Annotated in this window: 64 protein-coding genes (1 of these 64 running past the window's edge); 43 read left to right on the top strand and 21 right to left on the bottom strand. The window is 38.6% G+C overall.

Going from position 1 to position 57,671, the window contains the following annotated elements; translation table 11 throughout:
* On the top strand, positions 1-161 hold the 3' end of the coding sequence (locus J2756_RS10245) for a hypothetical protein (RefSeq protein WP_209585346.1). Its footprint begins 199 nt before the window's first position; 161 of the gene's 360 nt are visible here — the last part of the coding sequence; the start codon falls outside the window, past its left edge; the stop codon is at positions 159-161.
* Positions 162-342: 181 nt separating this feature from the next.
* Here J2756_RS10245 and J2756_RS10240 read toward each other — a convergent pair whose 3' ends face one another.
* Together J2756_RS10240 and hfoA2 are read right to left on the bottom strand one after the other, a co-directional pair.
* A complete protein-coding gene (locus J2756_RS10240) occupies positions 343-834 on the bottom strand; it encodes a rubrerythrin family protein (protein ID WP_209585344.1) in 492 nt (163 codons plus the stop codon).
* Between the two features lie 326 nt (positions 835-1,160).
* Positions 1,161-1,367: a histone HfoA2 gene (gene hfoA2 / locus J2756_RS10235; RefSeq protein WP_071906477.1), complete on the bottom strand. Its 207-nt coding sequence runs from the start codon at positions 1,365-1,367 to the stop codon at positions 1,161-1,163.
* A gap of 153 nt (positions 1,368-1,520) precedes the next feature.
* On the opposite strand from hfoA2, the gene cofH reads away from it, so the two are divergent.
* Positions 1,521-2,636: a 5-amino-6-(D-ribitylamino)uracil--L-tyrosine 4-hydroxyphenyl transferase CofH gene (gene cofH / locus J2756_RS10230; protein ID WP_209585342.1), complete on the top strand. Its 1,116-nt coding sequence runs from the start codon at positions 1,521-1,523 to the stop codon at positions 2,634-2,636.
* A 46-nt stretch (positions 2,637-2,682) separates the two neighbouring features.
* Here cofH and J2756_RS10225 read toward each other — a convergent pair whose 3' ends face one another.
* From J2756_RS10225 to J2756_RS11550, 5 genes are all read right to left on the bottom strand, one after another.
* Positions 2,683-3,036, bottom strand: a complete 354-nt coding sequence (locus J2756_RS10225; protein ID WP_209585340.1) for a cyclophilin-like fold protein — start codon at positions 3,034-3,036, stop codon at positions 2,683-2,685.
* Positions 3,037-3,145: 109 nt separating this feature from the next.
* Entirely contained in the window at positions 3,146-3,814 is a 669-nt protein-coding gene (gene deoC, locus J2756_RS10220; protein WP_209585338.1) for a deoxyribose-phosphate aldolase, read from the bottom strand.
* A 133-nt stretch (positions 3,815-3,947) separates the two neighbouring features.
* Positions 3,948-5,582 carry a tRNA uridine(34) 5-carboxymethylaminomethyl modification radical SAM/GNAT enzyme Elp3 gene (locus J2756_RS10215; protein ID WP_209585336.1) on the bottom strand — a complete coding sequence of 545 codons (1,635 nt, stop codon included), beginning with the start codon at positions 5,580-5,582 and terminating at the stop codon, positions 3,948-3,950.
* A 216-nt stretch (positions 5,583-5,798) separates the two neighbouring features.
* Positions 5,799-6,434, bottom strand: a complete 636-nt coding sequence (locus J2756_RS11555) for a CBS domain-containing protein (RefSeq protein WP_281063396.1) — start codon at positions 6,432-6,434, stop codon at positions 5,799-5,801.
* Positions 6,435-6,449: 15 nt separating this feature from the next.
* A complete protein-coding gene (locus J2756_RS11550; RefSeq protein WP_342593135.1) occupies positions 6,450-6,857 on the bottom strand; it encodes a site-2 protease family protein in 408 nt (135 codons plus the stop codon).
* Positions 6,858-7,065: 208 nt separating this feature from the next.
* Here J2756_RS11550 and J2756_RS10205 point away from each other — a divergent pair, with 208 nt between their 5' ends.
* From J2756_RS10205 to J2756_RS10160, 10 genes are all read left to right on the top strand, one after another.
* Positions 7,066-7,359 carry a PRC-barrel domain-containing protein gene (locus tag J2756_RS10205; RefSeq protein WP_209585334.1) on the top strand — a complete coding sequence of 98 codons (294 nt, stop codon included), beginning with the start codon at positions 7,066-7,068 and terminating at the stop codon, positions 7,357-7,359.
* A 28-nt stretch (positions 7,360-7,387) separates the two neighbouring features.
* Positions 7,388-7,717 carry a DUF2098 domain-containing protein gene (locus J2756_RS10200; protein ID WP_209585332.1) on the top strand — a complete coding sequence of 110 codons (330 nt, stop codon included), beginning with the start codon at positions 7,388-7,390 and terminating at the stop codon, positions 7,715-7,717.
* Positions 7,718-7,991: 274 nt separating this feature from the next.
* Complete coding sequence (locus tag J2756_RS10195; RefSeq protein ID WP_209585329.1) at positions 7,992-8,537, top strand: PadR family transcriptional regulator; 546 nt, start codon at positions 7,992-7,994, stop codon at positions 8,535-8,537.
* 97 nt (positions 8,538-8,634) lie between these two features.
* On the top strand, positions 8,635-9,417 hold the full coding sequence (locus tag J2756_RS10190) for an EFR1 family ferrodoxin (RefSeq protein WP_209585327.1): 783 nt from the start codon (positions 8,635-8,637) through the stop codon (positions 9,415-9,417).
* The gene (locus J2756_RS10185; protein ID WP_209585324.1) at positions 9,414-9,563 is read left to right on the top strand and encodes a hypothetical protein; all 150 of its coding nucleotides are present in this window, start codon (positions 9,414-9,416) and stop codon (positions 9,561-9,563) included. Before J2756_RS10190 ends, J2756_RS10185 begins: the two co-directional genes overlap by 4 nt.
* A gap of 10 nt (positions 9,564-9,573) precedes the next feature.
* Positions 9,574-10,086: a hypothetical protein gene (locus J2756_RS10180; protein WP_209585322.1), complete on the top strand. Its 513-nt coding sequence runs from the start codon at positions 9,574-9,576 to the stop codon at positions 10,084-10,086.
* Between the two features lie 104 nt (positions 10,087-10,190).
* Positions 10,191-10,679: a flavodoxin family protein gene (locus tag J2756_RS10175; protein WP_209585320.1), complete on the top strand. Its 489-nt coding sequence runs from the start codon at positions 10,191-10,193 to the stop codon at positions 10,677-10,679.
* Positions 10,680-10,709: 30 nt separating this feature from the next.
* Positions 10,710-11,183, top strand: coding sequence for a VOC family protein (locus J2756_RS10170; RefSeq protein WP_209585318.1), 474 nt, complete (start codon positions 10,710-10,712; stop codon positions 11,181-11,183).
* 108 nt (positions 11,184-11,291) lie between these two features.
* Positions 11,292-12,128: an ABC transporter ATP-binding protein gene (locus J2756_RS10165; RefSeq protein ID WP_209585316.1), complete on the top strand. Its 837-nt coding sequence runs from the start codon at positions 11,292-11,294 to the stop codon at positions 12,126-12,128.
* On the top strand, positions 12,121-12,918 hold the full coding sequence (locus J2756_RS10160) for an ABC transporter permease subunit (protein ID WP_209585314.1): 798 nt from the start codon (positions 12,121-12,123) through the stop codon (positions 12,916-12,918). The genes J2756_RS10165 and J2756_RS10160 overlap by 8 nt, the downstream gene beginning before the upstream one ends.
* A 203-nt stretch (positions 12,919-13,121) precedes the next feature.
* On the opposite strand, the gene J2756_RS10155 is transcribed toward J2756_RS10160, so the two are convergent.
* Complete coding sequence (locus J2756_RS10155; RefSeq protein ID WP_209585312.1) at positions 13,122-13,814, bottom strand: endonuclease/exonuclease/phosphatase family protein; 693 nt, start codon at positions 13,812-13,814, stop codon at positions 13,122-13,124.
* A gap of 331 nt (positions 13,815-14,145) precedes the next feature.
* On the opposite strand from J2756_RS10155, the gene J2756_RS10150 reads away from it, so the two are divergent.
* The 12 genes from J2756_RS10150 (at position 14,146) to J2756_RS10095 (ending at position 23,536) form a co-directional block, all read left to right on the top strand.
* The gene (locus J2756_RS10150) at positions 14,146-14,547 is read left to right on the top strand and encodes a hypothetical protein (protein ID WP_209585310.1); all 402 of its coding nucleotides are present in this window, start codon (positions 14,146-14,148) and stop codon (positions 14,545-14,547) included.
* Between the two features lie 46 nt (positions 14,548-14,593).
* Positions 14,594-15,082: a hypothetical protein gene (locus J2756_RS10145; RefSeq protein WP_209585308.1), complete on the top strand. Its 489-nt coding sequence runs from the start codon at positions 14,594-14,596 to the stop codon at positions 15,080-15,082.
* Position 15,083: 1 nt separating this feature from the next.
* Positions 15,084-16,142 carry a hypothetical protein gene (locus J2756_RS10140; protein ID WP_209585305.1) on the top strand — a complete coding sequence of 353 codons (1,059 nt, stop codon included), beginning with the start codon at positions 15,084-15,086 and terminating at the stop codon, positions 16,140-16,142.
* Positions 16,143-16,312: 170 nt separating this feature from the next.
* Complete coding sequence (locus tag J2756_RS10135; RefSeq protein ID WP_209585303.1) at positions 16,313-16,525, top strand: hypothetical protein; 213 nt, start codon at positions 16,313-16,315, stop codon at positions 16,523-16,525.
* Between the two features lie 241 nt (positions 16,526-16,766).
* On the top strand, positions 16,767-17,957 hold the full coding sequence (locus J2756_RS10130; protein ID WP_209585301.1) for an MFS transporter: 1,191 nt from the start codon (positions 16,767-16,769) through the stop codon (positions 17,955-17,957).
* A gap of 648 nt (positions 17,958-18,605) precedes the next feature.
* A complete protein-coding gene (locus J2756_RS10125; RefSeq protein WP_209585299.1) occupies positions 18,606-18,845 on the top strand; it encodes a PRC-barrel domain-containing protein in 240 nt (79 codons plus the stop codon).
* Between the two features lie 66 nt (positions 18,846-18,911).
* Positions 18,912-19,220 carry an Hsp20/alpha crystallin family protein gene (locus J2756_RS10120; RefSeq protein ID WP_245316037.1) on the top strand — a complete coding sequence of 103 codons (309 nt, stop codon included), beginning with the start codon at positions 18,912-18,914 and terminating at the stop codon, positions 19,218-19,220.
* 30 nt (positions 19,221-19,250) lie between these two features.
* Positions 19,251-19,673: a DUF5518 domain-containing protein gene (locus tag J2756_RS10115; protein WP_209585295.1), complete on the top strand. Its 423-nt coding sequence runs from the start codon at positions 19,251-19,253 to the stop codon at positions 19,671-19,673.
* A gap of 19 nt (positions 19,674-19,692) precedes the next feature.
* Positions 19,693-21,144: a B12-binding domain-containing radical SAM protein gene (locus tag J2756_RS10110; RefSeq protein ID WP_245316036.1), complete on the top strand. Its 1,452-nt coding sequence runs from the start codon at positions 19,693-19,695 to the stop codon at positions 21,142-21,144.
* A 50-nt stretch (positions 21,145-21,194) separates the two neighbouring features.
* Positions 21,195-21,341 (top strand): LEA domain-containing protein, encoded by a 147-nt coding sequence (locus tag J2756_RS10105; protein WP_209585293.1) that lies wholly within the window; start codon positions 21,195-21,197, stop codon positions 21,339-21,341.
* A 421-nt stretch (positions 21,342-21,762) separates the two neighbouring features.
* Entirely contained in the window at positions 21,763-22,758 is a 996-nt protein-coding gene (locus J2756_RS10100; RefSeq protein ID WP_209585291.1) for a tetratricopeptide repeat protein, read from the top strand.
* A 223-nt stretch (positions 22,759-22,981) separates the two neighbouring features.
* The gene (locus tag J2756_RS10095; protein WP_209585289.1) at positions 22,982-23,536 is read left to right on the top strand and encodes a LabA-like NYN domain-containing protein; all 555 of its coding nucleotides are present in this window, start codon (positions 22,982-22,984) and stop codon (positions 23,534-23,536) included.
* A gap of 191 nt (positions 23,537-23,727) precedes the next feature.
* Here J2756_RS10095 and J2756_RS10090 read toward each other — a convergent pair whose 3' ends face one another.
* The 8 genes from J2756_RS10090 to sppA all read right to left on the bottom strand — a co-directional run bounded on the left by J2756_RS10090 (position 23,728) and on the right by sppA (position 30,567).
* Entirely contained in the window at positions 23,728-24,261 is a 534-nt protein-coding gene (locus J2756_RS10090) for a DUF2115 domain-containing protein (RefSeq protein ID WP_209585287.1), read from the bottom strand.
* Positions 24,262-24,397: 136 nt separating this feature from the next.
* Positions 24,398-24,913 (bottom strand): DUF2115 family protein, encoded by a 516-nt coding sequence (locus tag J2756_RS10085; protein WP_209585285.1) that lies wholly within the window; start codon positions 24,911-24,913, stop codon positions 24,398-24,400.
* Positions 24,910-26,985: a DEAD/DEAH box helicase gene (locus tag J2756_RS10080; protein WP_209585283.1), complete on the bottom strand. Its 2,076-nt coding sequence runs from the start codon at positions 26,983-26,985 to the stop codon at positions 24,910-24,912. Before J2756_RS10080 ends, J2756_RS10085 begins: the two co-directional genes overlap by 4 nt.
* Before the next feature lie 82 nt (positions 26,986-27,067).
* Positions 27,068-27,355: a hypothetical protein gene (locus J2756_RS10075; RefSeq protein ID WP_209585281.1), complete on the bottom strand. Its 288-nt coding sequence runs from the start codon at positions 27,353-27,355 to the stop codon at positions 27,068-27,070.
* A complete protein-coding gene (gene moaC, locus J2756_RS10070; protein WP_209585279.1) occupies positions 27,352-27,828 on the bottom strand; it encodes a cyclic pyranopterin monophosphate synthase MoaC in 477 nt (158 codons plus the stop codon). The genes J2756_RS10075 and moaC overlap by 4 nt, the downstream gene beginning before the upstream one ends.
* 271 nt (positions 27,829-28,099) lie before the next feature.
* A complete protein-coding gene (gene cbiD / locus J2756_RS10065; protein ID WP_209585395.1) occupies positions 28,100-29,191 on the bottom strand; it encodes a cobalt-precorrin-5B (C(1))-methyltransferase CbiD in 1,092 nt (363 codons plus the stop codon).
* 131 nt (positions 29,192-29,322) lie between these two features.
* Complete coding sequence (locus J2756_RS10060) at positions 29,323-29,613, bottom strand: MJ0307 family thioredoxin (protein ID WP_342593139.1); 291 nt, start codon at positions 29,611-29,613, stop codon at positions 29,323-29,325.
* 33 nt (positions 29,614-29,646) lie between these two features.
* Positions 29,647-30,567 (bottom strand): signal peptide peptidase SppA, encoded by a 921-nt coding sequence (gene sppA / locus J2756_RS10055; protein WP_209585275.1) that lies wholly within the window; start codon positions 30,565-30,567, stop codon positions 29,647-29,649.
* Positions 30,568-31,125: 558 nt separating this feature from the next.
* Between sppA and J2756_RS10050 the strand changes: the two genes are divergently transcribed.
* The 16 genes from J2756_RS10050 to thsA all read left to right on the top strand — a co-directional run bounded on the left by J2756_RS10050 (position 31,126) and on the right by thsA (position 46,859).
* The gene (locus J2756_RS10050) at positions 31,126-32,046 is read left to right on the top strand and encodes a shikimate kinase (RefSeq protein WP_209585273.1); all 921 of its coding nucleotides are present in this window, start codon (positions 31,126-31,128) and stop codon (positions 32,044-32,046) included.
* Positions 32,039-32,344, top strand: coding sequence for a chorismate mutase (locus J2756_RS10045; protein ID WP_209585271.1), 306 nt, complete (start codon positions 32,039-32,041; stop codon positions 32,342-32,344). The genes J2756_RS10050 and J2756_RS10045 overlap by 8 nt, the downstream gene beginning before the upstream one ends.
* Complete coding sequence (locus J2756_RS10040) at positions 32,337-32,525, top strand: 30S ribosomal protein S17e (protein WP_209585269.1); 189 nt, start codon at positions 32,337-32,339, stop codon at positions 32,523-32,525. Before J2756_RS10045 ends, J2756_RS10040 begins: the two co-directional genes overlap by 8 nt.
* Before the next feature lie 216 nt (positions 32,526-32,741).
* Positions 32,742-33,962 (top strand): aspartate kinase, encoded by a 1,221-nt coding sequence (locus tag J2756_RS10035; protein ID WP_209585267.1) that lies wholly within the window; start codon positions 32,742-32,744, stop codon positions 33,960-33,962.
* Entirely contained in the window at positions 33,959-34,849 is an 891-nt protein-coding gene (gene dapA / locus J2756_RS10030; protein WP_209585265.1) for a 4-hydroxy-tetrahydrodipicolinate synthase, read from the top strand. Before J2756_RS10035 ends, dapA begins: the two co-directional genes overlap by 4 nt.
* A 394-nt stretch (positions 34,850-35,243) precedes the next feature.
* The gene (gene dapB, locus J2756_RS10025; RefSeq protein ID WP_209585263.1) at positions 35,244-36,065 is read left to right on the top strand and encodes a 4-hydroxy-tetrahydrodipicolinate reductase; all 822 of its coding nucleotides are present in this window, start codon (positions 35,244-35,246) and stop codon (positions 36,063-36,065) included.
* A 15-nt stretch (positions 36,066-36,080) separates the two neighbouring features.
* Positions 36,081-37,241, top strand: a complete 1,161-nt coding sequence (locus J2756_RS10020) for a phospholipase D-like domain-containing protein (protein WP_209585261.1) — start codon at positions 36,081-36,083, stop codon at positions 37,239-37,241.
* A gap of 5 nt (positions 37,242-37,246) precedes the next feature.
* Complete coding sequence (gene asd, locus J2756_RS10015) at positions 37,247-38,293, top strand: aspartate-semialdehyde dehydrogenase (protein WP_209585259.1); 1,047 nt, start codon at positions 37,247-37,249, stop codon at positions 38,291-38,293.
* 433 nt (positions 38,294-38,726) lie between these two features.
* The gene (locus J2756_RS10010; protein ID WP_209585257.1) at positions 38,727-39,368 is read left to right on the top strand and encodes a hypothetical protein; all 642 of its coding nucleotides are present in this window, start codon (positions 38,727-38,729) and stop codon (positions 39,366-39,368) included.
* A 106-nt stretch (positions 39,369-39,474) separates the two neighbouring features.
* Positions 39,475-40,155: a hypothetical protein gene (locus J2756_RS10005; RefSeq protein WP_209585255.1), complete on the top strand. Its 681-nt coding sequence runs from the start codon at positions 39,475-39,477 to the stop codon at positions 40,153-40,155.
* A 558-nt stretch (positions 40,156-40,713) separates the two neighbouring features.
* Entirely contained in the window at positions 40,714-41,214 is a 501-nt protein-coding gene (locus tag J2756_RS10000) for a hypothetical protein (RefSeq protein ID WP_209585253.1), read from the top strand.
* Positions 41,215-41,392: 178 nt separating this feature from the next.
* Positions 41,393-42,310 (top strand): hypothetical protein, encoded by a 918-nt coding sequence (locus tag J2756_RS09995; RefSeq protein WP_209585251.1) that lies wholly within the window; start codon positions 41,393-41,395, stop codon positions 42,308-42,310.
* Positions 42,311-42,590: 280 nt separating this feature from the next.
* A complete protein-coding gene (locus J2756_RS09990) occupies positions 42,591-43,160 on the top strand; it encodes a phosphatase PAP2 family protein (RefSeq protein ID WP_209585249.1) in 570 nt (189 codons plus the stop codon).
* Positions 43,161-43,165: 5 nt separating this feature from the next.
* Positions 43,166-43,672, top strand: coding sequence for a hypothetical protein (locus tag J2756_RS09985; RefSeq protein WP_209585247.1), 507 nt, complete (start codon positions 43,166-43,168; stop codon positions 43,670-43,672).
* 624 nt (positions 43,673-44,296) lie between these two features.
* Positions 44,297-45,055 (top strand): transglutaminase-like domain-containing protein, encoded by a 759-nt coding sequence (locus tag J2756_RS11710; protein WP_342593134.1) that lies wholly within the window; start codon positions 44,297-44,299, stop codon positions 45,053-45,055.
* Positions 45,056-45,233: 178 nt separating this feature from the next.
* Positions 45,234-46,859, top strand: coding sequence for a thermosome subunit alpha (gene thsA / locus J2756_RS09975; RefSeq protein ID WP_209585245.1), 1,626 nt, complete (start codon positions 45,234-45,236; stop codon positions 46,857-46,859).
* Positions 46,860-46,961: 102 nt separating this feature from the next.
* Here thsA and J2756_RS09970 read toward each other — a convergent pair whose 3' ends face one another.
* The 3 genes from J2756_RS09970 to J2756_RS11650 all read right to left on the bottom strand — a co-directional run bounded on the left by J2756_RS09970 (position 46,962) and on the right by J2756_RS11650 (position 49,933).
* On the bottom strand, positions 46,962-47,381 hold the full coding sequence (locus tag J2756_RS09970) for a hypothetical protein (RefSeq protein WP_209585243.1): 420 nt from the start codon (positions 47,379-47,381) through the stop codon (positions 46,962-46,964).
* Between the two features lie 72 nt (positions 47,382-47,453).
* On the bottom strand, positions 47,454-49,691 hold the full coding sequence (locus J2756_RS09965; protein WP_342593138.1) for a DUF4350 domain-containing protein: 2,238 nt from the start codon (positions 49,689-49,691) through the stop codon (positions 47,454-47,456).
* A gap of 107 nt (positions 49,692-49,798) precedes the next feature.
* Entirely contained in the window at positions 49,799-49,933 is a 135-nt protein-coding gene (locus J2756_RS11650; protein ID WP_281063393.1) for a hypothetical protein, read from the bottom strand.
* Positions 49,934-50,175: 242 nt separating this feature from the next.
* Between J2756_RS11650 and J2756_RS09960 the strand changes: the two genes are divergently transcribed.
* The 3 genes from J2756_RS09960 to J2756_RS09950 all read left to right on the top strand — a co-directional run bounded on the left by J2756_RS09960 (position 50,176) and on the right by J2756_RS09950 (position 54,489).
* Positions 50,176-51,726 (top strand): M6 family metalloprotease domain-containing protein, encoded by a 1,551-nt coding sequence (locus J2756_RS09960; RefSeq protein ID WP_209585239.1) that lies wholly within the window; start codon positions 50,176-50,178, stop codon positions 51,724-51,726.
* A gap of 194 nt (positions 51,727-51,920) precedes the next feature.
* Positions 51,921-53,822: an acetate--CoA ligase gene (gene acs, locus J2756_RS09955; RefSeq protein WP_209585237.1), complete on the top strand. Its 1,902-nt coding sequence runs from the start codon at positions 51,921-51,923 to the stop codon at positions 53,820-53,822.
* A gap of 61 nt (positions 53,823-53,883) precedes the next feature.
* The gene (locus J2756_RS09950) at positions 53,884-54,489 is read left to right on the top strand and encodes an acetate uptake transporter (RefSeq protein WP_209585235.1); all 606 of its coding nucleotides are present in this window, start codon (positions 53,884-53,886) and stop codon (positions 54,487-54,489) included.
* Between the two features lie 653 nt (positions 54,490-55,142).
* On the opposite strand, the gene J2756_RS09945 is transcribed toward J2756_RS09950, so the two are convergent.
* A complete protein-coding gene (locus tag J2756_RS09945) occupies positions 55,143-56,336 on the bottom strand; it encodes an FAD-dependent oxidoreductase (protein WP_209585233.1) in 1,194 nt (397 codons plus the stop codon).
* A gap of 162 nt (positions 56,337-56,498) precedes the next feature.
* Positions 56,499-56,936 carry a DUF5518 domain-containing protein gene (locus tag J2756_RS09940; RefSeq protein WP_209585231.1) on the bottom strand — a complete coding sequence of 146 codons (438 nt, stop codon included), beginning with the start codon at positions 56,934-56,936 and terminating at the stop codon, positions 56,499-56,501.
* Positions 56,937-57,671 lie beyond the last annotated feature (735 nt).

Genomic DNA, 57,671 nt, shown 5'->3' with positions numbered 1-57,671 from the left:
AATCCTCAGAATATATTGGAACTACTCCTTCAGAAGGTGATGAACAGCATTCCTCAGAAGATGGAGAGAATTCTGATGATCTGGATTATTTAGGTATTGATCCTGAAGAGATATGGAACCTGGTGAAGAAGAATAATCAGAAGCAGAGTTCCAGTAACTGATAAAAAGAAGTAACTGATAAAAAAAAATTCTTTCATTGATATAATTCAATTAAAAATAGTTACAGATAACTGGAGTTATATAAAACAATTAACTTTTATCTGTTAAACATTTAAAAAAATAAGTAATGAAGAGGGAAATTCCCCTTAAAACTCCCTTGGGTATTGTTTTTAAATTGGGGTTTCAGTCCACCTTGTAGAACTCAGATTTTGGGGCTCCGCAGATTGGACATTTCTCTGGGGCTTCATCTTCCACTGTGTTACCGCAGAATCCGCAGACGTAGTAATCAACTTCTTTGTTGTTTCCAATGTTTTCAAGGGCCTTCTGGTAGAGAACTGCATGGACCTGTTCAACCTTGTTTGCAACATCGAAGGTCCAGACTGCCTGGTCATTTTTCTCAGCTTTAGCTTCAACTATGAAATTTGGGTACATTTCCTCAAATTCTTCTGTTTCTCCAGCTATGGCTTCATTAAGATTTTCTTCGGTGCTTTTTATTCCACCCATGATCTCAAGGTGGTTGTGTGCGTGGACAGTTTCTGCTTCAGCAGCAGCCCTGAAAAGCTTTGCTATCTGTTTAAATCCTTCTTCATCAGCTTTTTTTGCAAATGCTAAATATTTTCTGTTTGCCTGTGATTCTCCTGCGAATGCTTCTTTCAAATTATCCATACTGCTCATTTCTCTACCTCCATATATAACACAAATTTTTACAAAGGGTATGTGCACAATAAATCCTGCACATGTTATATTGAAAAAACAGTTAATTAAATTTTTTCATTCTTCACAAACACAGTTAACTCATGTATACTTTTTCCCATTAAAACAAAGATTTTTTTTTGGTTATTTCAAGGGTTAACCTTTTAATCATGTTATAGTTCCAATTGAATCATAAACAGAGTCTTATTAAAAAAAATCCAGTAAAATAGAACATCTCATCCAATTAAATTCAGCCTAAATATTAAAAAAAACAAATATTAAGTAATATAAATAAAAAAGAAGAAAAATTAAGCTGTTTTGACAGCCATTTCGATGTCTTCAGCTTTGACAGTTTTTCTTCCAGCGTGTTTTGCAAGTTCAACAGCTTTTTTAGCGATTTCTTCACCTTTTTCTTCAAGGGATTTTGCTAAAGCTTCCTTTGCATCATCGCTTATTCTTTGAGCACCAGCGTTTTTTATGATCCTTCCAACTGGAGCAATTGGTAATTCAGCCATAATTTCACCTCCTATTTTACCTTCGAATAAATAATATTTAAATTTATCGGTTTTTATAGGTTTTTCAGCCATGAGATATAGTATACTGTTCCATGAATGGAGATAGTTAGCCATCCAAAACTTTAAAGGTTACAAAGCAGAATAAGAAAATTCATGTTTGAGCAGTTGAACATTGACCCACAGATAACGGAGATACTGGAAAAATCATTAAAAACCAGAATTTCACGTGAAGAAGCATTAAAACTAATGAAAACCACAGGAAGAGACTTTCAAGCACTTTTAATGGCTGCAGATGCCCTTCGTGAAGAACTGGTAGGTGGCAATGTCACATACATCAAAAATTGGAACATAAACTTCACCAACATATGCACAGGAACCTGCGGATTCTGCGCCTTTAAAAGGGAACCAGAAAACAGTGAATCATACTTCTTAAATCCTGATGAAATTGCCAAGAGGGCTAAAACAGCATGGGACAATGGAGCAATTGAAGTGTGCATACAGGGAGGCCTGCATGAGGATGTGGATGCCTACTTCTACGAAGAAATCCTTAAAAAGGTCAGGGAGGTATGTCCAGACATTTACATACATGCATTCTCGCCCATGGAGATACTTCACGGTGCAGAAGGAGCAGAAATGTCCATCAAGGATGAGTTGAAAATGCTGAGGGAAGCGGGTCTTGATTCAATGCCTGGAAATGCTGCAGAAATTCTAAACGACGATGTTAGAAAGATACTCTGCCCCAGCAAGATGAAAACTGATAAATGGGTAGAGATCGTTGAAACAGCCCATAAAAATGATGTTCCAACCACCTGTACCATGATGTACGGTCACATCGAAGAGTTGAAACACAGGGTGGAACATCTGGATATTTTAAGGGGAATACAGGAGAGAACAGCTGGTTTCACAGAGTTCGTACCCCTCACATTCATGCACACCTACACACCCATCTACAGAAGTGGAATCTCAAGTCCAGGTTCAACTGGTTTGGAGGACCTCAAGGTCTATGCAGTTGCAAGGCTGATGTTCAGGGACCTCATACCAAACATACAGGTTTCATGGGTGAAGCTGGGCTTCAAATTTGCCCAGGTATGCCTCACAGCAGGTGCAAACGACCTTGGAGGAACACTGGGTGAGGAGAACATATCAAAATCAGCAGGGGCACAGTACGGAGTTAAAACAGAACCTGAAAACTTCCAGAGAATAATAAGAAACATGGGAAGAGTTCCTGCAGAGAGAAACACCCTCTATACAGATATAAAAACAGTATAAAACCTTTGAGGAGTGTTTGATACTCCTTTGAGAAGGCTTGGTTGCATCAGTTCACGGATTTTATGATGATCATGTCTCCATCATCAACCTTGAAGAAGAGATCCAGGTTTTCTGTAATCCTTCCAAAGTTGTTAACATCAGAAACAGGCTGTGAACCTCCATAAAAGATGCAGAATGCAGGTCCTGGAGGCCAGTAGGACAGGTCACCTTCAAGAACCTGTGGAGATGGATTTTCATACTCAAGCTGCAGATCCATGTCAAAGTAAACCTCCTGAAGCCATGTAACAGCTTTTCCCTCAACTGGAAGACTTTCGTATATCATCTTTGCAGTTTCAGGGTTTCTATTATCAAGTAAAGCCCTTGCTTTTCCTTTTCCAACTACCTCTATCTCTACTTCCATTATGAATCTCCTTATATGGATATTTTCAATTTTTAACTTAAGTTATCCAATTAAATTATTCCTTAAACTTACTCCATTAAATAGTTATTATTTCGTTAATGGCTTTTAATCAGCCTTCCTTCAGGATTTCTTCCATTATTCCAACACCAGTTGAGGTTCCTATTTTAGATGCACCAGCATCTATCATGTTCAAAGCTGTTTCAAGGTCCCTTATTCCTCCAGATGCCTTCACTTCCATACTTTCCCCAACAGTTTTTCTCATGAGCTCCACATCATGGATGTTGGCACCGGAATATCCCACTCCAGTGGAGGTTTTAACGAATTTTGCCCCAGCTTCCCTTGAAATTTCACAGGCAGCCACCTTCTCGGCATCTGTGAGCAGGGCTGTTTCAATGATGACCTTAACTGGTGTATCCTCTGCAGCGTCCACAACGGATCCAATGTCCTTCCCAACGAGATCTGTCAAACCTGATTTCATGGCACCGATGTTCATAACCATGTCTATATCTGTTGCACCCTCCTCAATAGCAATTATGGTTTCAAAGGTTTTTGTTTCAGATTTTGGAGTTCCAAATGGAAAACCAACAACAACACAAACTCCAACATCACTTTTTTTAAGAAAACGACTTGCAAGGGCAGTGTTTGATGGCGTTACGCATGCACTGGAAAAATCATAATCAATTGCTTCCATACAGAGCTTTTCTATATCTTTTACCCTTGCATCAGGCTTCACATTTGTGTGGTCTATCATTTTTGCAAGTTCTTCAGGAAATATCATACAAGATCAACTCCTTTTCTATTTACTTCCTTAAAATCTTGATTCAATGAAATATTTTTGATGACCTTCAGATACCAGTGGATCAGAAATTCAGATGATAACTGAGGGAAATATAAACCTTACATGAATGATCCTAATCTTTCAGTTCTTTGGCCATGTAGGGACCTTCCCTTTTGTATCCAAATTTCCTGTAATAGTTACGTGCCCCTATACCACTTATAACCAGGAGCTTGGTTTTATTGTACTCTTCATATGCAATGCTCTCTGCCTCTGCGAGAAGTTCCTCTCCATAACCTCTGTGCTGCCATCTTTCAGTTTCTCTCTGGCCAAGTGGTACCATTGAACCATAAACATGAAGTTCACGTACCAGTGCAGTTCTATCATCAACTTCAACTCTGTGGGCTTTCTCTGATGGTATTCTGAGCCTTAAAAATCCTATTAAAATATCCGATTTCACATCCTCAAAGGAAAGGAATACTTCCAGTCCCTCACCTGCAGTGTAATCCTCACGAAGAAGCCTGATGTTATCTGAATTTGGGAAGATTCCCTCTCCTGCCCTGTGACCAACTTCCCTGCACCTTATACATTTACAGTTGGTATCATGTTCTTTTAATCTGTTGTAAACAAGTTCTCCAAGGTTTGATTTTTTAACACCTGCCTCTATGAGGGGTGATGGAATATCCCTCTGAATACGCATGGTCCGAACCCACTTTGGAAGTATCTTCTTAACATCTGCAATTAAATCAACAGCTTCCTCTGTTGTGTAGGGATGATACTCTCCCTTCTCCCAGAGTTCATACAACTTTGAGCCTTCAGTCACAAGGCAGGGATATATCTTGAGCATGTCAGGTTTAAATCTATCATCCTCAAAGACACGGTGAAATATTCTCATATCCCTTTCAGGGTCTGAAAACAATCCAGGCATGAGGTGCATTGCCACTTTGATCCCTGAGTCCCTGAGTATCTGTGTGGAGTCAACAACATCCTGAACATTATGTCCCCTTTCTATTCGTTTGTATATGAAGTTGTACACTGTTTGAACACCCAGTTCAACCCTTGTAACACCCATATTAAGCATACGATCAACATCAGGTATCTTACAGTAATCTGGACGTGTTTCAAAGGTCATTCCAACGCATCTGATTTTAGATTGTTCGTTGAGGTGCTGAACATCCTTAAGATATTTGAAGTCTCCTGGAACATCCATGTACTTCTCAGACTGAAGTTTCAACTTCTCCTCAGGATTTTTTATCCCAAAATCGTTCATTGCCCTGAGGCATCCTGTTATGAACCATTCCTGGTAGCAGAGTGCCCTTGATGGGAAGGTTCCGCCCATCACTATGAGTTCAACCTTATCAAGGGGATGACCTATACTTTCAAGCTGAAGCAGCCTGTTGTAGGTCTGCCTGTAGGGATGGAAGTCGAACATACGTGCCCTTAAAGCTGCAGGTTCTTCTCCAGTGTAGCTTGGGGGTGCCTTTTCGCTTTCCGGGCAGTAGAGACATCTTCCATGGGGGCACTTGTGGGGCTGGCACATCACAGCAACCACAGCCACACCTGAAATTGTTCGGGTTGGTTTCTTCTTCACAAGGGGTGCTATTTTCTTCCTCTCCTCAAAGGTTGCACTTCCAAGTATCATGGAGTTACTCATGAACTTGGGGAGCTTGAAATCACGACAGGCCCTGTGTTTGGCCTTTTCAAGCTCTTCCTTGGTTTGTATTCTTCCAGATAATATTTCGTTGACTATGAACCTGCAGGCATCTTCCATAACAAATTTTCTCCTTAAACAACAATCTTAATCCAATATCAGTTTTCATCAATTTAAAGTGTATTGTAACCTTCAGTACCCTATTAAAATTTTTAAATTTAACATTCAACACATTATACAATTTTTAAATTTAACATTAATATCCAATATCGATACTTGGATAATATGGTTTCCTTAACTACTTTTCTTCAACCTATGTTTCAGGTCACACTTATTTTATTCTCCAATTTTAAGGTTCATAATCTCAATCGCCCTTACAATATCTGTTTTTGAAATTATTCCAACAAGAACACCTTCACTTAGAACAGGCAGCCTTCCAATCTGTTTTCTGTTGAGTTTTTCAAGGGCATCAACCACAGGCTCCTCAGGATGGGTTGAAATGATACTTTCTGTCATGTAAGTCTTAATAGGACTGTTCCTCATATTTGGAGGTATCTCTGAGATATCATGGAAGGTTAGAATACCTACAAGTGTTTCATCTTCCATAACCGGGTATCCCATATGTTTTTTTTGGAACATGAGGTTTAAAACTTCCTGAGCAGTGGTTTCGGGGTGCACAGTTTCAACTTCAGGGGTCATGATGTCACCCACCAGTACTCCCTCAAGTAGGGTGGATACCATGATGGATCTGTACTCCTGCTCAGCTCCTATGTAGATGAAGATAGCTATTAAAACAAGGAATATGTTGTAGAATATCCCGAGTATTGCCATGATGATTGCAAGCTGTTTTCCAATGTTGGCTGCAAGTCTGGTGGCCTTGACGTAACTCATCCTCCCTGCAAGGTAAGCCCTCAAAACCCTTCCACCATCCATTGGAAAGGCAGGAAGCAGATTGAAACCTCCAAGTATCAGGTTTATAAGTGCGAACTAGTAAACTGCAGCTGAAATATCCTTTGATAGGTAGGAAGCTCCAAGAAAAACCAGTACGTAACATATTCCTGCTATCACGAAGTTGGTTGCAGGACCTGCAATTGCTATCCGGAATTCCTGCCCCGGATCTTTGGGTATCTCCTCCATTGCAGATACTCCTCCAATTGGAAGCAGAATTATCCTTTCAATTTTAACCCCATATCTCTGGGCAACGTATGAATGGCTTAATTCATGTATAACCACAGTTACAAAAACTAGGGTTATTAAAACAGCCATCAAAAGATTTATTCCTGGAAAAAGGTTTAAAGCTGCCACTGCATAGATGAGCAGCATTAAAATTAGAAAGGAAATATGAAGTTCAATGGGTATTCCAAATACTGTGAAGAGTTTCAGGGAGTACTTCACCTGTTTCACCTGGTATTACTTTTGTTGGAACAGATATAATAATCTACTTCTTTTTATCAACAAAATATCTTGGGGGGTTTCCAGATTTAAACAGCTTTTCATCTACACCTGGATGATGTTTAAACATGAAAATCTTTTGATTATTTGCAAAGGGCTATTTGCAAAAAATATATACTCCTAAAAAAACAGATCAAAGCCCGGTGTTTAAATGAAGGTTAGTGAATTTTTGGGCAAAAAAGTTCTGGACAAAAATGCAGTGGAACTTGGAAAAGTTTCTGAAATGGACGTAGAGCCAAAAAAAGGGCTCATGGAAACAGTGATCATATCAACTGGTGAAATTGCCATTAGGAAGAACGATCTTGTGGTAACATCAAAGGACATAGCTGAAGTAGGCGACTATGTGATCTTAAACATTGATAAACAAACCATACTAAACAGAATTCATGAATCAAAAGAGGAAGAACCTGCAAGGAAAAGAATTAACCTCAAAAAATCAGAATAATCTTATCATACGAAGTGGGGGATTCAGAATGGAAGTTACAGATGCACGTGGAAAAACCATTTTAAAGGGATTTTATGTTAGATACTCCGGAACAGGTAATGTTGGAAAAGTCACTGACCTTAAATCTGATGAAAATGGAACATGGGCAAAAATGGACACAACTGAACTCTGGTACCAAGGCCAGTACCTCGAGGTTATTGACAAGGCCCGCTACGAAAAGCTGAACCATGATGAAACTCCAGAACCTGAAGAAACCTCAGACAACAAGGAAAAGGTAAATAAAAAGCTTGGAAAGAATAAAAAGATCAAGCTCGATGATGTGGACATGAGTTCAGAGCTCTGTGATGGTGGAGGATAAATTCCAGATCATGGATAATGCTTAAAACTTTGTGAAAGGCTTAAAACTTAGTGAAAGCCTGAACTCCCACTCTTTTTAACCATGTTAGAATATTTCCAATAAGCTCATCTGCAATTAAAGTAATTTCTAAAAGTAATCTAATTTTTAAAAGTTCCCTTCTGCATTGATTGAATTCTATTTTTCCATATTCATATCCTTACCAACATTTTTCACAAAACTTAAGTATATCTTTTTGATATATATCTCTTTGATATTCGTTATGTGGAGGTTCAAAATGCCCAGAGAAAACATTGCAAAGTACATAATCCTGGGATTACTATCAATACAACCATTATCTGGTTATGGAATTAAAAAATGGGTTGAATCATCCATCTCAAACTTCTGGAACATCAGCTACGGCCAGATATACCCAACACTCAGGAAGATCGAGGCAGAAGGCCTTGCAGTTAAAAGGGAATTCAAACCAGACAAAGGTCCAAGACGCAACCAGTACACCATAACAGACAGGGGAAAACAGGAATTTATCAACTGGCTCCAGAAGGATGAGGCAGGAGAGTACGAGATACTCCTCAAAATATTCTTCGGAGCCAAACTCTCCAGGGATGAGAACATGGAAAAGATCCAGAGGTTCCGGGAAAAAAGGGTTGAGGATAGAGAAAGACTGGAAAAAACCATGGAAGAACTCCAGAAAAACCTTGATAAAAATGAGGACAACCTTTACTTCCTCCTAATCACATCATTTGGAATAAAATCCTATAAATCACAGATAAAATGGTCTGATGAGGCCCTTAAGCTTTTGAATCATAAAAATGGATTTTAATGATAATTTGACCATTTTCAGGCAAAAATCAAGGATATTTCAACAAAAAAAACTACTGGTAATGAAAAATTGGCTATAAAACATTTTGGTGAATAAAATGAGCATGGAAAACATTGATATGTACTACTTCTCAGGCACAGGAAACACAAGACTTGTTGCTGAGAAGATGATGGAAGTTTTCAGGGACATTGGGGTGAAGACCACACTGCAGAAAATAGAAGACTCCGAAACAGGAGATGTGGATTTGAGCCACACCATAGGTATAGGATTTCCAGTTGCAATACTTTCGACCTACAGCTTCGTATGGGACTTCATAAATGGACTTCCAGAAGCCCATGGAACTGAAATATTCATGGTGGACACACTTGGAGGATATTCCGGTGGAATTGTTGGGCCGTTGAGGAAGATCCTTGAGAAGAAGGGCTACAAAACAATTGGGGCCTGTGAGATAGTGATGCCCCTGAATATATTCTACATCCAGGACAGTGAAACCTGCAAGACCAAGGTTCAAAGGGGACTCATGAAGGCTGAAGAATATGCCCATGCACTGGTGGAAGGAAGAGCCAGATGGGGACGTGTCCCTGTGTTTTCTGATGTGATGAAAACAGTTTCAATGGGTGGTTTGAAGCTTGCAGCCTGGGGACCCCACCAGAGGTACCTCAAGTTCAGGGTTGAAAGGTCCCTGTGCAATGTATGTGGGACATGTGCAGATCTATGCCCAGTTGGAAACATAAAAATGGAAGAACATCCAGTTGCTGGGGATAACTGCCAGTACTGTATGCGTTGTGTTTCATTCTGTCCACTGGGAGCAATTCCCTGCATCATGAACTACAGGGGTAAAACATATTCTGCCATGAACCATGGTGAAATGCTTAAATGAGGATATGGTATCCTGTGAATGCCTTGAATCAAAATATTGCAAAACAGCCCCTTCACTCCGTTGATCTTCAGAAAGCCATAAAATTGAATGGTAACTTTTTAGAAAAAAATATATATCCTCCACTTATAAAAGTAAAACCATATTAAAGGTGATGAAATGGAAAAAGAACGTTTACTCGTACCAATTTTAATTGTTCTGATCCTTCTAGGGATTGTTCTTGTTTTTGTATTCTCAGGGGACAATACCTTCAAGACAGGAAACGTATCATTCCAGTACCCCAGCTCATGGAGCCAGGACCATACAGTTGGAAACTTCAACAACACAGACATATACTCTGAGGTAACGTTGACCAAGGAAGTTGCAGCAGACAACACAACCCAAACAGCCTACATAGTACTTCAGATGCAGAAGCGAACAGAAGGAGTTCTCCAGTTACCAAGTGCCTCTGCACTCACAGGCAACACAACCAACTCAAGTATTTCCACAGTGGATGTAGCTGGATTCAAAGCCTCTCAACTTGCAAACTTCGGTCCGCAGGTGTCCAAGAAGATAACCATAATCAAAACATCGGACTTCTACTACACCATTGAATACGTAACCCCTACAGCAGCTTTAAACGATACAGCAGATGCTTACAACACCATACTCCAATCTCTAACTATCATCTAGAGATATTAACCACTTTTTTTTATTTTTAATGCTTGATGTCTAATTTATACTCTTAATGGTAAGAATTATTTGCTTGAGAATGTAAAGATCTGGGATGTGAGTTAATGAAAACTCTTTTGGTTTTGTATTCGTATCATCATCATAATACTGAGAAGATAGCTAAAGTCTTCGCTAAAGTTCTTGATGCAGAAATAAAAACTCCACAGGAAATTAAACCAGACGAACTTCGAGAATACGATTTAATAGGTTTTGGTTCAGGAATTTATAGTGCAAAACATGATGAATCTCTACTTAAACTTGCAGATGAGCTACCAAGAGTGAATAATAAGAATGTATTCATTTTCTCAACTGCAGGAATGACAGGAAAATCCAAAGCTTACAAGGATCACTCTATGCTTAGGGAAAAACTTGAATCAAAAGGTTACACAATTGTTGATGAATTCCAATGTAAAGGTTTTAACACCAATAGCTTTCTCAGGCTCTTTGGGGGGATGAATAAGGGCAGGCCCAATGTCAAAGACCTCAAAAATTCTGAAGAGTTTGCTGTGAAAATGATCAGATCACAAAAATATAATTTGAGTATTTACATTTAATGTTAAGATTAGATTAGGGGGAGATTTTATATGCAAAAAATAACTCCGTTCTTGTGGTTTGATAACCAAGCAGAAGAGGCTATAAACTTTTACACTTCTGTATTTGAAGACTCAAAAATATTAAGTGTTGCTAAATATGGAAAGGAAGGACCCGGGCCCGAAGGGACAGTCATGACTGTAAATTTCATGATTGGAGGACAGGAATTTGTAGCACTTAATGGTGGGCCGCAATTCACTTTTTCGGAAGCCATATCTTTTGTTATAAACTGCGAAAATCAGGAAGAAGTAGATTATTACTGGGATAAACTATCTGAAGGGGGAGATGAACAGGGACCTGGATGGATAAAAGATAGATATGGAGTTTCATGGCAAGTGGTACCTGTAATATTGACTGAAATGCTCAGTGATGAAGATCCTCTAAAATCTCAAAGAGTGATGGCTGCCATGATGCAGATGATGAAGCTGGACATAAAAACTTTGAAGGATGCTTATAAGGGTAATTAATCATAACAGACCTGTATTTTCTGCTGTCTAAAATATTGGAGGGTTCATGTCTCCAAGTGTAATAAGCACAAAAACCTCACGAAGTTCTACAAAAAGGATCCCGGAGTTTTGGACCTCAACCTGGAAGTCTTTGAGGGTGAAGTCTTCGGCTACCTTGGACCCAACGGTGCAGGTAAAACCACAACCATAAGACTGTTTTTAGATTTCATAAGACCAACCAGTGGTAATGCTGAGATATTTGGCATGGATTCACATGGTGAGGGTCTTAAAATCAGGGAGAAGATTGGTTACCTTCCAGGTGAGCTTTCAATCTACAGCCACCTCACAGGCAGGGAGTTTTTAGGGTACATGGCCAGTTTCAGGGGCGGTGCTGACTGGGAATTCATTGGAGAACTTGCATCGAGACTCAAATCAGACCTCTCCAAAGGGATGGGGTCAATGTCCCATGGGAACAAACAGAAGATAGGTCTTATACATGCCTTCATGCACCAGCCAGAGCTTCTTATCCTTGACGAACCCACAATGGGTTTGGACCCACTTGTACAGCAGGAGTTCTACAAGATGGTCCGTGAGGTTAAAAGGGATGGCAGAACAGTGTTCCTATCATCCCATATAATGCCCGAGGTTGAGAGGATCTGCGACAGGGTCGGAATAATCCGTAAGGGAAAGATGGTGGCAGTTGAGAAGATCGTTGACCTGAAGGAAAGACGGCTGCGGCACCTTGAGATCCACTTCGCTGAGGATCTCACTCCAGAAGCATTTGAGGGTGTTCCTGGAATATATGATGTGCAGGTTCAGGGTAAGATCCTTGAGTGCAGTGTTTCAGGCAGCATGGATCCCCTCATCAAAAGGATTTCAAAGTTCGAGGTACTGAACATCCTATCCCACGAACCCAGCCTTGAGGAGGTATTTCTGACCTACTACAGTGGTGATGGTCATGATTAACATCACAGTTAAAACACTGGGGGACAAGAAGTACACCATACTCTGGTGGAGCATAGGGGTTGTACTCCTTAACCTGGTTGTTGTTCTTTTCTATCCCAGTGTGAGCAGTGTCCCGGAGTACAACCAGATACTTCAGGAAATGCCGCCTGCACTCCTGAACCTCTTTGCAGGTAACATCACAAGCTTCACAAGCCCGGAAGGATACCTGAACAGCCAGCTCTTCTTCCTGCTTCTGCCCTTTGTTTTCCTGGGATTCAACCTCCTACTTGGAAGTGAGAGCATTGCAAGGGAGGAGAGGAGGGGAACACTGGATCTCATCCTCTCAAACCCTGTGCCAAGGTGGAGGTTTGTAATTGAAAAGTTCGCTTCCATAACAGTGCTTAACGCAGTTCTGGGACTTGCAGTCCTTTCAAGTCTCGTGGTGGGGGCATGGATGGTTGACATGGATGTAAGTGCCTGGAACTTGCTTGATGTTTCCATCAGCCTTATGGTTCTTGGAATCTTCTTTGGGGCACTTGCAACAGCACTGAGTGCAGCCACAGGTAAAAATGAGCTGAGCATGGGAATCACAGGGGCGGTGGGTGTTGCAGCCTACATGCTCAACGCCCTTGCACCTGTTGTGGATGAACTCGAACCCTACAGGGAACTTTCAGCATTTTACTACTACATAGGGAACAATCCCATAATCAACGGCCTGGAACCCTGGGATATGGTTATTCTTCTGGTTGTTTCTGGGCTGTTTTTATTTGTGGGTATTCTGGTCTTTGAGAGGAGGGATCTGGGGATCTGAGTTCTTTGAACTTCTCTTGGCGGATCATTTTTCGGGAGTAGAAAAACCTTTGAATTAAAGGACTTTAAAAATGTAAACAACGGATTCGTGTTCAATTTAGAAATAAAATTGGATAAGGGGAATGGAATATATTTAAAAAAGTTTTGAAGAAGAGAATATTTGATATAACTATCTTTAAAAGAAATATCGGATATCATAAACTTTCATAATGAATATTCCATTATCAAAGGTGAATGATCACTCATTTTCTCTTCTCTCTTTTTAGAATCAGGATTAACATTCGCTATTTCAAGTTCTTTTGCTAATTTGGGGGATAAGAAAGCATAATCAAATCTGAATCCATTTCCAATATTGCTATACCAAGTATAACCTTCAGAGTCATCATTTTTGTATTGGGTCCAAGAGTCAATCCAGCCAATATTCAGCAGTTTTTCTAATTCGGCTGCATTGTAGTGGGTTCTATTCATTGAATCTTCTTTGGTGCAACTGTTAAAATCACCGGTGATTATACAAGGAATATCTTTATTTTCTTGAGCAAATTGAAGAATTTTCTGCCAAACTGCATCTTTGAATTTTTTATCTTTACTTGCGGTGGGCACATAAACACCTAAAACCCTTAGATTGTAATCTGAAAGTTCAATTCCCAGCAATCTGCTTTCCCTTTTAATTAGAGAAAAGGGATGTTTTGATGCCACTAGAACTCCCAGGAGATCATCTTCACTAATTTCGTAAGAGTAACCTTCCTTTTTGAGGGTTTCCTTTATCTTCTGTCCGTTTTTATTGTCCTGGTACTCACCCAACACCAAAAAATCAGCATTCTGATCAATTAAATAATCCATGATGGAATCAGTTCTTTTTTGACCACCGAAACGTAGATTTAAACTTACTAATTTCATATTGCTCTTTAATAAATTTCGACTAAATAAATTATTCCATTAGAAGGGTTGTATACGTTCATCTAAACACTAAATAGTAATGAAATAGGAATGTTCCATTCCAGAATAGATTATGACTCAACGAGACAATGATGGACAAAAGGAATAATTATTACTTCTTTCCATATTATTAATATTAATTGGGTTTCTGAAGCTCTCTAACCTTGATTATGACTTTGAAAAACAAAAATGATAATTTATAAATATGCTTTAACTGAAACCTTTTATTATTGAAGATTTGAAGAACTCTAATCCCCTTGGAGTAGGAAAATTAACGTGAGATGATGATAAATTGATTGCAGATACCTTTGCGAAACATTTTGCCCACTGGAACATCACTTTACCTGAAGAAGACCTAGAAAACAGAAGCAGCGGATACATTCAACAAGCTGGCTGGCTGATACAGTACTGCTTTGGAAAAGATGAAAACGGTGAATATTTGGATTACTACGCAGCCCACAGGATGACAGATGATTCACATGTACGCATCTACGATGATGGCAGAGAAGAGAGCCTTCCAGCTTTATCTGGATGGCTTTTACATAGTGATGATCCTGCAGAAGCAAAAAGACTGGAAGAGGAACATGATGAGCGCAACCGTACGGTTGTGGAAGCACTGCTTGAGAAAGGATTCGATAAATTCACAATAAACATGGCCCTCAGTGCAGGTTTGGATAAAGAAACTAAAAAATGATTTTTTTATAAAATCTAATGAAAAAACATGATTTGGTGGAGGAAAAATGAATTCTGAAGTTTTAACCAATCCCGATGATCATATCATCCTTTTAGATTTAAATTACACTTTAGTGGGTAATTCCTCTGAAATAAGATACATAAGGCCTTACCAAAAAAAGATAGAATCTGAAAAATATCGTGATTGGCTTGTTGGATTAATCAAGAAATATTATGTCATAATCATAACTGCAAGGCCAAATTATCAAAAACAAGTCACTATTCAATCTTTAAATGGGAAATTAAATGGATGGATGCCTGATGAGATGTACTTCCAGGAGGAAAATGATAGACCACCTATTGCCAAGGAAAAATTGCTCAAAAAATATATCTTCCCCAAACATGGGATGCAAAGAAGTTACCTTGCCATAGAAAGTAATCCAAGGACGAAGATCATGTATGAAAAGTACAACATCCCCTCTGTATCAGTATACGATGATGAAGGACAAGATTTAAGGGAAAAATTAGCAGAAATAGAAAGTAAGGGGGATTATTAATATGAAGGGGAAGATTTTCAAAATTAGAGATGATAATGAGCTTGTGGTAATTTCTGAGGAACAGCATAGGAATGAAAACGACTTTCAAAGTTTAATAAAAGAACATCCTGAATTAATCCCCGGCGATCAAATTGATAGTGAAAATCCTCGAAGATGGATCGTTGTGGGTAGAGAGATTAAGAACATGGATGTCTTTTTATTGGATCAAGACGGGATTCCAACGATTGTGGAAGTTAAAAAGATCGATAATAATGAAATTCACCGTTTAGTGGTTGCCCAATTATTGGATTATGGTTCTAAACTATTCTCACATACAGTGGAAGAAATTCGCGAAAATATAAGAAAATACAGTCCTGTAGATTTAAAGGACTTCTTAAACAATGAGATAACAGAAGAAGAATTTTTAGAGAAGGTAAAAAAGAATTTAGAAGAAGAAAATATGAGGCTCATAGTTGTCTCAGATGGGATGCCACGAAATTTGCAGAATATTATAGAGTTTCTGAATAACAATATGAAATCAATAGAAGTTCTTGGAGTGGAAATTAAACAATACCCCGATGATCAAACTGGAACAAAGACCATAGTGCCCAGATTAGTAGGTCAATCAAGGGATATAATGTTTTTTGAACCTCCATTGGAGAAAGAAACATTTTTCGAGAACCTTGATACTGCGGGTGTAGAGTTTTACCAGGAACTGATCAGCTTTGCCGATGTGAATGATCTGAAAGAAAAATGGACTAAAACAGGATTCTTTTTAACAGTTCCTCTGGAAGAAGCTGAAGTAAAGATACTGCACTGCTATTCAAATAGATACAATTTCGGACAAAATGTATTTTCCACCAATTTTAACATAGTCAATGAAGTTAGAGGTGGGGAGGAAATTTTCGAGAAATTCTTAGATGATACCTTAGAATTAAACGATTTTGTGAAAGTAGGGGATGGATTCAATTTCAGCATTGAAAAAAATCTCGATGAAGATCAGTGGAAAGAATTCAAAAGAATCCTACTTGAAACCAAGGAAGAAATTGTAAAGAACGGGGTAATTGAAGAAGAAACCTGAAAATAATCTAAGAATCCCCAGATTATAATCCTATATTTTTTCAAATAATTATTATTACTTATTTTTATATTATTAATATTAATTGGGTTTCTGAAGCTCTCTAACCTTGATTATGACTTTGAAAAATAAAAATGATAATTTATAAATAAAAGAATCCTATTTTATTAATTATGAGAACCTATCCTGAGAACTTCCAGCCAAAAACAGAATATCAAACAAGGAAGGAACTCATCGATCCCGTGCTGAAGAAAGTGGGCTGGATGGATAGGTACATCAAGGAAGAAGTCAACTCAGTAAAGTCAGACTTCAAAAACAAGGATTTCATTCTTTTTAAGGGCAAACCTGAACACAACGTTGACTATAATCACTTATTAATTGCTTAATTAATATTTTAATATATACTTATGTTTAAAAATAATTTTATCGGATTATTTATTGATTTTAATGGAAAATTAAAATTTCAATCAGCAATCGTTCCCTGTCACTACGAAAGTTTCAATTTGATCATTTATTTGTTGTGGATGACACTTGTTGTTAATGACACCTGTTTATACAGTTGAAGATTCTAATGTACATAAATATAACAGCTAAACATATTTTGAATTTTTTTAGAAGGATAATAACATGAATAAGGAAAAATTATGGACAAAAGAGTTTATCACATTATCTGTGGTTAATTTTTTAATTGCTTTGATATTTTATCTATTGTTGGTTACGATAGCTTCTTATGCCATAACTAGATTTCATACTTCAACAGGTGTAGCTGGACTTGTTTCAAGTATCTTTGTTATTGGAGCTTTGTTTGGTCGATTAGGAATTGGACGCATTATTGACGACGTAGAAAATAGGAAAATTTTAATTATCAGTATAATATTCTTTGCCATCCCATCAGCACTATACTTTGTGGCAACCAGTTTACCATTGTTAATCATCATCAGAATTTTACAGGGAATGGCTTTTGGAGTGGCAACCACAACTATAGGAACAATTGTTGCCCAGATTCTTCCTGCCAATAGACTCGGAGAAGGCCTTAGTTATTTTAGTATAAGTATAATATTGGCAACAGCAATAGGCCCTTTTATAGGAATTCTTTTAACGGAGTATGCAGATTTTAACGCGATTTTTATTTTTAATTTAATATTAGTTATCTTCTGTTTTTTCATGTCCTTTGCAGTTAAGGAACCAGCTCATAAGATATCTAAACCAGACAAAATTAAAGGTGCAAAAATCTTTAAAATTTCAAATTACCTTGAATTTAAGGCGATACCCATTTCAATCATTGCATTAATCATTAGTTTTGCTTATTCAGGTGTATTAACTTTTATTTCAATCTATGCTGAGCAGATTAATTTGGTAAATGCTGCAAGTTTCTACTTCATTGTATTCTCAGTTACAGTCGTGGTCTCAAGACCATTCTCAGGTCGTTTAATGGATGTTAAAGGTGCAAATATTGTGATGTATCCTTGCTTTTTCATTTTCGCAATTGCTATGTTCTTATTTAGTCAAGCCAACTTTGGACTTGCTTTATTATTAGCTGGAGCATTGTTTGGGTTAGGTTTTGGTAACCTTCAATCCATTTCCCAGGCAATTGCCATACAAGTAGCTCCACCGCATAAGTTAGGACTGGCAACAGCCACTTATTATATGTTTTATGACATGGGATTTGGAGTAGGACCTTATCTATTCGGATTTTTCATTCCTTTCCTAGGATACCGCGGTTCATATTCAACCATGGTCATGGTGATACTTGCAACCATTGTTCTTTACTATTTTTTACATGGAAGGAAGGAAAAGCAATTAATAACCGTTAAATAGATGATAATAATGGGAAGTATGAAACTAAGGTCGCATCGTATTGATAAAGTAAAATTAATGTGCGCCTTATTCGTTTTTTCTTCAGAAATGTCAGATAGCGAAGCTAAAAAACCGTAATTGACGAAATAATCCTCAATAATTGAAAATATTGGGAATAACCTTGTATTTGGCAATAATGTATGAGAAGTTATTACTACGAAGGATCTCAATGATTGGGTTGCGATTGAGGAATATGAAGTGATAATTAGCGGAACATAAAAAGAATTAAATGGTTATTAACCCTTTAAAATCTTTCAAAAGGATGTAAATTCGAAAAAATACTCTTCGATTTTGATATAAATTTTTGAATTAAATTTAAAGACATAGAGTTAATTATTTAATCATGAATAAATATTATTGATAATTATCAATTGTATTAAATGTGCCCTATTTAATGCCTTTTTTATATAACTAATTACCCAAAATTATTATTATTTCATTCAAGATGCTACTTTTAATTTATATCCTTCTCCAATCTTCCTTTCTTTTTGAAAAATAAAAATATTTAATAATAACAATCAATAAAATAAGAAGTTTTAATTGTAACTATCAACATATAACTATACAGTGAAGTAAGGGATTCAATTAATTCGTTGGAGAGTGAAAAAGATGAAAATATCAGATGAATTAATTGGTAAAGATGTTTTAGATGAATCTGGAGACCAAATAGGGTTAGTTAAAGATGTGGATTGGGATTTTGAAACCAACACTGTAAAATCAATTATTTTAAAAGAAGCGGGGATATCAGCAAAAATTGGCCTAGGCGATAACAAAATAGTGCCCTATGAAATGATTGAAGCTATTGGCGATAAGGTACTAATTAAAGGCAGAGTTTTCAAGACTGAATAATCATATTGCAATATGAAAATTTATTTTATTATTAGTGTATCAAATAAAAAAAAATTTGAGGGGAAAATGGTCGATAAAATTGAAACCAATGATAACTTAATAATAAAAATAGACCTTCCTGGTGTTACAAAGGAAGATATTGATATTGGAATTGCTGGTGAAACCATAGACATCATGGTAAAGTTCGAAGAGGAAAGTGAAGAGGAAGACATCAATTACATCCAAAAAGAGAGAAGTTACGGCGAAAGTAAAAGAACACTTAAACTTCCATCAGAAATAAAGGTTAAAGAAGCATCAGCTAACTTCAAAGACTCTGTCTTAACCATTAAACTACCTAAAATAGAGAAAAAATTACATAAAATTGATATTAACTAAAACATTTTTTTTTAATGGGGGATGGTTATTATGGTAAGTGTTGGTGTTGTGGTTGAAGGTTTTATTCTGGCAATTATATTTACTGTAGTTTTAGCAATTCTGGGTGTTGGATCAGTTCTGGGATTGTCGGTTGCCCTGTTTGGTTTTCTAATTGCAGGTATAATAGTTGGTTACATCTCGTATGGGAACATTTTTGATGGAACGATTAATGGAGCGCTTATGGGTGTTGCCGGTGCAATAATCTTGTGGCTACTAAGCTTATTCAAAGGTCAAATTGCTGCATTTTCTGCCCAATTATCAATGTATCTTCCATTAAACTCACCGCAAGAAATAATAATCATAATAGTTGTGGGCGCAATAGGTGGTGCAGTTGGCTCACTAATACTAAGATTCAATCGAAGAAACCGAAGATACGATGAAGATCGAAGAGATGAGGTAGATAGAAGGGACTGAGACATTAATGGTGATTTACATGAATAAAGAAATTGATGTGATGCTCATAAACCCTTACGATGAGAATGCATTGAAAAATGCGCTTGGTTTCATAGCCCCTCCTATAAATCTGATGTACCTGGCATCATCACTGGAGAAAGAATCTTACTCTGTTAAAATAGTAGATGATGATCTCCTACAAAAAGGTTACAAACATGTGTCTGAAATGGCAGAAAAGCTCAATCCACAAGTAGTAGCTGTTACCGCCACCACATCCACCATAAACAGCGGACTTAAATACTTGGAAATGGTTAAAAATATCCTCCCTAATTCTTTAACAGTAATAGGTGGTCCACATACTACTTTCATGCCTTTTGAAACTTTAAAAGATTCTGAAGCCCTTGATGTGGTAGTTCTGGGTGAGGGGGAGGAGACCATGGTTGACATAGCAGCCCAATCCTCCCATGAAAGTATTCCGGATCTGGAAAATGTTAGGGGAATTGTTTTCAGGGATCCAAACACTGGAAGTTTGAAATCTACACCTGATAGGCCTTTAATAAAGGACCTTGACTCATTACCTTTCCCAGCCAGACATCTTGTTCCCTTTAAATCCTACGGTGTCTCCAAAGAACAAACTGGTGGAATAATAACCAGCAGGGGTTGTGTGTATTCCTGTAACTACTGTTCATCCTCACTCATCATGGGCAAAAAGTTCCGATGGCGCAGTCCAGACAACGTGGTGGACGAAATAGAGGAATTAATAGATAACTACCAGATAAGAGACATAGGCTTCATGGATGACACATTCATGCTCAATAAAAGAAGGGCAAATGATATTGCCAATGAAATCAAAGCCAGAGGTATGGATTTGAGATTCGTGGCATCATCCAGGGTTGACAGGGTAGACTCAGAGTTACTTCAAAATCTCAAAAATTCAGGAATGCAAACAATATATTTCGGTGTTGAATCCGGGTCGCAACGTATCTTAGACTTAATGAAAAAAAGCATAACTCTTCAAAACGCTGAAAATGCTGTTAAAATTGCAAAAGATGCAGGTTTAGAAGTTTTAACCTCTTTCATTCTGGGATATCCTGGAGAAACCGAAGATGATATGAATAAAACCATTGATTTCTCAACTAAACTTGATTCAGACTACTGCCAGTATTCTATTCTTACACCATTTCCAGGAACACCCATCTACAATGAACTCAGGGAAAAAAATTTAATAGATGATGATGACTGGGATGAATACACAGTACTAAAACCAGTTTTGAAATATGATGAAATGGGTTTAAACAAGAAGATGGTGGAAAGAAAACTGGCCACAGCCTATTTGAAATACTATGCAAGGCCAAAATATCTCCTGAACCATAGGCACATGTTTAAAGTCATGTTTAAGACAGTCATTCGGAGTTTTATACTCCCAAAACTCATGGGGGGCACGGGTAAAGGATGGTACCAAAACCTGGACAACAACACATCATCAAAGTAGACAAAATTACAATATTATGAATTAGAATGTAAAACTATTGGAGGGATTCTATGAGTGAAAAAACAGGTGAAATGAAGGGGAAAGCCAAGGAAATGAAAGGAGAAATTAAAGGGAAAACTAAAGAGATGGAAGGAGAAATTAAAGGGAAGGCTAAAGAAGCTGAAGGGAAAATAAAAGGTAAAATTAAGAAATTATGAAAATCGAGGATATATATTTCCATTAATCTTTTTTTTTAAATTACTTTGCATAGGTAACAAAGGATCAAGGAATTTTTTTAGTTTTACTCTTTGCGTGAATTTTCCAGAAATTTCTTTTTAATACTTTATGGAATGATTCAAAAGTTTTATTTAACATTTAAACCGATTCAAAGAATGGATATTCATAAAATGCGGTCTTGAGTGGGGGATTGTTTTTTAAATTTATTTTGCAGACATATAGTTAAGTATTTAATTAGGAATAATCTGATTGATAACTATAAATAAAAGGATCATACCTTATTAACTATGAGAACTTCCAGTCAAAAAATAGGGATTTAATTATTTTTAGGGGCAGTTCCAGGGCCCAGGGTTTCTGATTATTTTTAAAACAATTTACAGGAATAAAAAAGGGTGAAAAAACATGACTTCAAAAGTATCAGATTACATTGAAATGGCAAATAAGAAATTCGAGGAAAATGAACCTGCAGAAGCAGTAGAATTCCTTGAAAAGGCATTGGAATTGGAACCAGATAATGTTACAGCAATTTTCCTGAAGGGAACTGGACTGATAGAACTCCAGGAAGATGAAAGGGCATTGAAATGTTTTGACAAGGTTTTGGAACTGGATCCAAGTTATATTGATGTTTACTACAACAAGGGTCTGGCATTACTGTACCTGGATGATCTTGAAGAAGCAGAAAGATCTATAGACAAATTTTTAGAATTTGAACCAGAAAACATCAATGCAATAATCTTAAAAGCTTTGATAATGGCTTCTCTGGGTAAAAAGACTCTGGCCTTGAATTACTTCGATGATGCACTTGAGATGGATTCAAACTCCTTTTTGGCCCTGAAAAATAAGGGAATAATCTTATTCGAGCTTGAAAAGTATGAAGATGCCATAAAATCTTTGAATCTTGCTTTAGAAGTAGAACCTGAAGATGAAGACATACTGCTGTACCTGGGACTGTCCTCAGCATCTTTGAACAACTTTGATAAAGCAATGGAGTTTTACAACAAGGCACTGGATATAAATGAACGTAACACATCTGTAATATACTACAAGACATGTGCCCTGGCAGATATGGGTAAAGAAGAGGAAGCAATTAACTGCTTAACTGATATTTTAGGGGTTGAGCCAGAGTTCACAAGTGCACTCACACTGAAGGCTGAAATCTACCTGGGCCTTGAAAGGCCAGAAGATGCTCTGGAGTGCTACAGTGAAGTAACCAAAATAGATCCAGAGGACCCTGAGGCATGGCTGGGTATGGGTAATATTCTAGAGGATTTTGAGGAAAAAGAGGATTCCATTAAAGCCTACGAGAAATTCATTGAGGTTGTTGAAAAGTATAAGCTTTCTGATTGGGATCTTGAAGTTCAAAGGGTCCGTGAGTACCTTAAGGGTGCAAAACCATAACCTTTGACCCAAAGAGATAAACCCACTTAGGGAATGTTCTTTCATGTTAAAATAAATTCTCTTCCTTTTTTGATGTACTACGAAATTGAGGGGTACTGACTTCAGATTTTTTTTGTAACTCACTAACGTTATACTGCATAGGTTCATCTAAGCTGAAAATAGGAAACAATTAATAACCAGATTCACAGATGGAATATAATTAGAAACAATATTAGGGTTGAAGATGCAAGAACGGGTAATGATATTTATAGATGGTGCAAACCTTTTTCACGGCTGCAACAACTACCAGAAGGGCTACAAGATCGATCTTCTGAATCTCAGGGATGAATTAACTGCAGGCAGAAAGCTCGTGAATGTGAACTACTACGCTGCAATTCCAAGGGAACACTCAAGCCAGTTCCCGGCCCAGAAAAGGTTTCTTGACATGCTTGGCTACAACGGCTTCAAAGTCACAGCTGTTCCACTTAAAACCCACCGTGTGACTGTGAAATGTGATTACTGTGGAATGGAAAACCAGACAACTGAACAGGTTGAAAAGGGTGTTGACATTGCACTGGCCACCGATCTAATATCCTTTGCAATGGACGACCAGTACGACACAGCCATCATTGTCTCAGGGGACTACGACTACTTCCGGGCAATTGAAGAGGTTCAAAGACGGGGTAAAAAGGTTGAAATAGCCTACTTCCTTATTCAGGGAATAACAGAGGAATTCATACAGGTTGCAGATAAATTCATCTCCTTAAATGGAATTGCAGATAAAATCAGCAAGGAATGATTTGTTTTGAGTTTTTTGAAGGGTTCAAAATCCATATCCATAACTTGGTTCTACTGTAGAAAAATATTTTTATTTAATAAATAATCCATGAATTTAATGAATAACTCAGTATTTAAGGGTAGTTCATCTTAGATTCAGGGTAAAATCTAAAAAAAGGGCTTAAAAATCAATAAAAACTTTAAAAGTCACAATTAAACAGCATCTTCATCCTGCACAGACACACAGAACCTGCAGAGTGCACTTGGATTCTTTTCCTGACGATCCTTCACAGGACAAAGATACTCTCCATCATGGAATCGAAGGGTAAAACCCCCTGGAAATTTGGTTCCAATGGGATGTATGGATTCTTCACGGATGAAGGTTGTGTAGGTTGCAACTAAACTGGCGATCCTCAAAAAACAAAGCTCCCTGTCACCCTTTGCACCAGCTTTTTGTTCATCCAAGAGTTTGAAAAATCCCCTAAGCTTTTCAAGATTCACAGAACCTGGGTAATGATTTTCATCCTCTTTTATATCCTTGATCCGTGTGAAAAATGCCTTTGAGAAGGTTTTGATGTAGTCATCCCTGTAGCCCTTGGGCATGAACTGGGCATCCTCCTGGAAAAATGCAGTTGCAAGCATTATATCCTTCATGTGAAGGTTACGGGCTTCCCTCTTGAGGAGGGATAAAAGTTCATCTTTGGTCATTTTCTCCTTCAGGGCAGTATCAACAAAACTTTCAGGCATCAGGGCACATCCATTTATTTAAATCAACATCCTTTATTCATATCAAATTTTTGGTAAATAGTCTTGAACCACGTTTTTATTATAAAATCAATTTCAATAATTTAATGATTCCAACTTATTATAAGTAACCTAACTTTCAAACATCCTCGTCCTGCTCTGCAATACAGAATTTGCAGAGGGCATTTGGGCTTTCTTCCTGTTTCTCTTTTACAGGACACAAGTAGGTTTCACCCTCTTTTTTAACCTTTAAACCTCCGGGAAACTGTGATCCTATGATGTGTATTGGTTCTTCCAGTACGAAGGTTGGGTAAAGGGTTGTTACGTAAAGCACCTTTTTTAAACGGGGCTTTGAATATTTTTCATGGCGCTCAAACAGGCTTTCCAGATGGTCCACGGTGTTTCGTAACTTTTCCATATCCACATAGGAGCTGTAGGGAGTTTCATCGGTTTTTAAATCTTTTAAATATTTTAGATAGGATTTGATGTAGAATTTGATGTACTCATCATGGTAGCTCTTCTGAACGTACTTTCCTTCCCTGTTCATCTCAGTGTAAATTTCCATTATGTCCCTTACTGAAATTTCATCTGCCTCATTTTTAAGCATCTCAACAAGCTCAACCTGCTTAAGTGGTTTGTCAAAGTTGAATTTCATTCCCTGCACCATTTAAGTATGGATTCAGCAGTTTTAGGACCTATGCCCTCAATACGCAGAAGCTCCTCACGTGAAACGTATCGAAGATCCGTTCCGAAGGCATCAACAAGGGCACGTGCCCTTCTACGGCCAAGACGTTTAATGGACAGGACCATGGGCACAAGATCCTCCTTAACACCGTAGTAAAGCCTTGCAGAAAGGAGGTCTAGCTGGTCAAGACCTGTGTAAATTCCCATAACCTCACATATCCTCCTGAAGAACTTCACAAGGAGTGATGCTTCGTAGGATGTTCTCCTGGTTGATGCAGCGTAGACATTGAATGCATTCTCTATCTCGTACTCACTGCGCTCGTCCAGCCACTCCATGAGGGTTGCAGCTGTGGCCTCGGACAGTCCCATGTCAACTGCAAATATCCCTGCCTTGCTCAGCCTCTCCCTCACAGGATCCTTACTCTTACGGCCTTTAAATGAAATAACAGGAATATCAGGGGTTCTTGAAATTTCGTAGAGGAGTTTGCTGGATTCAATATCACCTGAACGTGCAAATTCCCTCAGTTTAACAGCTGTCTCAACTGTGTAGTTGCTTTTGGCGATGAGCATTCCAAAGTCAGTTGCCTTAAGCCCATCAGGGGTTGCACGGATTATCCCATTCTGCATGAGAAATTCAAGGGCCTCATTCACCTCGTACTCCATGGAATCAGATGAAAATGCGGATAAATACTCGTTGTTAGACATTTGAAATCCGTAGAAGGTGGTGTTGAAGAACTGGAGTATTTCCTGAGGATTCTTTGCAAGGGTTGATGCCACCTGGGTTATTATCTGCTTGTAAACAGCATCCTTGTTCTCTATAAGTTTGGAATTCGTTGTTTCTATTTCCCCGTAGATGTAATGCTCCTTGAGGTTGAAGGCTTCATCAACACTCTTGGCAATGAGGTAAGAGTATCCCTCATCATCGTAGCCTGGCCTTCCAGCCCTTCCTGACATCTGCTCGTAGTCAAAGACAGGTATGGGCTGGGGTCCCTGCCCTGTCCAGCGGGTGTAATCACGTATAACAACGTTTTTAGATGGGAGGTTCACACCGTACATCAAACTGGGGGTTGCGGTGATCATGAGGAGGTTTCCTGCACGAAACTCATCCTCAATGATCTCCTTCTGCTTGTCAAATAAACCAGCATGGTGGAAGGCCACTCCATTCTCAACACACTCTGCAAGCTTCAGGCAAACAGCAGTTGGAAGGGTTCCCCTCCTTTTGGGAACGTCCAGTATCTTGTCTGCAACCTCCTTAAAGGCCTTCCTCTTTTCAGGGGATATTTTCCGTTTTATCTTTCCTGAAATATGGTTTGCAAGGGATTCAGTGAATCTCCGTGTGGATACAAACACAAGGGCCTGGGATTCTTCCTCCATGGAAGTGTTCAGTATCTTGAGGATCACATCATTTTTGTTTTTAAGTCCCATCTCCTCGGTTGTGAGCACATCCTTGTAGAGTGGAACAGGACGGTAATCATGCTGAACAACATGTGCATCCATCCATGAGGAAAGCTCAGGCATGTTCTGCAGTGTTGCTGAAAGTGCAACCATCCTCATACCAGGGTTCAATATCCTTGAACGGGTTATTGCACATTCAATGGTTGGACCCCTTGAGTACTCCCCTATCATGTGAAATTCATCGATGATGAGAAGGTCAACCTCACGCAGGGTGTTCCATGAAAAACGTGTCACTGCATCGAAGGATTCAAAAACCATAACAGCAATATCAGAGGATGAAGGATGCTTCCCAACTTTGATACCGAACTTTTCAAATTCCTTGAACTCCTTAACCTTCTCGTTCTGGATGGATATAAGGGGCACGGCATAAACTGCTTTACCTCCCTTCAGCACTGTGTTGAGGGCGGCCATAACTCCCAGAAGGGTTTTTCCACTGGCAGTTGGAATGGCAATGATGTAGTTGGTGTCCTCCTTCAAATATCCAGAATCAACCACAGCCTTCTGTGCAGGGTTCAACTCCTTTATATTTGGATAAGAATCCTTTATAATCTCTCTGATTTCCTTATTTATAGTTTCCATGGTGATCAAATCCTATGGGCTGATAATTTTTATTCCATAAACATCTTTAAAAAAATTTGAAGCTTTATGACAATTGATGTGTCGAGCTTTTTTAAAACTCCATATCTCCCCTTCTGGCCATAACCCAGCTCAAGCCAAGTAGGGAACCTAGAATAAATATCTGCATTATCTGCCCGGCTTTAGGTATGTGAATGCCAAGGGGCAGAAAATTCACAAGTGGAGATTTGGATAGCTGGAATTCCTGGATCAGGTCCTGATCATCAACTGCAATATCAGAGCTTCTGTTTCTGCTGTTTCTCAGGGATGCGTATCCAGCACCTGCACCAACCATTGAAACCAGTATCATGGCCAGGAGAAGAAGGGCAATATGGGTCTTCAAAGTCCCACCTTCTCCTTCCTCACAACTTCGATGTCTGAAATCTTCGTTGATGGATACTGGCCATCATCATCCTTTTCAACACTTTTAACCATGTCCCATATGGTTAGAAGTCCAACACTGACTCCTGTAAGTGCTTCCATTTCAACGCCTGTTTTTCCATCGCACCGGACACTGACCTCTACACCTATGGTGTCAAGTTCTACGTTGAATTCCACTTCAATACCAGTTATTTTCAGTGAGTGGCAGAGGGGTATGGTGTGATGGGTTGATTTCACGGCACTGATGGCAGCTATCTGTGCAGTTGTAAGTACGTTACCCTTTTTTATCTCCTCATTTTTAATGAGATCCACAGTACTTTCTTTTAAATAGATTTTACCCCTTGCAGTGGCTGTTCTCCTCACAACTGGTTTGTCTCCAACCTCAACCATGTGAACACCACCCTCTGTAAGATGTGTAAACGTTTTTTCACCCATGTAATGCACCTCCAACTCTAAAAATTGATCAGGAATGGTTAACTAATAGTTAACCAAAAAATTTTGAAGATTTTTCTTGAATCAGTATTTTTTCTTATATAATGAATCTTGTTGTAAATGTTTCAATCTTATCCTTTTATAATGTATCTTATAAAATTTATCATAAAAATTAGGGATATCTGAATCCAGTAGGCTAAAACCAGGTGATCTTTGAATCCCAGGATATAATCTAAAAATAAAAAAATGAAAACTTGGTATAGGTAGGATAAATTCAGGGATCCTCCACAGACTTAACCCTTATAGCATGGTTTTCGTTCAGCACGGTCCCATCCATCCTCAGTATCACCACATCGAAGTCCATCTGATACTTGGCACTGCAGATGTCTTTAATTGAATCTGCAATGCTGTTGAAAACAGGGAGAACCATGTTAAATTCATTGAGAACGTCTATCATTTCCTCGGTTGTGTTGGAATCAAATATCTTCCTCACAACTTTACAACCTGCACCCTGAAGAGCTGCATGTGCCATTATGACCTCACGCCTGCCGTCTGCAACACTGTGCTTGGTGTTGAATATGCCTGCAGCGATCTTGATGAGCTTGCCTGCATGTCCAAAGAGTGTGATCCTATTAACACCTGCTGATTCTGCTTCAGAGAGCATGTAACCCACGAAGTTGCTCATCTGAACCACCTCATCCTCATGAACATCCAGAAGTTTCATTGCAAGTTTTTCACCAATGTTGCCTGGTACGAAGATGAGTTCATCATAGCCCTCAGCCAGGGAAACATCCATCTGACACTTGAAGGATTTCCTGTAACTTTCAACTGACATTGAACGGGCAATACCAGTTGTTCCAAGTATGGAAATTCCATCAACAATTCCAAGACGGGAATTCATGGTCCTTTTCGCAGTTTCCCTGCCCTCTGGAACTGATATAATAACTTCAGCACCACTGTAACCAGGAAATTCCTTATCAAGAACCCTTTGGAGGTTGGATTGTATCATATCACGTGGAACAGGATTGATTGCTGCCTCTCCAACTGGAACCTGGAGTCCTGGTTTTGTAACCCTTCCAACACCATCACCACCCTCCACAGTTATTCCCTGCTCTTTTTTCAGGGTCAGGTCTGCAAAGAATTCAAGGTTTCTTGTAACATCAGGGTCGTTGTAGGGCCTTTTTATCACTGAAGCCCTTCCAGATGTTTCAGTTAGCTTCTGGGAGCTTTCCACCTCTATATCCAGCTGGGTGATGGGGGTCTGGATCTTCACAACCTTCACATCCTTCTTTATGGATAGAAGTGCTGCAAGGGCAGCTCCTGTTGCAGCGCTGCCTGTTGTGATCCCGTATTCTTCCTCATGAATGGGAAGATGGTAATGGGCCATCTCTCTCTTTTCCATACAGTTACTTTAAAAAAAATAGTATTTAAGGGATTAGCAAATTTTTGGTATCATGAGATAAAAAAATAGGGACTCTTCAGAATCCCAGTTTGTTTTTATCCAGTTTCTTCTTTGATGGCTGCTACAAGTTCTTCCTTACTTGGTGCACCCACAAATTTTACAACACCATTTAAGGCGATTGCAGGTACGGCCATTAATCCGTATTCAACTGCTTTTTCCTGGTTGATGGATATGTCGATTTTTTCCACTTCCAACTCGCCACCCATATCCTTTTTAACTTCTTCTACAAGTTCAACTGCCATTGGACAGTAGGGACAGGATGGGGATGTAAACACTTCAACTTTAACTACCATATCTTTCACCTCTTTTTTAACCTCATTTAACACAACATTAAATGAATGCAATGGTAATATATACTTCTATTGGAATATGTACTCAATTGCACCTTCTTTCAGGTTGCTTCCAATTCCTTTACCAAGGGAATAGGCTAAGCTTGATGAAACACTGCTGAGTATGTCTTCAAAGTTTGTAGGTGGGGTTATGGTTTCCACGTTGTACTCACCTTCTATTCCACCCAGCCGGGCTGCAAGATCCAGTGCATGTTCCTTACTACCAGTATCATCTACAAGCTTTAAATCTTTAGCCTGTGTGCCTGTATATATTTTTCCCCCTGCAACACTTTCAACGTAGGTTTCGTTCAGATGTCTGTTGGTTGCAACGATACTTATGAAATGGGCGTAATCCTGATCCACCATTGACTGAAGCATACTCCTTTCTTCAGATGTTAAATTACGGTAATCTGCACCCATGTCCTTGTATTCTCCGGCTTTTATGGAGTACTTGTATATTCCCAGCTTCTGGTAGAGGCCTGAGAGATCCGTCATGTCCATGATAACCCCTATGCTTCCAACCATGGAGGATGGACTTGCCACTATTTTATCTGCAGATGTTGATGCAAGGTAGGCCCCTGAAGCACCAACATCACTTATCCAGACAACAACAGGTTTTTTAGAATCTTTAATTGTCTCCATGATTTCTTCACTGGCCACTGGTGTTCCTCCGGGACTGTTAACTTCAACGAGGATTGCGCTCACTGAACTGTCCTCCTCTGCCTGGGATAGTTCATCCTTAAATGTTTCAGGCGTTGCAACTTCACTGCTGAGAACACTGGATGATCCATATCCAATCTCTCCCTGAAGTGGTATAACTGCAACTGTGTCTCCAAAGGGGTTTCCATCGGCGGAACTGCCAACGTAGGCAACAAATGATAACATAAGCAGTAATAGTACAGTTAATCCTCCACCAATCACTGTTAAAACTATTTTCGTATTTTTATCCATGTTTATCACTTCAGATGTTCAAGATAACTGTGATACTTTCATCATTATTTTTATTAGTCCTTTTTTATGTATATAATATTATATCAAACTTTTTTTTATGCATTTTTTTTGAAGGTCATGATTCCCAACTCATATAACCAATATGTAAATAAAATCAAAAACAGAGTTAAGTTCATGGGTGAAAAGAAGGATTAGAAGGGGAGATAAACAGACTCATAATTATTGGAGTACTCATACTGCTTCTTATCGTTATTTTGGTGGGGCTTTAATACCCACAGGAACCATAATGTACAAATAATACTTAAAACAAGAATAATAAGAATTTTTAGGGGTGAAAATTGTTTTAAGTTTCAAAGAATCCTTTTCATGAAAGATGTTTGGAATATTTATCTTCAATTCAATTAAAGGGTCTGGAAATCATTATTAACCCCTACTCATATACTTCATTTATTAACCATAACAAATAGAATGAGGATCTCAAACTCATGATCCAGATCATATGAAGTTACAGCATATAAATTTAGATATAAATTTTATTGAATGCCAATGGTGATGTTATTGAACACAAAAGTCCGATCTCCCGGCTCTGCCACAGTAATAAATGCAATATCAACAGGATACGGTTCAGCATTTGGCATAAAACTTTATGTTAATGCAGAAGTTAAATTAAAAGGTCCTAAATCCTCAATAGTATGTGAAACAGACAGCTTCGTTGACACCAAACTCATGGAACTCTGCGTTGAGAAGGTCATTGAAAGGTTCGGAATCCTCAGGATATCAGGGGAACTGAAGTACCTGGACATGAAGACAGGGGTCAGCGTTAAAACAACATCCACACTTCCAGCTGCATCAGGTCTTTCAAGCAGCAGTGCAACTTCCAATGCAGTTGTAATGGCTACTGCACGTGCAATTATGGATGAACATGGATTTGAACTGGAAGATGCAGGTTTGAATGAACTTGATCTTCTCAACATTGCAATTGATGCATCCCTTGAGGCAGGGGTTACCATAACAGGGGCCTTTGATGATGCAAGTGCATCCTTCTTCGGGGGCTTGACTGTCACAGACAACATAAAGAGGAAAATTCTACAGAGGAAAAACATGGAGGAGCAAAATATATTAATACATATGCCAGATAGAAAGTCACCCACTGCAAATTCAGATGTAGGGCGGATGAAGCTCCTTGCTCCATGGGTTAAGATGGCCTTTGATGAAGCATTGAATGGAAAAATTTACAGTGCCCTAACATTGAACGGACTCCTGTACTGTTCAGCACTGGGATTTGATTCAAACATTGCTTTAGATGCTTTAGATGCTGGTGCAGTGGCAGCAGGGCTTTCAGGTACAGGACCCTCATTTGTAGCAGTAGCCAACAACAGAAATGCCGACAGAGTAGAGGAATCATGGAGTTCCTATCCCGGAAGGGTCATAAGAACAGAGGTTGACAACGAAGGCACGAAGGTGGTTCGCAGTGGATAGGGAAGAAGCTTTAAGACTACTTCAGGATTCAAGAAATAAGATAGATGAGATGGATGAAGCTATCATAAATCTCATTGAAAGAAGAACATCCCTTGCAAGAGATATTCTCAATGCCAAGATCGTTCTTGGTATTGAAATTGAGGATAAAAAGAGAGAAGCATTTATTCAAGAAAAGATCAAAGAAATAGCAAGGGAAAAGAAAATTGATGAAGTCAGCCTTACCCGTATAATGCAAATACTCGCGAGTATGAGTAAAAAAGAACAAGAAAAAATTTTAAGGAGGGAAAAGAATGGGTAACATACGAACATCATTCGTTAAAAGGACAGCTAAAGAACTGGTTGAAACTTACCCGAGCCAATTCACAACTGATTTCGATAAGAACAAAAAATTAGTTGAAGAATTCTCAACAGTCAGTACAAAACATTTAAGAAACAAGATAGCTGGATACGTAACCAGAGTAGTTAGGAACCAGTCATAATTAGACTGCAGTCCTAATAAATCTTAAAAAACTATTTTAAGTTTGCATTCTTAAGATTACATGATCTTAAGAGTTAAACTTAAACTTTTATATTTATCGAGCTTTTACAATTCTCATATATTTTTATAAAATTTTTATAAATCCTTATAAATAAAAATATACCATAACTAATAATTAATTTTTATAAAAGGCTTTTAACCTAAAGGTGTGTATTTAATGGAAGTAATTGTGGCCAAATTCGGAGGAACATCCGTAGGAAATGGAGAACGAATAAGAAAAGCAGCAGAATCTGTTGTAAAAGAGTATATGAAGGGTAAAAAGGTTGTTGTTGTGGTTTCTGCCATAAACAAGACAACTGATGATATCCTGAAGATAGTCAACGATGCAATAGGTGATGCTGTAACAGAGAAGCAGCTTGCAGACATAGTATCCATGGGTGAAACAACAAGTGTCAGAGTTTTCTCAGCAACAATAGAGTCTCTGGGTGTAAAATCTGAATACATCGATCCTCACATGGATAACTGGCCCGTTATCACCGATAGCAATTATTTAAATGCAAAGGTCAACTACGAGTTAACCGAAGAAAAATCCAAGGAAATTATGAACCTACTTGACCAGGGCATCATACCAGTGCTCTGCGGCTTCCTTGGAAAGGATGAAACTGGAAACATCACAACCCTGGGCAGAGGGGGCAGTGACATAACTGCTTTCCTCTTGGGCCACTGCCTCAGTGCAGAGGAAGTTATCATTGTAACTGATGTTGGCGGTGTGATGTCAACGGATCCCAACAAACTCCGGACTGCAAAGAAGCTTGATAGAATATCAGTTGAGGAAATGAGGGACCTTGCAACCCATGGGGCACAGGTACTTCACCCACATGCCCTGAGATACAAGGATCCATTGATAAATGCCAAGATCATAGGATTTGAACACGGAGATCTTTCAGCCCTTGGAACAGAGATAATGGGGCCCGCAGGGAATCAGATGCTTAAAACAACTGCCTTAAACTCAGAACCAATATCTGTTATTGCAGTGGTTGGAGAGGAGATACTCACAAAAAGGGGCATACTCTCAAAACTTACAGATACCCTTGCAGAGAACAATGTAAACATATATGGAATATCAACAGGTCAAAATTCTGTAACACTATTCATAGATAAGGCAGTTGCAGATAAGGCCCATGAAGTCCTCCATGAAGTGGTTGTTGAGAATGAATACCTCAGCTCCCTGTCCCTGGGAATGGAAATAGCCATGATCACGGTTGCAAGCCAGGACTTCATAGACACTCCAGGAATAATAACCAAGGTAACGGAACCTCTGCGTAAAAACAAGATCAATATCGTTGAGATTTCTTCAAGTCAAACTTCTGTGGTGATTTTTGTGGACTGGAACGATGGAAAAAAAGCTTATGAACTGGTAAGGAGAGTCTTAGAATGAATTTTGAAGGTACAACAGTTGCTATGGTAACACCCTTCACCAAGGATGATGGGGTGGATGAAACAGGAATGCGTGAAAACATAAACTATCTCATTGAAAATGGAGTTAATGGTATACTTGCAGCCGGAACAACCGGTGAATCAGCCACCATAACTCATGATGAGCAGAGGAAGATGATCGACATCCTGGTTGATGAGGTCAATGGAAGGGCAAGGGCAATAGCAGGAGCTGGAAGTAACTCCTCAAAAGAAGCACTCAGCCTTGTACAGCACGCTGAAGACTCAGGAGCTGATGCAGCCCTGGTAATAACACCTTACTACAACAAACCACAGCAACACGGACTCTACCAGCACTACAAGCTCCTATCAGAATCCACGAACATACCAATAATTGTTTACAACGTTCCATCCAGAACAGGAACAGACATAGACGTGGATACCATTGGTAAAGTTGCCCAGCTCGATGGAATCCTTGGGATAAAAGAGGCAAATCCTGATATGGACAAGGTTTCCCAGACCATAAAAAGACTCCAGGACCTTGACTGCACTGACTTCGCAGTGCTCTCTGGAAACGACAACCTCACACTCCCAATGATAGCCCTGGGAGCAAAGGGAGTTATAAGTGTGGTTGCAAATGTTGACCCTGCACGTATGAGTCAGATGGTGGATGCAGGCCTGAAAGGAGACTTCAAAACAGCTTTCAAACTTCACTACGAACTCTACGAGCTCATGAAAGTTCTTTTCATAGAATCAAACCCAGTTCCTGCAAAGGAATCCATGAACATGATGGGAAGACCTGCAGGTCATGTTAGAATGCCCCTTGCACCCCTTAAAGAGGAGAGCAAGGCCAAGCTTGCTGAAGTTCTGAATGACCTTGGACTGATTTAAGGTTGAGCTAACACTTTTTAAAGTTTTTACCTTTTTTTAAAGTCTCTTTTTTAGTTAAATCCTAATTCAGCTTATTCCGGTACCTCAATTTCTGTATTTTTTTATTCATGAAATTCAGGTATTTTAATTCTTTCAGGGTATATTTTAATTCCTTAAGGGTGTTTTGTGCTGATTCAAGCAGGAGTGGGGAATGATCTGAGCTTATGAATTATCCTGAAAAGATGTGCAAAAACGAAAACTTATTTCTCTTGATACTCCACGATGAAGAAATCTTATCAAAAAAAATATTTATAATAGCCTATAAATCTTTAAAAGTTAATTTAAAAACATGAATCAACATAAAAATCTTTACAGATTCATCATGTATATTCTTAGTTAAATGGAGATGGATAAAATGATAAAAGTGGCTGTAACAGGTGCATGCGGAAGAATGGGTTCAAAGATAATCAAAACAGTACTTCAACAGGATGATATGGAAGTTGTGGCAGCAATAGAAGCTCCAAACTCACCCCTTGAAGGTAAAGATGTTGGGGAAGCTATAGGAGTTGGGGAAATCGGTGTGAAAGTCACAGGAGCTGAAAACCTCAAAGAAGAGCTCACAGCAAAGAAACCAGACGTGCTCATTGACTTTACAATAGCCAAAGCTGCAATGGTCACCATAAAGACCTGTGCAGAGTGCGGTGTGAATCTGGTTGTGGGAACAACAGGATTCACAGACGAAGAGATGGAAACCATCAGATCCTCAATCAAAGAAAACAGCATCAAAGTAGTTATAGCTCCTAACATGGCTGTTGGTGTTAACGTGTTCTTCAAGGTTGTGCGTGACCTTGCAAGGATCCTCGGTGACTACGATGTTGAGATCATCGAAGCCCACCACAAACACAAGAAGGACGCACCATCAGGAACAGCTGTCAGGGCTGCAGAAATCATAGCAGAGGAACTCAACCGCAACATGGATGACGTTGGGGTTTACGGCAGAAAGGGAATAGTTGGTGAGAGAAAAGCTGAAGAGATAGGAGTACACGCAGTGCGTGGAGGAGACATTGTAGGGGACCACACAGTACTCTTTGCAGGTGAGGGAGAACGAATAGAATTTGTTCATAGAGCCCACAGCAGACAGGCATTTGTAAATGGAGTTATAAAGGCAGTTAGATACGTTGTAACTGCAGAAGAAGGGAAGATAAGTGACATGGGAGATGTTTTAGGGTTAAACTGATTGTAAGGTGAGCAAATGCTTTTTCAACGTGATGATCATGTCACAGAGTTTCTCCCAACATTTTTAAAGGAAGACAGATCCTACCTCAGGAAGATCCATGAAAGGATAAGCTATGCCCAGAGCCATATCTACATCATATACCCATGGATAACCCTTGGGGAAGAACTTGTAACTGCATTCGAAAATGCAGTATCAAACAATCCAGACCTTGAACTTTACTTAATCACAAAACTTCAAAAAGAAGATGTTTTCAAGCGTATCCATCAGTTGGATGATGTTGAACAGTGGAAAACCATTTTCAAGGATAAAATATTCATAAAGTACAACAACCATGTTCACTCCAAGATCATTGTAATAGATGACTCTGAGATGATCCTGGGCTCCTCAAATCTAACTGGAAGCGGTCTGGGATCCTCCAGGGAAAATGAGGGACATCCACAGATAGAGGCAAATCTGTACACAGACGATCCAGATGCAGTGGTTGATGGTTCAAACTTCTTTGCAGATGTCTGGAACCATGAAACATCGAAGGAATACACTGAAGATGAATACGTACTGTCATGCAAATCCCACAACCTCTCTGGAATCTTCCAGAACTACAAAGGTGAATTCAACAAGATAACCAAGAGGGAAGATATCACATTTTCAAATGATGGAATCGTTGATTTCAAGGGAAAACTTGCCTTTTATGATGAAAACAGAGCATACCTCCTTGGAAATACCAGGAAGGATATTGCAGTGAAGTTCATAGGAGATACTGAGAATTTAACGACCTTGAGCGTTGGTGAACCCTTAGAAGTATCTGGAAAGCTCATGGATGTTAAAGGATGCTGTGAATTCACGTTGATGGATCCAGACCTCGTGGATGATAACTACGTTAAGATAAATGAGTTGAAGAGTGGTTTAGACCAGATCAATGTTATTGGAATGGTTTCAGATGTACGGGGTCCAATGGAATTTAATAATGTTGGAAAGAGTCGCTTAGTTCTGGTTAAACTCATCGATGATACTGGAAGCGTAACTCTAGAACTGTGGAACGGCAACATTCCAAAGGAAAAGATTAAAAAAGGTTCAATAGTAGAAGTAATAAATGGATTTACAAAAATATACAATGGAGAACTGAGATTAGGTCTCAGGAAAGAAGATGGAAGGATTGAAATATTAAGGGGAAGTTGAGAAAAATGGTAAACGTAGGAATTCTTGGAGCAACTGGAATGGTTGGGCAGAGGTTCATCCAGCTACTGGCGGATCATCCCGAATTTGAGATCACTGCCCTGACTGCATCCCAACGATCAGCAGGCAAAAGGTATGAGGATGCAGTGACATGGCATTTAGACACTGGAATACCAGAATCAGTGAAAGACATAACTGTGGTTGACACAGACCCTGCAGAGGTTAAAGATGTTGAAATAGTATTTTCAGCCCTACCTACAGACACAGCAGCAGTTGTTGAACCTAAATTTGCAGCTGCAGGCATGAAAGTTGCATCCAATGCAAGTGCAATGCGTATGGAACCAGACGTGCCCCTGGTCATACCTGAGGTCAACCCTGAGCACCTGGAACTCATTGAAACCCAGCAGAAAAACAGGGGATGGGATGGATTCATAGTCACCAATCCAAACTGCTCAACCATAGCACTCACTTTAACCCTTAAACCACTCTACGACCAGTTCAACATCAAAAGGGTCTATGTCTCAACCATGCAGGCGGTATCTGGGGCAGGATACAACGGTGTTCCATCCATGGCAATTGTGGACAACCTGGTGCCCTTCATAGGTGGGGAGGAGGAGAAAATGGAATCTGAAACATTGCACCTCCTTGGAGAGTACGATGGAGAATCTGTGATCCCTGCAAACTTCGGATTGAGTGCATCATGCAACAGGGTTGCAGTACTGGACGGCCACACAGAGGCAGTTTTCATAGAGATGGAGGATGACTTTGAATTGGATGACATCAAAGAATCATTCACATCTTTCAGGGGAATGCCCCAGAAACTCAGCCTCCACTCAGCACCTGAAGCACCAGTGGTCATAAGAGAAGAAGAGAACAGGCCTCAGCCACGTATGGATCGTAACACTGGTAATGGGATGGCAGTATCCGTCGGCAGGATCCGTAGGGATGATGTGTTCTCCAAAAGCCTTAAATATATCCTTGTGGGTCATAACACCATAAGGGGGGCTGCAGGGGCTTCAATACTGAATGCTGAGCTTATCAATGAGATAATGTGAAGGTTCACATTATTGTTTTTTTATTTTTTAGCTGAAAATTTTAAAACGCTTGAAAAATTCTTATTTTTTTTATTTAAATTTTTCTTTTGCTTAAAATGGGATGTTGACATTTTTTATCTGTTTTTGATGTTTAAACTGATTTACCAAAAGGTAGGTTCATTTCCATATCACCATGATCAAGGTTTTGTGATAATTGTCACAAAGGACAGTTTTGAAAACTAAGGTGAAAATGAATATTTTTTAGGATATAATTGTCTTTTTAATGTTTATTTTATTTTAAAGTCCTTAATTTAGTTTATTTTTTCTTTAAATTCCTTCAAAGGATAGATATTACTTGTGTGACTTTTTTTCATCATCCGTAAGGTTTATACTGTTCACAACCACAAAAGATAATAATTAGTTTAATGCAAGGATGTTTTGAGGATATTTAAAGGTGATTTCGTTGGTTGACATTGAAGGCACGGTTCTGGTATTACTACTCGTATTGATAGTAGGTTTCAGCACATTTTTTGGATTTGTTGGGACTTCAAGTTCTGCCAATGATACCAACGTCACGAATACAACCAACGATACTAACTTTACAAGTGACAGTTTTGCTGTGACTGACCTGGATGATCCTGAACCCAGTGCAACTGATCCTGATGCTGATGTTTCTCTAGAAGTCACCCCATCTGCAAATCTTAGTAATAGGATAGCTGATGGTTCCGAATTGCCTTATCCTTCAGTAACGCAAGTTAATGTTACTGCAGATGAAACTACATGGAGATGGGAACAGCTCAATGATAAATTAAATCTTTATGTTAAAGTAACAGGTGATTTAATAAGTCCTTCAGATAGTATACCCTTAGACAATTTTAAATATGACGGATTTTCGAATTCAAGTTTGTCTAAAACTTCATTCAAAACGGATTATAATAAGGTTAAATCATGGAATTTCCAGTATACAAACGTTTTATTGTGGAGAACTTGGTCTGTTTCAGATAGTGTCAATGGTAATTATTATTTAACAGTACCCATGGGATCTGCAGGTGAAACTTACACTACAACTGTTTATTACCTTGTAATTATACAATAATAGATTATATTACTAAATAATCAATTATTATTCTAATTTTCATTAGAACCATAAAAATAATAAGTATTTTTATCAATATTTTTGTAATCAGTTGTAATGATATGGGGTGGATAAAATAGAAAAAATAGTTTTAATAGTGATTATGGTTTTTTTAATATTTTTAGGAACCTTCGGATCCTTTGGAACTTCAATTTCTTCCATCAATGATACTAATATAACAAATACCACAAAATTGACAAATACAACCAGTAAATCTAGCAGTTTGGTAACTCTAGCTGCTGCAGCACCAAGTTCTAGTTCATACACATCACTTACGGTAACTCCAAGCTCAGTGGATTTAGGTTCTGTACTTGCTGATAACTCTGAAAATTCTTATCCATCTCAAACAACTATTGAAGTTTGTGCGGGGGACTTTGTCTCATTCAATCGCCTTAATCTGTATGTTAAGTCCGCAGGTGATCTGGATAGTGGCACTGATAACATACCCATTAACAATTTAAAGTATGACGGATTTGGAAGTAGTTCATTACAAAAAACATCTTTTAACACGAATTACAATTTAGTTACATACTGGAATACTCAGAGTTTCAGGTATCATAATACTTATTCCAATAGAGTTTATTACGTTGCAAGTGATTATGATATATATGGGAATACCATTTATCTATCTCCAATTACCACCAGTGCCAATTACTATTTGACTGTTCCCTTTGGAACAAGCCCAGGTACTTATCAAACCACTATTGAGTATATTGCTATTTTTGATACTGCCACACAGCCTGTTTAACCAGTTTTAAAGAAAAAAACTGATTAAAAGAAAGATAACAAATATATTTCTTCTATTTATTCCCCACATAATCAACTGGAACATGATTCAAATTATTTTTAGGGAAAGAGCACACTTTCATTTTTTGATATTAAAATTCATCTACTTTTTTCAAATTAAAACCTTAAAAATCATTTAAATTAATTATTGAAAGTTTTTTAATCTTATTTTTGCATTCATGGACCTCTTTAACTTATTTTTTAAAAATTTTTTGCATGAAATTCATTGAACTGATTTTATGTGATGATCTTCACAAAAAACGTTTAAATGGATTAAATAGCTGAGAAACGTTTTTATAAGAAATTTAAAACGTTATGGCCTATTTTTAAATGTTCAGTTTCCATGAATTCCTTGAAGTGTCCTTATGATATGGGCGGACTTTGAAAGGATTAATACGCAAACTATATATATCAAAATATTTCTAATAATGGAACAGAGTTCACAAAAATGTTCCCTTTACTGGCGATTTTTGTTATGAACCCCAATGATAGTATTAATAATAATTGGAGTGACAAGAATATGATGAATAAAAAAATAATAGGGGTAATGGCATTAGCCATCATGATGTTTGTGGGAGTTTGCCCTGCTTTTGCAGAAACGTCAAGTACAGCAACACAATCAGTAACAGTTAAAGTAAACCCAACAGTAGCTATAACTGTTAACAGTCCACTTGACTTCGGTGCTTTAGACGCAGATGGCTCAAGCAATACACTTACAACAACTGTGACATCCACATCTAACGTTGCAATAGATGTTTGGACAAAAGCAGCAGATTTTACATACACTGGTACTGAAACAGGTGACTTTTTAGCTTTAACTGATTTCACTTATGGTACATCTTCAACACCATTCACAACAGACTACGCTAAATGTTTAACTATGGTAAAGGCACCTAAAAAAAGTAGTACATCCTCAACATTAGACCTAACAATTACTGCACCTGTAGGAACCAGCGCTGGTAAATACGACACAAGTGTTACATACACTGCAGTTCAAAAGGATGCAGCAAAACCAGCATAATTTGAATTTTCGATTTTTACTTTTTTAATTTTTCTTAAAATAATTTATTTTTTGATATATCTCAGATTTTTGCAGGTTTTACATTATCTAAAAAATATATATACCAACCTACCAAACTAATTTTTAAATAACATTAAACCAACATCATCAATAGATTACTCTAGTTTGGAGGAAGTATATGGATTCAAAGACACGTATCAAAAGATTCAGCATCATATTTCTAGTTTTAGTCATGTTAACGAGTTTAGGTTCAGTATCAGCCACGGGAATTCTGGCATCGCCGGGTGGTTTTCATCTCAAGATGACGGCACCCCAGACCTACCAGGGAACGCTGACAGTGGAGAACATTGGTTCTGATACTCTGAACGTTACCATTGATAAGAAGAGGCTTCAGATGGACAACGTGAACCTTCTCTTTTCAGATGTGGGAATAGCAACATGGATATCCGTTAATCAGACTAATTTCCTACTTGCACCAAAGCAAAAGAAGGAAGTTCAGTTCACGGTTAATGTACCTTCAAATGTGAATTACTACGATGCAATGGGTGCCCTAGTTATAAGGGGATATCCGTTAAATCAGACTACTGCTCAATCAAACAAGAATCTACCTGTGATGCAGGTTCAGCAGGTTCCAGAGATCGTTGTACCAATAACTGTGGGTCTTCCAGGGCAGATCATAGAGTCACTGCAGCTTAAGGAGCACAGTGCACCATCATTCCTCTTCAACTTCATGACAGGATCCTTCGTTTACCACGTTAAAAACAACGGAACTGTCTACGCCAACATGACGGGTAACATAGCCCTAAAAGGATGGTTTAACAGTCATAACGTCACGTTCAACGGTGGAGTTTACCCCGATGACCAGTACTACATGAAAACAAGCTGGACCCCAGGTATCTGGGATTTTGGTATCTACGATGCCAAAACAACCATAAAATATGGAAGGTACTCCCCAACCCAAACCCTAACAACAGATGATACCATCTTCGTCTTCCCTGTCTGGCTCATTGTCCTCATTGTGCTGGGTGTCACGATATGGGTTGTGAGGAAGAAGGATATTAAATCCCCAATTAAAATAAAAATAGAGAAGAAGTAACCCTCTTTTTTACCTCTATTTTTTCATTAACTTTTTTAAAATCATTAAATTAATTAAAAAATCATAAAAGATATTTTAATAATCCTATATTCTTAAAATATTTGAGATTTAAAATATTGAAATTTTAAGGTTTTTAATTGATTCGAAGCTTTAAAAATAAATTCAAATGATCTTTACAGATATAAATGTTCACGGAAAAATTCCAACCCAATCATGTAACCTTTATCATGGATGATGAAAATATAATGGATAGAAGATCCCTGTTTTGGAGTTAAAAGGCATGCTGGAAAGTTTTATAGTTTCAATCAACCACGTGGATGTGGCACTCTTTTACATGATAAACCACGGCCTGCAGAACGCTGTCTTCAACGTTACAATGCCAATACTGACAAATGCAGGTACAGATGCTTTCTGGTTACTTGTATGTGTTGGTATTTTCATATTCGGGGGAGAAAAGGGGAGGGATGTTGCTATTTTGGGTATTATTGCCCTTTTATTTGGATACGTTCTCACAGAATTTATTAAGTATGAAGTTGCAAGACCCAGGCCCTTCACAGTTTTGAACAACGTACATCTTTTAACCACCATGACTGATCACTCATTTCCATCAGGTCATTCTGTTGCAGCTTTCACAGGCTGCACCCTGCTGGGTGTGAAGTACGGACATCTGTACCTATTCCTGATCCTTGCAGGTGTCATTGCATTTTCAAGGGTCTACATAGGTGTGCACTACCCACTGGATGTTATGTTCGGTTCACTGGTTGGTGTGCTCTGTGCATTGATCGTGCTCCACTTTGAGGAGAATATATTAAAGGTTAAGAACAAAATCTTTCATAAATGGGTTGTGTGATAAGAATGCCATTGTTAAAGGATACAGAGAGGGAACAGTTGAGGCAGCTTGTTAAGGCATGTCTGCTTGAAATCAGCAAGCTCAAGATCGAGCTTAAAAAATGTCAGAAGGAATCTTTGAGGTCCAGAAATGCAGAGGGTATTCAGATGAGGGTCCTTAACGATGAGGTTAAAAAACAGCTCCTTGAAAGGGAAAATGAAATCAAACACCTGAAACAGGTGATCCGTGAGAAGAACGATTTGATAAAGGACCTTGAAAATACCAGGAAGTACTTCAAAGCACTCACAGCCAAACCCAAAAAGGATATAACTTCATTCCAGTCACAGATATACCAGGTTCTTCCAGATGGAGAGAGCAGTGTTGATGATCTTTACGAACACATAAAAAAGGTGGGTTTCAGTGAATTATCCCGGGAAAACTTTGTTCATGCTTTAAGAAACCTTGAAAGGAAGGGTTACTTTGAATCCATTGATCATGATGGTGAAATTTCCTGGAAGAAGATAGAAAAGTAAAAAAAACATGAATTTATTTCTTAAATTTCAGGAAAAAAATTAATTCACGACTCTTACTAACAATTTAACAGTTGTTATATATTTTATTTTTCGAAATAACTTATTGTAACCCAATTTTTATACATAAAACTCCTAAATTAAAGTAATATATGATTCTATTGAAGTTATTATAATGGAATGGATAATAACTATTTTTTTCTAATTAAATAAAATTTCATAATACTTTCACCTGCTAAAAACTAAAATTAATGACTAATTGATCGGGTTAAATGTTCTAATTAGTTCCTAAACTGACTTTGAAGTGAAATCCGGTCATTTCTAATTTCTTTTTTTTCAAGTTTAAAAGAAAATATTTATATGTTTTGAATTGATAATATTCTAAATACCTAAAGAGTTTAAAAAATCTCTTTTTGGTCAGGGGGCGGTAAAATTAGGCGAAAGCCAATTTTTTCATTTCTAATTGCATTTGTTATTTGCATTTTTATTTTACCCTTTGCACTGGATATAAATGAAATTAAAGCAGATACAAGCAATGAATTAGGTTTAAATCAAAACACGGCCCAATTCAATGCTGAAAACCATGAAACAGTTAATGCTGCAACTTATATCTATAAAAAGGTAAAAGTGGTAACCAAATACAAAAAAAAGTACAGATACCATGGTAAATGGAGATATAAATGGGTGTACAAGGTTCGGTATGTTTACAAAAAATATAAAGTAACTTCTACACCTAAAGTCACGAATTATTCTCCAAGTCAGTGTCTTCAGCCTGCAAAAAATTGTCAGTCAACCTCTTCCACAGTAAAAACACTCGCCACTTACATAACAAAACCTGTGGTGTACAACGTTACAACAAACCTTACAAACAACTCTTGTACAACACAATCTCCATCAGCAGAAACTGATACATGTTCAACTGCCACGTGTTCCACAAGTTCTTCTCTAGATTCAGGTTTAGCAGCTGGTTCTTCTGAAACAATAGATTCACCTCAGGTTAGTTACACCCTGGTGACGAAAACCCTTTCAACCTATGAAAAGGCAGAAGCAATATTCAACTGGGCAAGGGATAAACTTGAATACAGTTTTTATTACAACACAAGAAAAGGAGCATTGGGAACTTTAACATCTGGAAGTGGAAACTGCTGTGATCTTTCACATGCCATTGTTGCAATGGCACGTTCAATTGGAATTCCAGCGCGATACGTCTATGGTTCCTGCAAATTTTCAAGTGGAACCATGGGTCATGTGTGGGCTCAGCTCTATGTGAATGGTAAGTGGTACTGTGCAGATGCATCAAATAACATGAACTCATTTGGAGTTATAAGAAACTGGAATACTAATTCATGGACTTTAAAGGGAATATATAAAGAATTACCCTTTTAATTTCCCATTTTTATTTTTTTTTGAGCTGTGACTCCAAGCGAGCTAATGGTTTAACTATCTTTTACCTAAATTTTTAGTAAAATACCTATTTTTAATCCCAAATTGAGCCACAATAGCAAACTATTTATAGAACCTCTAACCCATCGATAGAATAAGATAAAAAAATGAGGTGATTAATGTGGCACAATTAGGCGGACAAGGCCAGCAAGTTTTAATATTACCCGAAGGTACTAACAGGTTCCTCGGACGAGATGCTCAGAGAATGAACATATTAGCAGGTAAGGTACTTGCAGAGACTGTCAGAACAACATTAGGTCCTAAAGGAATGGACAAAATGCTTGTGGACGGACTTGGAGACATTGTTGTGACAAACGACGGTGTGACCATCCTTAAAGAAATGGACATTGAACACCCTGCAGCAAAAATGCTTGTTGAAGTTGCAAAAACCCAGGAAGATGAAGTGGGTGACGGAACAACAACAGCAGTTATAATAGCAGGAGAACTCCTCAAAAAAGCAGAAGGACTTCTTGACCAGGATATACACCCAACCATAGTTGCAATGGGATACAGACAGGCAGCTGAAAAAGCTCAGGAAATCCTCAACGTAATATCAATTGACGCAGACGATAGAGACACACTCCTGAAAGTTGCAATGACTGCAATGACAGGAAAAGGAACAGAAAAAGCCAGAGAACCACTAGCACAGCTTATAGTTGGTGCAGTTAAACAGGTTGAAGAAGACGGAGAAATAGACACAGACCACATAAAAGTTGAGAAAAAAGACGGTGCATCCATCGAAGAATCAACACTTGTTAACGGTGTTGTTGTGGACAAAGAAAGGGTACACCCTGGAATGCCTAAAAAAGTAGAAGATGGTAAAATCGCACTCCTCAACAGTGCAATAGAAGTCAAAGAAACAGAAGTTGACGCAGAAATCAGAATAACTGACCCAGCACAGATGCAGGCATTCATAGAACAGGAAGAACAGATGATCCGTGACATGGTGGACAAGATCGAAGACGCAGGAGCAAACGTTCTATTCTGTCAGAAAGGAATTGATGACCTGGCACAGCACTACCTTGCAAAAGCAGGAATTATGGCAGTCCGCAGAGTTAAAAAATCCGACATAGAAAAACTCTCAAGGGCAACCAGTGCAAAGGTTGTAACCAACATCGAAGACCTCACCTTCAACGACCTTGGAGAAGCAGGATCCGTTGCAGAGAAAAAAGTCTCAGGCGAAGACATGATCTTCGTTGAAGAATGCAAAGACCCTAAATCAGTCACACTCTTCATCAGAGGTTCAACCAAACACGTTGTTGACGAAATCGAAAGAGCAGTTGACGATGCAATAGGTGTTGTAGCATCCACAGCAGAAGACGGACAGGTTGTAGCAGGCGGAGGTGCAGCAGAAATAGCAATAGCCAAAGGCTTAAAAGAGTACGCTGACACCATAAGCGGCAGGGAACAGCTAGCAGTAGCTGCATTTGCAGAAGCACTTGAAGTTGTACCAAAAACCCTGGCTGAAAACGCAGGACTCGACAGCATAGACTCCCTCGTGGACCTCAGAGCTGCACACGAAAAATCCCTGTACATGGGACTGGACGTGTTCAAGGGCGAAGTACGCGACATGTACAGAGCTGGAGTAATCGAGCCAAAAAGGGTTAAAAAACAGGCAATACAGTCTGCAGCTGAAGCAGCTGAAATGATCCTCAGGATCGACGATGTTATAGCATCATCCGGTGCCGGAAAAGAGCCTGACATGGGCGGAATGGAAGGCATGGGCGGAATGCCCCCAATGATGTAAAAACACGTAAAATAGGGAAATAATATTTCTCTAAACCCATTTTTTTAGATTCACTATTTTTTTTGTACTATTCAATAAAATTTCAGTAAAAAAACTAATTCTTCAATATTTTATACAGCCCATATTCTCATCCAAACCTTCTATTTCATCTAAAAACTCTTCCTTTGATATCTGTCCTTTAACGAATTCTGTTCTCACCCTTGCGTAATCATCTATAATCCGGGTTTCTCCACTGTATATGTCCATGTAATATTTAAAATCATATTCTGATGTTAAATCACCATGCCCCCACATTCCAACATCCATCACATTGGATTCTAAACGTTTTTTCGCATCATGATCCTCATTTTCCCTTTCTTCTTCAATTTCCAATATCAGATCTTCTGCTGGAACACCACTGTCAACCTTTTGAATTAACCTATCATCAAAACTTGAATTTGAATTTATTAAGCCAATTAAAAGGATTGAAAAAATTATGAATCCACTTATTAATCCTGAAAATCTTCCCACTTTCAAATTCATCACAACCCCTAGAAATGGTGATTGATTGAACTATCTCTAAGAATCATCCCATTCATGAGATAACCTTCAATTTCAGGGGAGCAGTGCTGTTTCATCAGGGGGCATATGTTTCCTGAGTTCCTTAAGAAGTTCAGTCATTGAGGAATACCTTTCATCCTTCCTCTTACTGAGGCATTTCATTACAATGGATTCAACAGGCTCTGCATTTGAATTTATTTTAGAAGGTAAGGTTGGTTCTGTTTGAAGAATGGAATTGTATATCTGAGAAATTTCACCTTCAAATGGTAATCTACCTGTTAAAAGTTCATAAAAAACATTTCCAAGCTGATAAATATCTGTTCTTTCATCTGCCTTTCCAAATTCTATTGATATCTGTTCCGGTGCAGCGTACTGTGGAGTGGCTCCAGACATGGTAACTGATTCATCTAACTTAAGTTTACTCAGCCCCCAATCAGATATCTTGTAGACACCATTCCTGATCATTATATTGGATAACTTAACATCACCATGGATGATATTTTTACTGTGGGCATACTCCAAACCCTTCGCAATCTCATAAACAATGTAAATAGCTTCTTCTCTGGTTTTCATACCCTTCTCAAGGCGTCCATCACAAAATTCCATTTCTATGTATGGAATTGGAAGGATCTTGAAATCGTAGAGCTTCACTATGTTTGGATGATCCAGATGTATCCAGTTTGAAACTTCGGTGATGAAGGTCTTCTCGGATCGTTTATCAAAGCTTTTTGGTATTTTTATGGCAACATCCCTGTTGTTTTTACCCGTTGCTTTGAAAACACGTCCAAAACCTCCCTCCCCTATGTATGCAGAATTTGTGTAGTGGGGCTGAAGTTCATATGGAAGTGATTTGACTGATATCTTTTTCAACCTATCGAACTCTTTACCTTCAATCACCAGGTTTGGTCCGTAATTTCTTATTATCCATAGATTCACAATTAGGGGGATGAGAAGTGTCAGGCTCATGAGGCTGTAGAACTGCACATCCATGATGAAGAAGACATCCTCAAATATGAAAGTTAGCCCTGCAAAGAATAATAGAATGCCCATGTTTATGTAAGAATATTCAGGGATCATTCTATTTCTGGCCAGGAGGTTGTAAAGTACCACACCAATGAAGAACAGGGATAGGGCAACCACAGAAATAATGAGGTATGCGAAGTTGGGATCGTACATATCTGGATTTGTAATATCGAAGAGATACAGATTGGGAGGAATAAAGATCAGGGCAGCCCCAATTGCAAAAAGAAGGTTAACAACAATGAGTGAGTTGTACTTCCAGTTCTTGATGGTTTTTATCTGCCCTGAAAATCCATTTCCATACCTTCTGGCTGCCAGTACAATTCCAAGGATAATTGCAAGGGTTAAGATCACCATCAATGCTATTTTGTACTCCATTTCTGCAACTGAGTAGGGTATCAAACCTGCAGCCTCATATTCTGAGGGAACAGGACGTCCTGCAAGCCAGTTCACAGAGTTCAAACCCAGTTTCCACCCGTTGGTCCTGTAGATCCATGAGTTCACGTAGCTTCCCACAGCACCCATGAATACCACCCTTCCATTACCATAATCCATTGCAGAGACAAGTGAAAGAGGACCGGAAGCTTCCCCAGACTCCTTCACACGATTATCCTGGGAGAAACCCTCTTCAGTTAGGGTGTAACTGTCAGCCCAGGAATCTGCATCTGAACTTGCTAAAACATCCGAGGAACCAGTATTTTTTAGGTAGGTGCCCTTCAGATAGTAGAACTCCGAAACATTTGCAGTAACAGGGCTGGGTTTTACATCCACAACTTTTACATAATCAGAGAAGAGGATGTAGTGCTGTGTGTCTTCAACAACGAGGTTATCTGCGTAACTCACACCAAAACTCTGGGCCAGACTATTGAATGCATAATTTTCATCACCATCCTCAATTCCCCAGTTGTCACCTAAAAGGAGTAATCCCCCACCATTTTTCACGAAGTCCTTGATGGCTGTGATCTCAGAATCTGTGTAGTTACGCTCAGGAGCCATAACCACTAAAACATTGTATCCTTTAAGCTTTTCAGAAGTTACAGGTGGATCAGTTAACCTTGAAACTTCCATACCATCTTTCTGGAGTAAAGCTGCAAAACTAGATGCTCCATAGGGTCCAACTGAATATATGGTGTAATATTTTCCATAGGGCCCAGTTTCATCGAATAAAACCTTTGGATTTTGGGCTGCGCAGACACTTGGAATTAAAAAGAGGGATGCTGTGATTAGGATAATTAAGATCAAGGGAGAAATTTTAAATTTAGCTTCAATCACCAATGTGGGTCCCACCTAAGGAGTGGATCGCATTTTAAAGGTTTTAAAAAAATAAATCAACTTGATAAAAGAATTTTGGTGATATCTTTGCTTTGGGAGATTAAAGATCAGGGCCAGCGTTTCCTTTCTTTAATTTCAGTTGCTATTCTGTCCGTTGCTTCATCCATGCCCTGCTTGAAACCATCGCGGTAACCAGATTTGTAACCTTCCAAATATTCCTTTGTTTTTTCATCCAACTCCATATTAACACCTGTACTTCTTTCTATTTATTATTATATTAATATATTTCGTTATTACAACATGGGGAAATGCTCCTATGCTTCAGAAGGGCCCTCCATTAAAAAAGGTTTTTAAGGCTTTTAATTTTAAAAAATAGGAAATTTTAAGGATATTTATTAAATCCATGGATTTTTTCACTAATCTGAGTTGTAATAAAAATTTTATACTAAGTGGAATAAAAAATATATTAAAAAGGTGGATTCTCATGGTTGGATCCAAAATTTCGAACCAAAAAATGTTGGACAGGAAGATCGTTACCAAGAAGTTAGGGAATTATCATTTTCTGCAAAGACCTTACCACCCGAAGTTACAGGCGAAGATGAGAAAAACCATAAAACTGCTTAGGGAGGGTGCAGATCCAGAGAGCTATGATGCTGCAGATGTTCTGGATCCCAGAACCCTTTACATACTGAATGAAAGGCCTGAAAGGTTCCGAGAACACACCCTTGCAAGACCCAATTTACCGCGCAGAGGGGTTCTTGGTGAAAAAAGGGCACTTGTTCTACTTGTTGACTTCAATGACAAACCTGCAAAAACAGAATCCCAGCATTTCAGGGAACTGCTCTTCAATGAAAACTCCCAAACCAACGGTAGTTTGAGAGATTACTACAGGGAAGTATCATGGGGCCAACTAGACGTAACAGGAGAAGTAAGTGAATGGTACAGATCTAAAGAAGATCTCTCCTATTATGCTGATAATATGAGTGGTAAAGGCTTTTATCCCAAAAATTCCCAGAAACTGGTTGAGGATCTTGTGAAAACTGTGGAAAAAAATGGGGACTTTGAATTTCCAAGTTACGATAACAACGGTGATGGGGTAATTGAGATGCTCGTGGTTATTCATGCTGGTGAGGGTGCAGAAAGAACAGGTTCAACCATGGACATAGCCTCACATCAAAGTATGACCCATGATCCAGTTAATATTGGTGGTGTTAAGGTTGTTAATTATTGTATACTTCCAGAACTTCCCCCTTACGATCTTGGGGGGTTCTGCCATGAATTCGGTCATCTGCTGGGACTTCCAGATCTCTACGATATGAGCAGGGTATCTCCAGGGATCGGTGACTGGTGCCTCATGGGGCTTGGCAGCTGGAACAACGATGGAAAAACACCTGCACATCTGAGTGCATGGTGCAAGGTTGAACTGGGATGGACAGTTCCAACCAACGTTACAGGAAGCCCTAAAAAGATGAAAATACCTGAGGTCTATGATGGATCTAGGAGTATCTACAGACTCTGGACAAATGGTTTGAAGGGTGAGGAATACTTTTTAATAGAGAACAGGCGGAAAAAAGGTTTTGATAAGTACATACCTGGGGAAGGACTTTTGATATGGCATGTGGATGAAACCAGCATCTACAACAGTTACCCCAACATGTACCCAACAAATTTTCGTGTTGCACTTGAACAGGCAGATGGAGAGAGGCAGTTAGAAAAAGCCAAGGATGATGGCGGGAACAAGGGTGATCCCGGGGATGTTTTCCCTGGTGAACTAAACATAAGAACCTTTGATTCCAACTCAAATCCCAGCAGCCTTGCCTATGATGGGAGTGAAAGCTGCATTACCATCACATCCATCAGTGATCCTGGTGATGAGATGACAGCTTTAATAGGGGTTTCTTGTGGTGGTGTTAAAATAGAATCCCTAAAAGAATCAAAAGCAGAAACAATTGAATGTATGGATGTTTACAAGTCAGGTTACAAGTCAGGTTACTGTGATGGTTTCATGGAAGGTTTAGATCACAAAAAATTGTAAGATTGGGTTTTAACTGTGCACACGATCCCAACACCATATTTATAATGATTAATCACTATTTATAATGATTAATAATAGATAAATATAAATAGCAAAAACAACTTAAGAAGTAATGGAAAAGGAATATTTTGAGAAATTAAATGGAAAAAATGGTTTTTAATTTAAAAAATAGAGTTTAAACGGCGGGATGAGAAATGAGGCGTGATACAGATGTCCTTTTGGATGAAAAACGTATATTTAAACCTAGTGTAGAAACTGTTGAAAGGGCACATGTGAAAAATTGGGAAACCGAGCTCGAAAAGGGAAAGGACTTCAAAAAGTACTGGGCTGAAAAGGCAGAACAGTTTGAATGGTTCCAGAACTGGGATGAAGTGCTTGATGAAAGCAACAAACCCTTCTACAAATGGTTCGTCAACGGAAAGATAAACCTCACATACAACGCCGTTGACAGATGGCTTGACACAGATAAAAGAAATCAGGTGGCCATACTTTACACTAACGAGAGGGGACAGGAAAGGAAAATAACCTACTACGAACTCTACCGTGAAGTCAACAAACTTGCAAATGCATTCAAAAACCTCGGTGTGAAAAAAGGGGACAGAGTATCCATGTACCTTCCAATGTGCCCTGAACTTCTCATCTCAATGCTTGCATGCGCCAAAATAGGTGCAATACACAGCGTAGTTTACTCCGGCTTGAGTGTTGGAGCATTTGTTGAAAGAATCAACGATGCCCAGGCCAAAGTTCTATTAACAGCTGATGGAACCTTCAGAAGGGGAAAGGTCATAGACCTCAAAAAAATATCAGACGAAGCAATGCTCCAGTGCCCATCTGTAGAAACTGTTGTTGTGGTTAAACACACAGGAACACCCATAGAAATGTCAGAACTCAGTGGAAAGGAGATATTCTATGAACGGCTCATAGAGGGTGAACCCGCAGAATGCGAACCTGAACCAATGGACTCCGAAGACCCACTCTTCATACTCTACACCTCTGGAAGCACAGGAAAACCCAAGGGAGTTCTCCACACAACAGCAGGATACATGGTTGGAGTTGCAACCACCACTAAATACATATTCGACATACACAACGATGATCTGTGGTGGTGCACAGGGGACATAGGCTGGATCACAGGCCACAGCTACGCAATATATGGACCACTACTCCTTGGAACCACAACCCTGATCTACGAGGGCGCACCTGATTACCCAGATCCAGGTATATGGTGGAATATAATCGAGAAGTACGGTGTAACCAAATTTTACACAGCACCAACAGCCATAAGACATCTTATGAGATTTGGAAGCAAATATACCCGCCTTTACAACCTATCATCACTCAGGATACTTGGAACGGTTGGAGAACCAATAAACCCGGAAGCATGGATGTGGTTTTACAAAAACATTGGAAAAGAAAAGGCACCTATAATGGACACATGGTGGCAGACAGAAACAGGAATGCACCTCATATCTCCGTTACCTTCAGCTCCATTAAAACCAGGTTCAGCAACCATGGCATTTCCAGGTATAGATGCAGATATTGTGGATGAAGATGGAAACTCAGTACCCCTTGGAAAGGGAGGATACCTGGTTATAAAAAATCCATGGCCTGCAATGTTTAGAACACTCTACGAAGATGAGGAAAGATTCAAAGAGGTTTACTGGAACCAGATACCTGGTGTTTACAAGGCTGGTGATATGGCAAGGAAGGATGAAGATGGATACTTCTGGATACAGGGAAGATCCGATGACGTCCTGAAAATTGCGGGTCACAGGGTAGGTACAGCAGAGGTTGAATCTGCATTCGTAAGTCACCCTGCAGTTGCAGAAGCAGCAGTCATAGGAAAAGCAGATCCAGTTAAAGGACAGGTAATAAAAGCCTTTGTAATCCTTAAAGAAGGATACCATCTTAAAACAAAATTAATAGAAGACCTGAAAAAACATGTTCGATACGAACTTGGGCCAGTTGCGGTTCTTGGACAAATTGAGCAGGTTGAAACCCTCCCAAAAACCAGAAGCGGAAAGATCATGCGAAGGGTTCTGCGAGCCAGGGAACAGGGAGAAGATGTGGGAGACACATCCACCCTAGAAGAATAACGTAAATATTGGAAGGATATAATCACGGGAGATGAAATTAAAGACCTTTGGGGTATAAATCATGACTGAAGTAGAAGAAAAAGGAGTAGAACTCAGGGATATGACTGCAAACCCAGCACCGTTGGGACTACTTGGATTTGGACTTACAACGGTGCTTCTGAACTTCCACAATGCAGGGTTCTATCCCTTGAACAGCATGATACTATCAATGGGATTTGCCTATGGAGGAATAGCCCAGATAATGGCAGCTTGGATGGAGTACAAAAAGGGCAACACCTTTGGACTGGTGGCCTTTGGATCCTACGGCCTATTCTGGTGGTCACTGGTCCTTCTCTTAATAATGCCCCAAATCACCTTCTTCAACGTGGCAGGAAAATCACCACTCCAGGCAGCTGATCCAACATCCCTTGCAGCCTACTTCTTCATGTGGGGACTTTTCACCCTGGTGATGTTCTTTGGAACACTTAAAAAAGGAAGGGGATTACAGGTAGTGTTCATAAGTCTTGCAGTGTTGTTCTTCCTGCTCACAGCAGGGGAACTCACAGGCATACATACCATAACAGTTATTGCAGGCTATGAAGGCATATTCACAGGACTCAGTGCAGTGTACGTTGGACTTGCAGAGGTTATAAACGGAGAGTACGGTAGGAAAGTTCTTCCAGTGTAAAAATTCCAACAGGATATTCCAACCAGATTCAAAATAACGGCTGTAAAAACCGCCTCCTTAAAAAACAGTCAGAAAGGTGATCCTGATATTCAGGATCACTTAATTTTATCTTTTTTTTACATAATTAACATAATTTAAACGAAATTCTCCAATAAAATCAATTATTCGACAATTTTTAGAACTCACTAAACTTAAGCAGCAGGTTCACCATTTTGAAGGCTCCAGTTTTTCTTTGGAGCTTCGAGAAGTACAATTACAACATCATTTCTATTCACACCATGATTCATTGCTTTTTTAACTCCATCCAGAACTGCTTTTTTTATATTCTTCTGATTTTCATTTTAGGATTTCTATTTTAACAATTGGCAGTTGATTTCTTTCTACTTGATTGATAATTATTTTTTAATAATCTATTTAATGATAAAGTCATTTACAGCACCAATAACTAAAAAAACCCTTAAACTATCAACTTCACTAAAAAAGATCTGTGTTTCTGATAATTTAAAAATTTTCAATAAAATTGGAATATATTAAAATTAAAGCTTTAAATCATTTAATTATCACTTCTTAACCTTAAAATTTAAAAGAAGTTAAAAAAAAGAGTGGGGGATCATCAGATTCATGGAATACTTTGATTCATGACCCATTTAATTTTAACCCAAATATTTACCCAACCTCTTTGCAAGGGCCACTATGGTCAGTACAGGTGGTGCTCCAGGAGCTTCAGGCAGGACGCTTGCATCTGCAACGAAGAGTCCTGGAATTTTTGTTTCAAGGTTTTTATCAACAACGTAACCCACTGCAGCGGTTCCACCAGGATGGGCTCCACGTGCATGGGTTGATTTTAATGTGTTTGGGTCAACACCTGACTCAGTGAGTATAGAACCTGCAAGTGCTGAACCCTCAGATAAAAGGGCCACATCATTTGCAGTGCTGTACTTGACTATTGAATCTTCCCTGACCTTACCAGAAGCTTCATCCTTTATCTTAACCATCAACCCAATTATGTCCTTACCCTTGGCATGGTGGGCACTGAGTTTGTCAACCAGTATCTCAGAGAAATGTGGTGCAAGGATAACATCCTCAGATTTTTTTATGAGTGCGTTCATCTGAACCTCTTTGTTGAATTCCACACCCTTCAAAATACCGCCAACAGTCACGAAGGTGTCAACGAAGAAGTTATCTCCTGCATCAAGTCCAGCTCTTCTCAAAAGACGTGGTGTTTCAACGGCCCCTGGAGCTAAAACAACTTCATCTGCATAAAACTCTTTTTCATGGTTTTTAACACCCTTAACCTTTCCATCTTTGATGATCAGTTCTGTGACCTCTGTGTTCTCAACCACCTTTGCACCTAATTTCTTTGCATCCTCAACATATTCAAGACTTGTCCATTTGGCATTTTTTGGACATCCAAAGGCACATTTACCGCAGGGCTTGCATAAACTGGGATTTATTGATTTTGGCATTTTCTGGACATCTATTCCCAAAGATTCTGCTGCAGCCATTATCCTCAAGGTACCCTCACCGAAGTGGCTGTCTGGAAGTGTTCCAACACCCATTTCAGATTCAGCTTCACGAAACTCCTCTTCAAGGTTGATTCCAAACTTTTTCAGCCTTTTTTGGCAGGTTCTAACTGCATTTCCCGCAGTTACCATGGTTGTACCACCAACACACGCAGTTTTCAGGAGTTCAACCCCAACATCTGAATTTTCGTAGTGTTCGTAAGCCTTTTTAGGCTTAATAAAGGGTCCTTTTTCAAGTAATGTAACATTTACGCCTTTTTTAGATAGTTCTCTGGCAACGGTTGCTCCACCAGCACCAGATCCTACAACAACAATATTCTTCATATGATCACGCGTTTGAGTAACTGATTATTTTAAGGTTTTTTTTTTGAAAGTATACCTCTTTGAATAATTATCAGTTTCACCATGCTTTTATAAAGCTTGTATAAATTTAGAATTAAAATGAATTAAAAATTATAAGTTAGAAAAGGATCATAAAAAAATGGATTAGAAGTACTCAACCCTGTTTAAATCCCTTCTGTGTTTTTTTGGAGCTTGTTTTTTAGGTTTTTTATCTGAAAGGAAGAGTTCAGCGATGTATCCTCCAATTGCACCTAAAGCAACGTATATAAGAATTGAAATAATGAGCCCCATGATGATGGTGAAGAAACTGTCTACAGCTACTCCTAAACCCAGTTGGAGGGGATTTGGAAGTTGGTAAGGTAAATCCGGCCCTGTGAAGAAGCTGTAAAATGCAAATAATGTTCCTATGGCACCTGCAGCTATTGCTCCAATTTTGTAACTGGTTTTTTCGGTTACAGTAATGTAAGTTGCCACGAATCCCATTATAATTATTTGAGCTATTCCCTTAATTCCAATAAATGGTAGGATGAGGTAAACTATTATGCTGATAATTACAGCGACTTCTATAGAATATTTGGTCATATTATTAAACTTCCCTTTGATCCCTTCTATAATCTCTTGTAATAACTTCAATTTCAATTAACGATGAGTAATAATACTGGATAATTTCATTTTCATTATTTATTTTTAGAATATTAAAATATTCTCATTGAAATGCAGTTGAAGCTTCAATTAATAGATTCAATTTTTTTTAATGTTTTTCATTAATTTTTAGCTGTGAATGATGATATAGTGGATAGTGGTACTATTTTTTCTAGTATTTGGTGGCTATGATCTTTTGAATATGTGCATTGGATTTGAATTTTATCTTTCTTTCAACTCTTTCAATAACATTATTCTCTTAAAAATGAAGAAATTCCCTATTATTTTTTGCAATTTTTTCTGTTATGTTTGTGTTTCTAAGGGTTGGGGGTATTGTATGTGCTACGATTTAAGGCGTTGGCTGGAGTGTGAGAACATCACTCTATGAAGGCTGTTTTTCCGATTGTAGCGAAATATATGAGGACTTGAACCCTTGCGAATAGCAAATTGTTCTTGTTTGATGTTGGATCATGCTAATATATCCATATGTGATATAATGTGGTAGATTTTTTTGTGGTGATATTTGATTGTCGAAATCTGACATCCTTTCATCCAATGAAAAGATCATGTGTAAAAAAGTACCCGCTTTTAAATTTAATTCCAAATATATATTATAAATACTTCCATAGTGTGTTTTTTAAGACCATCCGTCTGATTTTAAACGTGTAAATCCGT

The sequence above is a fragment of the Methanobacterium aggregans genome (genome assembly GCF_017874455.1).
GTDB classification, from domain to species: domain Archaea; phylum Methanobacteriota; class Methanobacteria; order Methanobacteriales; family Methanobacteriaceae; genus Methanobacterium_C; species Methanobacterium_C aggregans.
Note: the sequence above shows the minus strand (reverse complement) of the source record. Positions and strands in the feature narration are given on the sequence as shown.

Excerpts from the sequence above, each read along its gene's own strand:
- J2756_RS09940 (WP_209585231.1), bottom strand. The coding sequence starts at position 56,936 with ATGACCAAATATTCTATAGAAGTCGCTGTAATTATCAGCATAATAGTT.
- moaC (WP_209585279.1), bottom strand. The coding sequence starts at position 27,828 with ATGGGTGAAAAAACGTTTACACATCTTACAGAGGGTGGTGTTCACATG.
- J2756_RS10180 (WP_209585322.1), top strand. The coding sequence starts at position 9,574 with ATGGAAAAAGAACGTTTACTCGTACCAATTTTAATTGTTCTGATCCTT.
- J2756_RS10215 (WP_209585336.1), bottom strand. The coding sequence starts at position 5,582 with ATGGAAGATGCCTGCAGGTTCATAGTCAACGAAATATTATCTGGAAGA.
- J2756_RS10205 (WP_209585334.1), top strand. The coding sequence starts at position 7,066 with ATGAAGGTTAGTGAATTTTTGGGCAAAAAAGTTCTGGACAAAAATGCA.
- J2756_RS10040 (WP_209585269.1), top strand. The coding sequence starts at position 32,337 with ATGGGTAACATACGAACATCATTCGTTAAAAGGACAGCTAAAGAACTG.
- J2756_RS09990 (WP_209585249.1), top strand. The coding sequence starts at position 42,591 with ATGCTGGAAAGTTTTATAGTTTCAATCAACCACGTGGATGTGGCACTC.
- J2756_RS10090 (WP_209585287.1), bottom strand. The coding sequence starts at position 24,261 with ATGCCTGAAAGTTTTGTTGATACTGCCCTGAAGGAGAAAATGACCAAA.
- hfoA2 (WP_071906477.1), bottom strand. The coding sequence starts at position 1,367 with ATGGCTGAATTACCAATTGCTCCAGTTGGAAGGATCATAAAAAACGCT.
- J2756_RS10140 (WP_209585305.1), top strand. The coding sequence starts at position 15,084 with ATGAAGGGGAAGATTTTCAAAATTAGAGATGATAATGAGCTTGTGGTA.
- J2756_RS10085 (WP_209585285.1), bottom strand. The coding sequence starts at position 24,913 with ATGAAATTCAACTTTGACAAACCACTTAAGCAGGTTGAGCTTGTTGAG.
- J2756_RS10240 (WP_209585344.1), bottom strand. The coding sequence starts at position 834 with ATGAGCAGTATGGATAATTTGAAAGAAGCATTCGCAGGAGAATCACAG.
- asd (WP_209585259.1), top strand. The coding sequence starts at position 37,247 with ATGGTAAACGTAGGAATTCTTGGAGCAACTGGAATGGTTGGGCAGAGG.
- J2756_RS10020 (WP_209585261.1), top strand. The coding sequence starts at position 36,081 with ATGCTTTTTCAACGTGATGATCATGTCACAGAGTTTCTCCCAACATTT.
- cofH (WP_209585342.1), top strand. The coding sequence starts at position 1,521 with ATGTTTGAGCAGTTGAACATTGACCCACAGATAACGGAGATACTGGAA.
- dapA (WP_209585265.1), top strand. The coding sequence starts at position 33,959 with ATGAATTTTGAAGGTACAACAGTTGCTATGGTAACACCCTTCACCAAG.
- dapB (WP_209585263.1), top strand. The coding sequence starts at position 35,244 with ATGATAAAAGTGGCTGTAACAGGTGCATGCGGAAGAATGGGTTCAAAG.
- J2756_RS10190 (WP_209585327.1), top strand. The coding sequence starts at position 8,635 with ATGAGCATGGAAAACATTGATATGTACTACTTCTCAGGCACAGGAAAC.
- J2756_RS10130 (WP_209585301.1), top strand. The coding sequence starts at position 16,767 with ATGAATAAGGAAAAATTATGGACAAAAGAGTTTATCACATTATCTGTG.
- J2756_RS11650 (WP_281063393.1), bottom strand. The coding sequence starts at position 49,933 with ATGGAGTTGGATGAAAAAACAAAGGAATATTTGGAAGGTTACAAATCT.
- J2756_RS10155 (WP_209585312.1), bottom strand. The coding sequence starts at position 13,814 with ATGAAATTAGTAAGTTTAAATCTACGTTTCGGTGGTCAAAAAAGAACT.
- J2756_RS10095 (WP_209585289.1), top strand. The coding sequence starts at position 22,982 with ATGCAAGAACGGGTAATGATATTTATAGATGGTGCAAACCTTTTTCAC.
- J2756_RS10110 (WP_245316036.1), top strand. The coding sequence starts at position 19,693 with ATGAATAAAGAAATTGATGTGATGCTCATAAACCCTTACGATGAGAAT.
- J2756_RS09970 (WP_209585243.1), bottom strand. The coding sequence starts at position 47,381 with ATGAATTTGAAAGTGGGAAGATTTTCAGGATTAATAAGTGGATTCATA.
- J2756_RS10160 (WP_209585314.1), top strand. The coding sequence starts at position 12,121 with ATGATTAACATCACAGTTAAAACACTGGGGGACAAGAAGTACACCATA.
- J2756_RS09960 (WP_209585239.1), top strand. The coding sequence starts at position 50,176 with ATGGTTGGATCCAAAATTTCGAACCAAAAAATGTTGGACAGGAAGATC.
- J2756_RS09950 (WP_209585235.1), top strand. The coding sequence starts at position 53,884 with ATGACTGAAGTAGAAGAAAAAGGAGTAGAACTCAGGGATATGACTGCA.
- J2756_RS10120 (WP_245316037.1), top strand. The coding sequence starts at position 18,912 with ATGGTCGATAAAATTGAAACCAATGATAACTTAATAATAAAAATAGAC.
- J2756_RS09945 (WP_209585233.1), bottom strand. The coding sequence starts at position 56,336 with ATGAAGAATATTGTTGTTGTAGGATCTGGTGCTGGTGGAGCAACCGTT.
- J2756_RS10195 (WP_209585329.1), top strand. The coding sequence starts at position 7,992 with ATGCCCAGAGAAAACATTGCAAAGTACATAATCCTGGGATTACTATCA.
- J2756_RS09995 (WP_209585251.1), top strand. The coding sequence starts at position 41,393 with ATGGATTCAAAGACACGTATCAAAAGATTCAGCATCATATTTCTAGTT.
- J2756_RS10175 (WP_209585320.1), top strand. The coding sequence starts at position 10,191 with ATGAAAACTCTTTTGGTTTTGTATTCGTATCATCATCATAATACTGAG.
- J2756_RS10035 (WP_209585267.1), top strand. The coding sequence starts at position 32,742 with ATGGAAGTAATTGTGGCCAAATTCGGAGGAACATCCGTAGGAAATGGA.
- J2756_RS10105 (WP_209585293.1), top strand. The coding sequence starts at position 21,195 with ATGAGTGAAAAAACAGGTGAAATGAAGGGGAAAGCCAAGGAAATGAAA.
- J2756_RS10000 (WP_209585253.1), top strand. The coding sequence starts at position 40,714 with ATGATGAATAAAAAAATAATAGGGGTAATGGCATTAGCCATCATGATG.
- J2756_RS10145 (WP_209585308.1), top strand. The coding sequence starts at position 14,594 with ATGAATTCTGAAGTTTTAACCAATCCCGATGATCATATCATCCTTTTA.
- acs (WP_209585237.1), top strand. The coding sequence starts at position 51,921 with ATGAGGCGTGATACAGATGTCCTTTTGGATGAAAAACGTATATTTAAA.
- J2756_RS10115 (WP_209585295.1), top strand. The coding sequence starts at position 19,251 with ATGGTAAGTGTTGGTGTTGTGGTTGAAGGTTTTATTCTGGCAATTATA.
- J2756_RS10125 (WP_209585299.1), top strand. The coding sequence starts at position 18,606 with ATGAAAATATCAGATGAATTAATTGGTAAAGATGTTTTAGATGAATCT.
- J2756_RS09985 (WP_209585247.1), top strand. The coding sequence starts at position 43,166 with ATGCCATTGTTAAAGGATACAGAGAGGGAACAGTTGAGGCAGCTTGTT.
- J2756_RS10135 (WP_209585303.1), top strand. The coding sequence starts at position 16,313 with ATGAGAACCTATCCTGAGAACTTCCAGCCAAAAACAGAATATCAAACA.
- deoC (WP_209585338.1), bottom strand. The coding sequence starts at position 3,814 with ATGATATTTCCTGAAGAACTTGCAAAAATGATAGACCACACAAATGTG.
- J2756_RS10170 (WP_209585318.1), top strand. The coding sequence starts at position 10,710 with ATGCAAAAAATAACTCCGTTCTTGTGGTTTGATAACCAAGCAGAAGAG.
- J2756_RS10185 (WP_209585324.1), top strand. The coding sequence starts at position 9,414 with ATGAGGATATGGTATCCTGTGAATGCCTTGAATCAAAATATTGCAAAA.
- J2756_RS10100 (WP_209585291.1), top strand. The coding sequence starts at position 21,763 with ATGACTTCAAAAGTATCAGATTACATTGAAATGGCAAATAAGAAATTC.
- sppA (WP_209585275.1), bottom strand. The coding sequence starts at position 30,567 with ATGGATAAAAATACGAAAATAGTTTTAACAGTGATTGGTGGAGGATTA.
- J2756_RS10225 (WP_209585340.1), bottom strand. The coding sequence starts at position 3,036 with ATGGAAGTAGAGATAGAGGTAGTTGGAAAAGGAAAAGCAAGGGCTTTA.
- J2756_RS10200 (WP_209585332.1), top strand. The coding sequence starts at position 7,388 with ATGGAAGTTACAGATGCACGTGGAAAAACCATTTTAAAGGGATTTTAT.